A 57,671-nucleotide genomic window follows, 5' to 3' on the forward strand; every position below is an offset into this window, starting at 1 on the left:
GATCACGGATATGGTATCATAGACGTTCCTCTCCGGGATCCATTTATGGTCAAATGCCGTTGAAGACGTGATCGTAAAATCATACCCCCGGTTCCGGTACCACTCCGTATACACCCGGTTCAAGGTAAACGACATAATCGCCAGTACATTGGCGCGGATCGTATTGGCCGGCCAGGTAGCATAGATCTCGCTGGAGGCCACATTTTTAATATAGTCTTTGTACTTTACATAATAGTTTGTGGCCGTCGAATCCCGGGGCGAACCGTTGTGGACGACGATATACTCCGGCACCACCACGCGGCTTAAGACGATCTCGCCGGTCTCGTTGACGGGCTTGATCTCATCTTCCGCGATCTTCGGGGGGTATTCTCCATATAAAGTATGAGCAGGGATGACGAATACCTCTTCCTCTTCCCTGCCCGTCTCGCTTGGCCGCATCCTGACATTCTGGATGGCTTTTACATTCGCAAGGATCTCGGCGCCGGCTATGCTCACCGGTTCAAATCCGGGCGCGCTGATATCCAGCGTATACTCCGAATAGGGCTGCCTTTCATTATTGGGGTCCAGACTCCATTCTTCCGGAGGCGCGTCAAGATCCAGGATCTCCGTCTGCCCGGAAGAATCTGTCGACACCTGCTCCAGCGTGCTCTGGGGAACTCCTGTGTAAGAGATGGATATCCGGGCATCCGCCACAGGGCGCCCGCCCGCCGAGGAGGTCACATTGATCTGAAGCTGCCCTTTCTCTGTCGCCTCATCCTGCATTGCTCTTATATTGTTCATAGATGACTCCTGCATACAAATGATCTTTTTAATTATATATGCAGATCTTTCTCTTTAGAACAATTTCATAATATCGTTGTACATCACCACCACCATCAGCAGCATCAAAGCGGCAAATCCGATGAAATGCACCATTCCTTCCTTCTCCGGCGGCACCCGTTTGCGGCGCACTGCCTCGATGATCAGGAAGACAAGCCGCCCTCCGTCCAGAGCGGGAAGGGGCAGAAGATTCAGGATCCCCAGGTTGACTGTCAGGAGAGTCCCGAAATTCAGCATGCTCAGAAAGATGGCCGCTGCCCCGGCAGGAGCCGCGGATTCATAGACATCATTGACTACATTGACGATCCCCACCGGACCGGACAGATCCTGGATCCCCGCCTGTCCTGTCACCAGCATCCGCAGACTGTCCACTGTGTAGTGGACCCAGTATTTGACTTTATAGATCCCATACTGCATAGAACCCAGAAGTCCCGGCCTCTCGTAGTCCCCTCCCGCGACGCCGAGCCTGGGAGAGGTGTCTTCCTCCAGCTGTCTTGGTTCCAGCTCCACAGTGTATTCCTGCCCGTCTCTCTCATACACCACTTCATAGGGGGCCTCATCCGGATGCGTCAGAGTGTACAGATTCATATCATCCCAGGTATAGATATTGCGGCCGTTGATCTCCCTGATCACATCCCCTTCCTGAAGTCCCTGTTCCTCCGCGGAATAGCCGGGATCCACTCCTGTGATCGTGGGCGACACATATCCGGTGGACATGATCAGGATCACGCAGAAGATCCATGCCAGGATCAGATTGAACACAGGTCCTGCCGCGATGACCGACATCCGCGCCCAGACGGAACTTGCGTTAAAACTTCCTTCCGACATATCCTCCGCGTCGTCTTCTCCCATCATGCACGCGCCGCCGAAAGGAAGCAGTTTCACACAGAAAAATGTCTCCCCGAACTTCTTTCCGAACAGCGTGGGCCCCAGGCCCAGAGAAAATTCATCCACACGGATCCCGTTCTTTTTGGCCAGGAGAAAATGTCCCAGCTCATGAAAGATGATGATGAAACTAAATAGTAGGATCGCTATGATTATGCCCATATATTACCACCTGTTTTTTATAAATTCATATGTTTCCTGCTCTGTCTTTAGTATCTCTTCTATCCCGGGGGCCTGGATATTCCTGTGGGCTTCCATGCACGCGCCGATGATCTCCGGGATCTGAAGATAGCGGATCTTCCCTTCCAGGAACATGGCCACCGCGCGCTCATTGGCGGCGTTGAACACGGTGGGAAGCGTTCCGCCTGCCCTGCCCGCCTCATAGGCCAGCTTTAAGCCGTAAAATGTTTCCATATCCGGTTTCTCAAATGTGATCCCGGACAGTGCGCCAAAGTCCAGCCGGTCTCCCGGCAGATACCGTCTCTCAGGATAATAAAGCGCGTACTGGATGGGCAGCTTCATATCCGGCGTCCCCAGCTGCGCGATCACCGCCCCGTCCTGATATTCCACCATGGAATGGATGATGCTCTGTGGCTGTACCACCACCTGGATCTGGTCTACAGAGACGCCGAACAGCCACTTTGCCTCAATAACCTCCAGCCCTTTGTTCACCATGGTAGAAGAGTCGATCGTGATCTTCTTTCCCATGGACCAGTTGGGATGCTTCAAGGCATCCTCCACACGGACATCCGCCAGTTCTTCCTTCTTCTTTCCACGGAAAGGCCCCCCGGAAGCCGTCAGCAGGATCTTGTGCAGGGCTTTCTCCTGGCCTCCCTGAAGAGACTGAAAAACAGCGCTGTGCTCGCTGTCCACCGGAAGGATGGACACATGGTGTTCCTCTGCCATGGGCATGATGATATGTCCTGCCGTCACAAGCGTCTCTTTATTGGCCAGGGCAATATCTTTTCCTGCCCGGATCGCCTCGATCGTCGGAAGGATGCCGATCATTCCCACAATGGCCGTCACCAGGATCTCTGACTCCGGCTCTGCCGCCACTGCCAGCAGCCCGTCCATTCCGGACAGTACCTTTACTTCCATATCACGGACCCGGTCCTTTAACTCTGCCGCCCGTTCTTCCTTCCAGACAGCAGCGATCGCCGGACGGAATTCCCGGATCTGCTTCTCCAGCAGAGCGATATTGTTCCCTGCTGCCAGAGCTGTCACCTGTATATCCCCGTTATTCCTTACGATCTCCAGAGTCTGGGTCCCGATCGACCCGGTAGAGCCCAGGATACTGATCTTTTTCATCTGTCTTATCCTCTTTTCTCTGCCCATGCTCACAGCAGGATGGCAAGATAGTATATGATGGGAGCTGTAAAAATGACACTGTCAAACCGGTCCAGGATCCCTCCGTGGCCCGGGATCAGCTTCCCGTAGTCCTTGATATTATGGCAGCGTTTGATGGCCGACGCCGCAAGATCGCCCACCTGGGAGATGGCGCCGCCCACTGCCCCGATAATGGCATATTCCGCCGGACTCACTCCGGCCGTTCCCCAGTGATTGATGGCAAGGGCATAGAGCATGCCGATCAAAGCTGCGCCGGCAATACCTCCGATACCGCCTTCCACTGACTTTTTGGGACTCAGTACCGGAGCCATCTTATGTTTCCCGATGAGCATCCCCACACAGTACGCGCAGGTGTCGCATCCCCAGGAACAGACAAAGACCAGCCATACCGTGAACACGCCGCCGGGAAGATTTCTGGTCTGGTATATATAGGACAGCATTACAGCTACATAAAACAGGCCGAAGAACGCTGCCAGTATCTGCTGTGTATTGTATTTGGGATAGCCGAACACCAGAACCGCCATCTCGCAGACCAGGTATCCCATAAACAGCATCATAAACCATATATGACTGTCTCCCGGGAGCACAGATTCCAAATACACCAGGGTGTAATACCCCGCCGCGAAAATGTATCCCACGATCCCCGGCGGTTTCTTCTCGATCCCGAAGACCCGGTAGAGCTCCCACATCCCGATCAGACTGATAAGGAAAAGGACCCCAAACAATAGCTCCCCGCCGGTGATCACTGTTACCAGAGCGACAGCCACCAACAGGATCCCGCTTATCAAACGCGTCTTAAACATATTCACGCCTCCTATACGCCGCCGAAACGCCGGTGTCTGTGATTGTATTCTTCAATAGCCTTTTCCAGTTCTTCTTTCGTAAAGTCCGGCCACGGCACATCCGTAAAATAAAACTCTGAGTAAGCCAGCTGCCACAGCAGGTAATTGGAAAGTCTCTGCTCACCGCTTGTCCGGATCAGAAGATCCGGATCCGGTATATCATGGGTATCCAGGTAGGACTCGAAAACTGCCTCGTCGATCTTTCCCGGCTCCAGCTTTCCTTCCACACAGTCTGCCGCCATCTTTCTGGCCGCCCGCACCAGTTCATCCCTGCTGCCGTAATTCAGCGCAATGGTAAAATTCAGCCCGCCGTTGTTTACTGTGGACGCCTCCAGCTCCTGTATCCGGCTCTTGATATCCTCATCCAGAGGCGTGATATCACCGATGACCCGGATCTTCATATCATTTTTGGCCGCTGTCTTCAGACAGGTCTTCATATAATTGCGCAGCAGGCCCATCAGCGCGGCGACCTCACTGTCCGGCCGGCTCCAGTTCTCTGTAGAAAAGGCGTAGACCGTCAGATATTTAATGCCCATCCGCCAGGCTTCCTCGCAGATCCGCTCCACATTTTTGCTTCCCTGGGCATGGCCGTAATTTCTCGGCATTCCCTTTGCCCTGGCCCACCGGCCGTTTCCGTCTAATATGATCGCAATATGCTGCGGTACTTTCATTCTTTCTCCCTCTCAGATATTTTATTACTATTATTACCATTCGATACAAAAGGGAGCTTGAAATACAAAGCCCCCTTCTGATATTTCCCCAGTGGTTCTTCACAGAATGTCCCTGGCGCGGCAGATCTTTCCCCGGGCCGGCCGGGCCTCATTTCTTAAAGTTCCGGTTATACAGAATTCCGGTTATACCGTCATGATCTCTTTAGATTTTGCTTCGACCATCTTGTCGATCTTCTCAATGTACTTATCTGTGATCTTCTGAAGCTCGTCTTCCAGATCCTTGATCCCGTCCTCCGAGATCTCGGTCCCTTTCAGCTTCTTAAACGCCACATTGCCGTCTCTGCGGATATTGCGGACAGCTACCTTGGCAGCCTCGCCCTTCTTCTTCACATCCTTGGCCAGCTCCTTCCTTCGCTCCTCGGTCAGCTCCGGGAACACAAGACGGATCGTGGATCCGTCGTTCGTCGGATTGATCCCGATATCAGAGACAAGGATCGCCTTTTCAATCTCTTTTAACATATTCTTTTCCCAGGGCTGGATCTGGATCATGCGGGCCTCGGGAACCGACACGTTCGCCACCTGCTGGATCGGTGTCGGAGATCCGTAATAATTCACTGTCAGCTTATCCAGTACATGGGGGTTGGCCCGCCCGGCGCGGATCGTCACCAGTTCCCCGTCAAGATTATTGATCGTCTTTGTCATCTTTGCGTCATATACTGCCACTTTCTCATTCATGGTGTAAACCCTCCTTATACTGTCACTTTCGTTCCTGTGAAATTCCCGCTCATTGTCTCCACGATGCTGTTCTCTTCGTTCAGTCCGAAGACCAGCATGGGCATTTTATTCTCAAGGCAGAGAATGGATGCTGTAAGATCCACTGCCGCCAGCTTTCTGTCGATCACTTCCTGGATCGTGATCTCATCGTATTTTACCGCATCCGGATTCACCTTCGGATCACTGTCATAAATGCCGTCGATCGCCTTTGCCAGGAGCATGGCGTCCGCCTCGATCTCAACAGCCCTGAGCACTGCTCCCGTATCCGTGGAAAAATAGGGATGGCCTGTCCCGCCTGCGAAAAAGACGACCTTTCCTTCTTCCAGCGCCTTCAGTGCCGCATCCTTGGAAAACAGAGAGGTAAATGTGCCGCACAGAAACGGCGTAAATACTTCTGTCTTCATCCCCACATAGCGGAAGATATCCGATACGTAAATACAGTTCATCACGGTAGCCAGCATCCCGATCTGATCTGCCTTTGTCCGGTCGATGGTCTCGCTGGTCCTTCCTCTCCAGAAGTTGCCGCCGCCGGTCACGATGGCGACCTGGATCCCGGAATCTGTCAGCTGCTTCACCTGACGGGCAACGCCGATACAGGTGGCCTCGTCAAATCCGGTCTTTTTGTCCCCTGCGAGAGCCTCCCCGCTCAGCTTCAGTAACACTCTTTTCATATTGTCTGCTCCTTTGTTCTCAACCTAAAATGAAGTATAACATAAGTTTTCCAATTTGTCATGTATATATCCCGCATCCTGCTCGTCCGTCATGACGGTCAGCCTGTCCCCTGCCATCAGCTCTGTCTTCCCTTTCGGGATCCGTTCCTCTCCATCCCGCTCAAGCGCTACAAGAAGACAGTTTTTCGGCCAGTTGATCTCCATCACCCGGCGCCCTTCCAGAACTGATCCGCTCATGATCACAAACTCCGCAGTCACCTTCCGGCCGCCTGCGGATCCGTCCTTCTTTTTTCCCCGGCTTTCCAGCAGTCTGCCCAGGAGGCTTTCATAGATCGGTTCCGATTTCAACAGCGTTGCCGTGATATACGCGGCTACGGACACGATGGCCAGGGACAGCATCTGGCTGACGGAACCGGACATTTCAAAGAGAAGGATGATCCCTGTGATCGGAGCGCGCACTACTGCCGTGAAGAAGCCTGCCATGGCAAGGAGGACAAAATTGTTGGTATAGGCGGGATCCAGACCGAAAAGTTCTGTTCCCGCCATGGCGAACATCCCGCCCAGCAGCGCTCCCAGTACCAGGAGGGGAAAGAAGATTCCGCCCGGCGCTCCTGAGCCGAAACTGACTGCGGAAAAGAGCAGCTTCACCACAAATATAACGGCGGCGGCGCCAAGGAGCATTTCCCCGGCGGTCAGATCCGTGATCAGCCCGCTGCCGGTCCCCAGCACGGAGGGCATCACCAGCCCCAGTACGCCGGCCGTCAGGAACGCGACCGCCAGCCTTCCCGTTTCATTCAGGAATCCCGGCTTTTTATAAAGATCCTGGGCCTTCAGCATCACCCGATTATAGGCTGCCCCCGCAAGACCGAGAAGGGCTCCCAGGATCAGAAGCATCCAGTAATGATCCTGGGGCAGTACGTGCTCCAGCTGAAACTGAAATACCGGATCCAACCCCATGATATGAGAGCAGATATAATCCGCGGTCACCGAGGCAGTCATGACCGACACAAGGATGCTCGCAGAGAATCCCTTATGTATCTCCTCCAGCGCGAACATCACCCCTGCCAGAGGCGCGTGGAATGCCGCTGCAAGCCCTGCACTGGCTCCGCAGGTTACCAGGTAGTTCTCCTCTGTCTTCCCCCGGTCCAGCAGTCTGGACACTCCCTGTCCGCTCATGGCGCCAAGCTGGATAGAAGGGCCCTCCCTTCCCAGCGAAAGTCCGCCCAAAAGACAGAGAAACCCGCCCAGAAACTTTGCCGGAAGAACCTTCTTAAAATCCTGGCTCAGTTTGCCCTGGACTTCTCCTTCTACCTGCGGGATCCCGCTGCCCGATATCATTGGTTCCCACTTTGCCAGGCGCCCCACGATCACTGCCAGAACAAGAAGAGCCACAAACCATCCCGCGATCCGCAGAGGATCTCCCTGTATAAACGCAAGCACCAGATCCAGCCACCGGCCCGCATAAGTCAGCGCGATCCGGTACAGCATTACAATCAGACCGGAAACAAGCCCTGTCAGCAGGCCCTCCCCGATCAGGATCACCGGGAGCCTCTGTATCCGTTTTATCGTATAAGAAGTATTCTTTTTCATGTTTCTTCCCTCTTTTCTCTTCCTTCCCCGGACCGATGCCGGACTGAATTTCATGTGTGGATCCAGAACAATAAAGTATTATAAGATCAATAAAGAAAATATCACCGTGATCAGTCCGCACACTCCGATCGCAAGGCCGCTTACCGCTCCCTCGATCTCGCCCAGTTCAATGGCTTTGGAAGTGCCTACCGCATGGCTGGACGCCCCGATCGCAAGGCCCGCCGCCACCGGATCAGATACCCGGAAGATCCGGATGAGGAACGGAGCCAGGATCCCTCCCAGGATCCCGGTGAAAATAACTGCCGCCACTGTCACCGGCGCTGCTCCGCCCGCCTGTTCCGCGATGCTGACCGCGATGGGAGTGGTCACGGACTTGGGAAGAAGAGAAACCGTCAGCTCTCTGTCCAGTCCAAAAAGACGGCACATTCCGTACACACTTGCCACCGAAGCCGCCGATCCCGCAGTACAGCCTGCCAGAACCGGCAGCCAGTACTGTTTCAGGATCTTGATCTTCGTATATACCGCCACGGCCAGACATGCGGTGGCCGGACCCAGGAACAGATTGATCACTTCTCCTCCTGCATTGTAAGCATCATAAGGAATTTTAAAAACAAGAAGGACTCCCGCTGTCAGCACAACAGCAATAATAAGCGGATTGCACAGCGGCGTCCTGAATTTCTGTTCCAGCTTTACCCCGGCAGCAAAGGTCAGGATACTCAGTGATATGCCGAAATAAGGGGAAGAAACGATCTCATTCAATGTCCTGTCCTCCCATTCTTTTTTTCTCGCACCAGCGTGCGGTCCATTTTACCGCCCAAGCAGTCACTGCAAAGGTAATAACTGTTGAAACAATACAGATAAAAATCAGCTGTGCCAGTTTATCCTTAAGAAGATCAAAATAATTGATCACGCTCACTCCCGCCGGGATAAAGAAAAATGACATATTGCTCAGAAGAAAATCCGCTTTCTCCTGGATATGCTCCAGTTTCAGAACCCCGGTGACCAGGCACAGAAAAAGCAGGATCATGCCGATCACGCTGGCAGGAAAGGTAAAAGGGAGCACTTTCTCCACGGCCACGCTCACCCAGCACACTGTAAAAATGATCCCGGTCTGTTTTATGATCTTCATAACCTGTCCTTCCCTTCTCCTACTGATACTCTGTTTATAATATCTCTATTTTTTATATACCCATCGGCCCTAACTAAAATACCACCCGGCACAGATGGATGTCAACGGTCAGAAAATCCCGGACAAAAGACAGGGCAAAACTGTTGACATTTCCCTTCTGTTGTTTTATGATACTAATGTTTTCACACTTTAAACAGCTAAAATTTCACAGTGTGAAGTTGCCGTCAATAATTTTATTCTGGCAATTAATGACCGTTATCCGGCCATTCTGATAAATCAATAGAAATCAATTAAATCAATAGAAATCAATCCGGAGGGAATTAAAAATGATCATCGTATTAAAACCACATACTACAGAAGAAAATATCACCCGTGTTGAGAACCTTGTCAAAAACAGAGGGCTTGACACGCATATCGTGCGCGGTACGGAGATGACGATCATCGGCTGTATCGGCGACACGACCCTGATCGATCCCCGGCTGTTTGAGGTGGACAGCTGCGTGGACAAAGTCATGCATGTACAGGAGCCATATAAACTGGCCAACCGCGCGTTCCATCCCGAGGACTCTGTGATCGACGTGTCCGGGGTCAAGATCGGAGGCGGGCACATGGGTCTGATCGCCGGCCCCTGCTCGGTGGAGACTTTTGACCAGGTTCTGGAAGTTGCCCGGGCAGCCAAAGCTTCCGGAGCGAACCTGCTGCGCGGCGGCGCATTCAAGCCCCGTACAAGCCCCTACTCTTTCCAGGGACTGGGACTGGACGGTCTGAAGATCCTGTGCGATGTCAAAGAAGAAGTGGGACTTCCGATCGTAACAGAACTGATGTCACCTCAGTATCTCGACATCTTTAATGAAAAGGTAGATCTGATCCAGATCGGGGCCCGGAATATGCAGAACTTCGATCTTTTAAAACAGCTCGGCCAGATCGACCGCCCGGTTCTTCTGAAACGCGGCCTGAACGCCACTTATGAAGAATGGATCATGTCCGCAGAATATATCATGGCTGCCGGTAATGAAAATGTGATCCTCTGCGAACGGGGGATCCGCACATTTGAGACCTATACCCGGAACACACTGGATCTGCAGAGCATCCCTGTTCTGCACAAAAAGACCCACCTTCCCGTGATCGTAGATCCCAGCCACGCAGGAGGAAAATGGTGGCTGGTAGAACCCATGGCAAAAGCCGCTGTCGCGGCGGGAGCCGACGGTCTCATGATCGAAGTCCACAATAATCCCGAGTGCGCGCTCTGCGACGGGGCACAGTCGCTGAAACCCGAAAAATACGATTCCCTGATCCGCCAGGTAAGACAAATTGCAGAAGTTGTAGGAAAAATTGTGTAAACTCTTAAAAAAGGGGACAGGTACTTTTTAAAAGGGGTCAGGCCCCTTTTAACGGCATTTTCAGAAAAAGGAGTGTATCACCATGAAAATAACTGTTAATTTAGGCAAAAACACTTATCCGATTTATATTGAAAATGGGATTCTCGCAAAAAGTGGAGATTATATTTCGGAAATCTTCAGCGGCCGGAAGATCATGATCATTTCCGATGATCATGTCTTCCCCCTTTATGGGGAAACACTCCTCCATTCACTGTCTGAGTATGAATGTTTTTCCCTGATTCTTCCCTATGGTGAACAGACAAAAAATTTTCAGGCACTGCCGCGGATCTACTCCGCTCTTCTGGACGCGAAACTGACCAGAAGTGATCTTGTCATTGCTCTGGGAGGCGGAGTGATCGGTGATCTGGCAGGATTTGCCGCTGCCAGCTATCTGCGCGGTGTCAGTCTGGTCCAGATCCCCACTTCTCTTCTGGCTCAGGTAGATTCTTCCGTTGGCGGGAAAGTCGCGGTAGATCTTCCTCAGGGGAAAAATCTGGTGGGTGCATTCTTCCAGCCAAAACTGGTACTTATTGATCCAACCGTTCTCGACACGCTCCCCGGACATTTTGTCAGCGACGGGATGGGGGAGGTCATCAAATACGGATGTATCAAAGATGCAGAACTGTTTGCCCGCCTCTGTTCTCAGTCCTCTTTTGAAGGATTAAAGCCCGAACTTCCGGAAATTATCGCGCGGTGTGTGGATATCAAACGGATCCTCGTGGAACGGGATCAGTTTGATACCGGTGACAGGATGCTCCTGAATTTCGGACATACACTGGCTCACACGATCGAACAGTATTATCACTATGAACGGGAAAGCCATGGAGAAGCCGTAGGCATCGGAATGTATCAGATTACAAAATGTGCGGAACGGAAAGGGCTCACCGAACCCGGGTGCGCCGATCAGATCCGCACGGCTCTCAAGATATACGGACTTCCCGACTCCTGCGGGCTTCCGGCTTCAGAACTGACCGGAGCAATTCTGCTTGATAAGAAAAACCTGAACGGCCGTCTCAATCTGGTACTTTTGAAAAAAATCGGAGAGAGTTATGTATATCCTTCCGACATCACATTTTTTGAGAAACTGGAAATGATCTGAAATTGTTCGAGTTATCAGAAAACGGCGGGAAAAGGGGACAGGCACTTTTTAAAAAGTGCCTGTCCCCTTTTTTCCCCCGTTTTTTGCTGTTTCTTTTAAAAATCTTGATGTGTTTTAGAGGAAGTTTTTGGTCTATTTCTCGCACACACTCGGTTCTTAGAGGAACCCTCTTTTTCACCAAAAGACCCACCCTCCCCCGTTCTTTGATAAGTTCAGCCGTGTGCTCTTCCGATCTTGCCAGTGCCCATTCCACGGAGATATCCTTGATCAGCGCATGAACAAAAGGGCCTGTCTTTTATACTCATCTGGGGACAGGCACTTTTTAAAAAGTGCCTGTCCCCTTTTCCCGCCGTTTTCTGATAATTTAATTTATTTTTCCTTCATTCCCCGATATACTTTTTCTGCGGTCATCGGCAGTTCTCGAATGATCACGCCAACCGCATTCTGGATGGCATTGGAGATTGCCGGTGACGGTGTATTGATCACGATCTCGCCGATAGATTTTGCCCCGAAAGGTCCGGTCGGCTCATAACTGCTCTCAAACTCTACCCGGATATTCCCTACGTCAAGACGGCTTGGTATTTTGTACTGCATGAAAGAGTTGCTGTAATTTTTCCCTCTGGGATTATACACAATATCCTCAAAGAGCGCCATCCCGATTCCCTGGGCGATGCCGCCCTCTGTCTGGACACGCGCCAGATTGGGATTGATCACTGTCCCGCAGTCCACCACCGCGGCATAATCCACCATCTCCACAACCCCTGTTTCTTTATCGATCTCTACCTCTGCGATCCCTGCCATAAAAGGCGGAGGAGATGTGGGAGAAGAAAAGGCCTCACTGGCAGAAAGTGCCTCATTGCTGCTGCACATAACCCGGTTTCCGATTTCTTTGCGGGTGATCGACTCTCCGGTTTTCAGATTTGACACCTTATCTCCGTCAAATTCCACCTCATCCGCAGAACATCCCAGATACTCCGCTCCCCTTTCACAGAGCTTTGTACGGAGCGTCTCGCAGGTCTTCACCACAGCCATCCCTGTCACATAGGTGGTACTGGAGGCGTAGGAACCACAGTCATATGGAGAAATATCTGTATCCACGCCATGAACCACGATGTCGTCCATCCTGCACTCCAGGCATTCAGCTGCCATCTGGGCAAGAATTGTGTCGCATCCTGTCCCCATGTCGGTGGCTCCTACCATCAGGCTGTAAAATCCGTCGTCATTCACCTTGATCGCTACGGATCCGGTATCTACTCCGGAAATTCCGGAACCCTGCATGGCCATCGCGACTCCTACTCCGCGCACTTTGCCGTTTCCCATATCACGGCAGGGATATTTCTCCTCCCAGCCGATCATCTCTTTTGCCCGCTTCAGGCACCGGTCAAGGGCACAGCTTTCTGTCTTCTCTCCATAATACGCAGGCATCACCTGACCTTCCCGGACCATGTTCTTCTCCCGCAGGACTGTGGGATCCATTCCCAGTACCTGGGCCAGCTCATTCACTGCGGACTCCACCGCAAAGATCCCCTGGGTGGCTCCGTATCCCCGGTAGGCCCCTGCGGACATGACATTTGTATATACTACATCATAAGTAAAACGGTATGCTTCCGCCTTCCCATAAAGGGGGATAGACTTGTGGCCGGAAAGCCCTACCGTGGTAGGTCCATGCTCGCCATACGCTCCTGTATTTGAGAGCGTGTAAAGATCAATCCCTCTGATATTTCCTTCTTTGTCCGCTCCCAGTCGGACATGCATCTCCATCTCATGCCGGGGAGAAGACGCAGTCAACGATTCTTCCCTTGTATAAATGATCTTGGCCGGTTTTCCTGTCTTCCAGGTGACAAGCGCCGGATAAACTTCAGACACAGAAGTCTGCTTTGCCCCGAATCCTCCGCCGATCCTGGGTTTTATCACGCGGATCTTATGTTTGGGAATATCCAGGGCATTGGCAAGGATCCGCCGGATATGGAACGGCACCTGTGTAGAAGAGACTACATTCAGCCTGCCGTAAGTATCCAGATATGTATAAGTCCGAAACGTCTCCATCATGGCCTGCTGATTCGCTTTCGTATGGTACACCCGGTCGATCACATGATCACAGCTTTTGAGAACCGCCTCGATATCTCCGTCCTGACTCACCTCGTGGGCACACAGATTTCTTTGATTATCCGCCCCTACCGGGCAGAGACTTCTCCAGTTTTCCTCCGGATGGACAAGGATCGGATTATCTTTTGCCTTCCGGAAATCCAGGACCGGTTCCAGTACCTCGTATTTTACTTTGATCAGTTTCATGGCCTGCTTCACTGCCTTTTCTGAAGTACCCGCGATAATGGCAGCTGCATCGCCCACAAACCGCACTCTCTGATCCAGGATCAGACGATCATAGGGGCTGGGCTCCGGATAGGTCTGTCCCGCCATGGTAAACCGTTTGTCCGGACAGTCCTTGTAGGTCAAAACACATTCAATCCCCGGGACTGCCAGTGCCCGTTCCACGGAGATATCCTTGATCAGCGCATGAGCATAAGGGCTGCGCAGAACTTTTACAATCAGACAGTCAGCAGGCGCAATATCATTTGTATAGACAGCTCTGCCGGTGACAAGCGCCCGGGCATCCACCTTTGCGACCGGTCTGTTGACAACACGCATTCTGGAAATATTATTTCTGTTATCCGGGCTCATGCTCTCATCTCCTTCCCCGCCGTCAACTCTCCGCTTCCCGCGGCATTCTTCCGCTCTTTCATATACTTCTCAATGGCCCGGAGCTGTCCCATATAACCGGTGCACCGGCACAGATTTCCCGCCAGATATTCTTTGATCTCTTCCAGGTCCGGATCCTCCAGCTCCCGGAACATAGCCAGGACATTCATGATGAATCCCGGAGAGCAGAATCCGCACTGTTCCGCCCCTTCATTTGCCAGGAAGGCTCCGAACTCTGCCGCTTCTTCCTCAACACCTTCCAGTGTGGTGATCTCGTGCCCCGCGATACCGGCCGCCAGCACAGAACAGGACAGACGGGACTTTCCGTCGATCCAGACGGTACACAATCCGCAGTTTGTCGTCTCGCATCCGCATTTTACACTCTTACATCCAAGATCCCTGAGGACATCCAGAAGGATCGAATCCGGCCCGGCCTCAGCCGTCACCTGTTTCCCGTTTAAAACAAACTGTATCTCCATCTATCTCTCCTCCGCTAAGATCGAACTCATTTCCCGCCGGATCAATACCTCCGCCAGATGCCTCCTGTATTCCGCGCTTCCCCGCATGTTCGTGCCATACTGAAATTCTGCCGCTGCCTGCCGCGCGTACTCCGCGATCACTTCCTCAGACGCATCGGCAGGGATCTCCCACTGCTTTTCGATCAGAGCGGCTTTCATCGGCCTTGCCCCCACGGAAAAATACCAGGATTCCTGACCATGCACGATTCCATTGACCACAGCACAGGCGATAACCGGAAAATCTGTCTTTGTCTGACGGACGGAACCGTATCTGAACTTCCTCCTGCTCTTTCTGACAATGACGGACAGAAGGATGTCTTTATCCGGTTTGCGCTTCACAAACTCGGAAAGCCGTATCGTTCCTCCGTTATACAGCTCTACGAAAGTATCCAGAGCCAGAAAAGCCGTCAGCACATCCGAAAAGCCAAACCTTCCGTATATGCTGCCTCCCACGGTGGCCTGATTCCGGAACTGCACTCCCACGATGTGGCGGACCGACTCCGCAATCCCGTCGCCGTACAGTTCTTTTAACACTTCGCACTGTTCCAGCTGGCGCAGGGTGCACATGGCTCCGATCCGGATCACATTGTCTGTATCTTCGATCTGATCCAGTCCCAGATCCGACAGGTCGATGACCGTCTTGACCCTTGCGTTACCAAGCCGCATCCACATCATGCCGCCCATCACCCGGCTGTTGCGGGCCTGATTGAGTTCATACGCCTCCTCCGGCGTTTTCGCCTTCACATAATTACTGATTGTAAGCACGACCGCTCTCCTTTCCCGCCCGGCGTCTCCTGCACAGGGAATACGGCTGTGTTTCCTGTATTCCGCCCCTGTATCCTGCAGGCGCTCTGGTTACGGACAACTAAATTTATCGATATATAAAACGCGTAAAAAAGGTGCAAATGAAATTTTGTCATTCACACCTTAAGCAGTTGTATTTTATCATGGATAGACAGGATTGTCAAAGAATCTTTCCACTTTGCTCCATCTCTTAACATACTCTTATGTAGTTTTTCTCCGGATCAGACGCACCGGCACCCGATCCGTCCTGCACTTCACCTCTTTGCGATCTATCAGACATAATAAAGCTTCCACGGCTCTTCTTGCAATCTCTTCTACGTCCTGATGGATCGTGGTAAGAGGGGGATTTACCACACTGCTGATCATACTGTCGTCAAACCCCACAATCTTGAGCTGTTCCGGTATGGAAATCCCTGCTTCACCCGCAGCCTGCATTCCACCAATAGCCAGGATATCTGTTGAATAAAAAATCCCGTCCGTCTCTGGATATTTTTCCAGGATACGGCGTGTTGTTTCATAGCCGATGTCTTTACTGCCATGGGTTGTCACAAAGACCTTGTCTTCATCCACTTCCATGCCGGCCTCGGACAGGGCGTCCGAATATCCAAGGAAACGGAAATTGCCCTTCACTGGCTGTTTACTGAAACAAACGATACAGAGATTCCTGCATCCTCTATCGATCAGCTCTCTGGCCGCAAGATAACCGCCCCGTCTGTTGTCACTGCTGATACACAGAGACTCTCTCTCTTCCTGATCCCCGGAACGGACAGAACGGTCAAGATAAATCGTCGGCACTTCTGGCTTATTTAAGCTGCTGATCCCCTGCCCGGCAACGATCATTCCGCTGACACGCTGATTCTTAAGAAGATTGTAGTGAATCTGCTCCAGCTCTTTCGACTCATCTGTATTACAGATGATCGATACATAATCCTTCTTAAGAAGATTCTTCTGTATCTCAAGAGTGATACTTGCAAAAAAGTCATTCGTAATATCCGGGATGATCACTCCCACCACTTTTGCCCGGTTCATACGCAGGCCTCTTGCCAGTTCATTGGGCTGATACCCAGAATCCTTGATTATCGACAGTATCTTTTCTTCTGTCTCTTTCGAAAACCGGCCATTCTGATTGATTACTCTGGATACGGTAGCCACCGATACCCCGGCCTGTTCAGAAATGGCCTTGATCGTGATTGGTTTTTTACTCATATCGCGCTCCCGCACAGTTCATGTTTGAGACCTTTTCCTTGATAATACAAATATTTTACAATAATGGACTCCGGTTGACAAGTCTCCGCCCGGCTTTTCTTCTGTTGGGAATCATCATCTGTCAGTCCTTCAGAACTCCGGTTTTCTCAAGAAAACGCAGGCTTTTTTTCATTGCCTCTTCCGGCTCCAAAAGGACGCTTTCGTCCGTAACCTCGAAAGAAATATCTCCCTGATATCCGAACTCCTGAAGTTCCTTCAGCGCCTGTTCCACGGGAAGCACCCCTTCTCCCGGAATCATATGTCCTCCCGGCTTTCCGTCGTTCAGATGAACGTGGATAAAATCCCGGCCAAAAGTCCTGATAAATTTTTCTGCCGTATCCCCTGCTCTGAGAGAAATATCGAAATCCATCAGAGCGCCGATCCCATCGTAAAACCCAACCTCGTCAAGAAGAGTTTTTACTTCCTCTGTCCGCCGGATCAGATCGATCTTTCTCGGCAATGGCTCAAATACAATTTTAGTCCCTTTAAAACAGGCATTGTGCGCCAGCTCCGCCAGAGATTCCAGCATTCGCTTCCGGCATTCTTCCCTGTCCCCTCCGATGGGACACTGCCCGCTCGAAACAAGCACTTTGGGGGCTTCCAGTTCCGCCGCAACGTCGATCGCCCGCTTAAAATAATTGATGCTTCTTTTTCTCGTATCTGGATTCAGAGACGCGATATTGACCGGGTACAGATACTGTTCCGGAGTGACGCAGCATACTTCCAGGTTTCTGTTCCTGATCTTCCGGGCAATTTCTGTCATCTGCGCATAATTATAATCCTCAAAGTACAGATGAGGTTCTGCCGACCAAAGCTCGATTTTTCGCAACCCGAGACGTTCCATGGAATCAAGGAAATCGGTAAAGGGAAAATATTTATAAGTAAAATTCCCTGCCGCTATCTGTGATCGTTTCATAAATCCTCCTTTATCATTGACGGATCAAAATCGATCCCATTGCCAAAACCGCCATAATACCCGCAGACATATGTTGCATATACAGCTGCCATCCGCAGGCTGTAACGGATAATCATATCTTCTGCTTCTTCCATGATCCTGTTTCCTCCTGCCTCGTCTTCAAACTGAATAAGCTCCAGCTGTTTCCTGCCTTCAAAATAGCACATCGAGAAACGGGCCAGAAAAGAATCCCCCGCGCCAAGCGTATCGACCACCGGCAGGGGATATGCCTCCTGCTGATAAAATTCCCTTCCGTTATATGCCACGGACCCCTGCATCCCTCTGGTCCCCAGGGCCACGCTGGCACCGTGTCTGACACATCCTTCCAGGATCTGCATAGTCTCCTCAAGAGAATACTCCTCGCAGGACAAATAGGGATACTGTATGTAGCTACATGCCTTATAGACTTCCTCCGCTGTCCACTGATCGGCAAAATCACAGCATACCGGGATGCCGAAATTTCCCAGTTCCTCAAATACCCCGTCTTCAAAATAGCTTCCCCTGCACACACAGGTATAGATTGCGTCATAATCCTGCTCCAGCACTTTTCTGACATCCTTATAGCTGATCAGATTATCTTCAAAAATACTGAGATCTGACCGGACAAACTTCCGGTTTCCATCCTCATGTGAAATTGAACACCATGCGGTCTGTCCTTTTACCGTCCGGCTTGGAGCTACATCTACTCCAAGCCGTTCAAGAGATTCAAGCTGCAGATGTCCGAGAGCATCGTCCCCGACTACCGTCATCAGAGCGGCCTTATGGCCGAATCTTGCCAGATGTGCTGCCACATTGTTGCAGTTTCCCCCGGGATATACCTTGTTCTGCTGCAGATAAATGTCCACATTATTGCGGCCGATGCAAAAAAAGTTAATCATAATCTGCCTCTTTCGTACTTTTTAATATTCTACTTTAAACATATACCTTCGGTGCATTAGAGGATGCTTTTTCGCATCTGCCAGTGCTTTTGTATATTCCACGGCGCAGGACCATAATAAAATTGGGTTGAAATAATCCACGACACTGCTGTCAATCACGCAGATTCCCAGCTCCTTCGCATCCAGCACCGTTACTCGGCCTGAATACTTTTCGAGAAACCGACATGCTCTCTCATCCAGGAAACGGGTTTTCCCTTCGTTTACAAAAACAAAGAACGGTGTATTTTTGTCTGTGATCTCAAATGGTCCATGATATAATTCTCCTGAGTGGATCGTTCCTGAGTTGATCCATTCCATTTCCATAAACATACAGATCGTCTGCATATAAGCCGCGCAGTAGGTCGCGCCGCAGCCAAGTGTATAGATTACCGGATCATCCTTGTGCTGCTCGGCAAATTCCACTGCCCTTTTCGCCACCTGTTTTTTTGCCTTTTCACACATCTCATCAAGTACAGAAAATGCTTTCAGCGCCTTTTCATAATCCGCATACTCCTCCTCAATCCGCAGAAGTTCTATACCGAAACGCAGCACTTTTGCCAGGTTCACATCCTCATAGCTACAGTTTCCCCGCAGTTCACTTCCGTAAGTCCAGTGATACTGTCCGTACTGGGCAAGCGGGACATCTTTGGAAATGCTCATGGTGATCACGGTCGCCCCCGTCTCTTCTGCCTTTTTTGCGGCAGCGACTGTCTCTGGAGTCGTTCCGGCCAGAGACATACAGATCACGATCGAATTCTCCGTACAGCCTTTCGGTGTATCATAGACAAACTCATTGGCGTTGATGGATCTGCACGGAATCCTGACTGATTCGCTTCTCATAAAATACTCCAGCGGGTAGAGCCCTGCCAGCGATCCGCCGCACCCCAGAAGATACAGGTTCTGTATTCCGTTTTTATCCTTGAGCTTTTCTCTGATCTCCTCGATCGTATCGATCATTTCCTGCGGGCTTGTATATGTAAGTTTTTCCATCTCTAAATTACCTCCAGTCTTTTATATTTTACTCTTTGTCCTCAAATTCAGCCGCGCTTTCTGCCAGCAGCATCCCCGGCTCAATATAAATAATATCTTCGGCATCTTCCCTCTCATAAGTGCCGTTAAACAGTTCATCCATTGTTTCTACGGCCATTCTGCCCATCATTTTAGGGTACTGTGCTACCGACGCCTGCAGAATACAATCCGGGCCGTCATTGACCATGATCTCCTGCTGCTCTGCGCTTGCGTCATACCCTACGATGACAACATCATCTCTTCCAGTCTCCAGAACTCCGTAATATGTCCCGATCGCTCCGTCACCATAAAAAGTAAAGAATCCTTTTGCCTCCGGGTATGCCGTCAGCATATCTACCGCCCATGTACGGCAGCCATCACGTGTCCCCGCACCTTCTGAAGGCCTGGTCTCAACAAGGGTCACATCCGGATAATTCTCTTCCATGTATGCATTGAATCCTGAATTCCGCAGATAACCGGTCCCGATCGTAGAGGATGTACCATAAACAATTATGGTAGCCTCTGGATCATTAACCTTTTCCATAAGTACTTCTGCCGCCTGGTATCCACCCGCATAGTCATCGCTCTTAATGCTGGCATCTGCATTTCCTTCGTCTACCGTACAGTCAAAATCAATTACTTTTATTCCTGCCGATTTCAGCTCTTCAACAATCGGACCCATGCTGGTCGTATCGATAGCGGAAAACATTACTCCGTCTACCCCCTGCACGATCAGATCTTCCAACATACTGATCTGTGTACTCAGATCCAGATCCGGATCCAGCACCAGACACTCATATCCCATCTCCTCACATGCGGCCTCTGCGGCAGATGCAACATCTGCGCCAAATTCCTGTGCCATGGACTGAGGTACTACAGCAATCGTTTTTTTCTCCTCGGAATCACCGGAAGATTCTTCCCCGTTTCCGTCCGTATTCTGTCCGGAACACGCAATACAGGAACCCATTACCAAACACGCCAACAATATTGCCATTAACTTTTTCATCCTATTCTCTCCTTTTCATCCTATTTCTTTAATGCTTTATCACTGATTATCTGTGAATAAAATACTGCGACGATTAAAATAATACCTCTTACTACATACTGCCAGTTTGAACTGATCTGCATTAGATTCATGCCATTGCTTATCATTCCCATCATGATGGCGCCAAGCAGTATGCCCAGCACCGAGCCGCTTCCTCCATGCATGGCGACTCCTCCCATGGCACAAATCGAAATTGCCGTAGCCTCATATCCTTCCGCCGCCGTCGGCTGTGCAGATCCGGAACGGGAGGCAAGAAGCACGCCCGCAATGCCCGATATAACTCCACTGACAATATATGCCAGGACTCTGGTCCTTCTCACATCGATCCCGGAATAAAACGCAGCCACATAGTTACCGCCATTTGCAAACAGTTTTCTCCCGAAAACAGTCTTCCTTAAAACAAATCCCATTACAATAAACACCACAAACAGAACGACCACTGATACCGGAATGCCTGCAATATCGGAAAAACCAAGATATACAAACTCTTTTCCCAGCCCGCCGACAGCTCTGTTATCGGAAATAATATAAACCACACCCTTGATCGCAGTCTGTGTTCCCAGTGTCACAATAAACGGCGATATTCTCGTATACGTAACGATCAGGCCATTGATCAGGCCGACCAGAGCGCAGGCAGCCAGCGTAATTATAACTGCCGGGAAAAAGGACGTTCTCAGACCGTAAAGCCCTGTAGTCGTGATCAGAGCCGACATCATCCCCGACAGGGCAGCCGTGGCGGAGATCGACATATCAAAATTACCGTTGATCAGCGGAATCGCCATAGCCATGGCCAGCAGTCCGTATGTAACGACCTGTTTCAGTATATTCAGCACATTTGCAGCAGAGAGAAACATACTGTTGCTCAGCTGAACGATTATGGCATATGTAATGATCATGCACACGATACCAAAAATGGCCATGGAATCCTGCTTCTTTACAATGCCCGCAAATTTAAAACGTTTTCCGTTTTTATTGTTCACTTCTTCTCCTCCTTTGTCAGTTCACGGCCATCATCATGACAGATTCTTCGGTTGCCTCTGCTGCATCCAGCATGCCTGTGACTCTTCCTTCCCGCATAACCATGATACGGTCACTGACACTGAGCAGTTCCGGCAGTTCGGACGACACCATAATGACGGAAGACCCGGACGCGGCAAGACTGTCAATGATCCGGTATATCTCAGCTTTCGCGCCCACATCCACTCCCCGGGTCGGTTCGTCCAGCAAAATGATTCGCGGAGAAGATGCCAGACTTTTCGCAATCACTACTTTCTGCTGATTTCCTCCACTCAGCATACCGACACTCATATCCTCGTCCCTGGCTTTTATCTCCAGATTTTTGATAAATTTCTGCGCTGTGTCATATTCTTTTTTCTTAATGACCACCCCAAATGCGGAAAGCAGTTTCAGCACATTCAATTCGATATTTCTTAAAATACTGGCGGTAAGGATAAGTCCCTGCTCTTTTCTGTCCTCAGGGACAAAAGAAAACCCATTCCAAATGGCACGTCGGGGAGACTTATTCTCAATCTCTTTCCCTTCAAGGATCAGTTTTCCCTCACATTTATCAATCCCGAAAACCGCCCGAAGCAGTTCTGTACGCCCGGCCCCGATCAGGCCTCCGATTCCGAGGACTTCTCCTCTCCTCAGTTCAAAAGATACATCATGGACACTGCTGTTAGACAGATGTTCCACAGAGAAGATGACATCTTTTTCTGTACCGGCTCGGTTCCTCTGCCCACTGTCTCTGGAAAAATCCCGTCCTACCATCATCCTGACGATATCCGGGACGGTCAGATCCTTCACGTCTGCCGTTCCGGAAACCTCTCCGTCTTTCAGGCACAGTACCCTGTCTCCCACAGCAAAAATATCATCCATCCTGTGAGAGATAAAAATAACAGAATAGTTATTTTCTTTCAGCCTTTTAATAATTCCATATAAATGTTCTGACTCTTCTGTCGTAAGGGCAGCTGTCGGTTCATCAAAAATAATAATTGATGAATTGTAGGACAATGCCTTAACGATCTCAATAAGCTGACGCTGTGCCACACTGTATGAGTCCAATCTGCTTTCCGGATCAAAATAAATACCCAGGTCCCGCATTAACTGTTCAGTCCGTGCATAAAGCTTTTTAAAATCGATTACTCCGGCTCGGGTATCATATCTTCCCAGATAGATGTTCTCGGCTACACTCATAGACGGAATCTGAATCAATTCCTGATGTACAATGCTGATACCTAAGCGGTAAGCCTCTGACGGATTTTTGACGGAAACGGATTCTCCTTTATACCTGATTTCTCCTGCATCCGGATGCAGGACTCCCGAGAGGATCTTCATCAAAGTGGACTTTCCGGCTCCATTCTCGCCCACCAGACACAGGACTTCCCCTTTTTTCAGATTTAAATCCACTCCTTTCAATGCGTGGACGCCACCAAAACTTTTTGAAATGTTCTGCATTTCCAAAACATAATCATCCATATGTTGCATCAAATCCTTCCCTTTTGTTTTCTGATGCGGAACTTTTATTTCGATTGGGTAATCGTTTACTCACGCATCAAAAAAATAATAGTTTTACAGTTGCGTAAACGTTTACTCTAATCGTATTATAAACAAGACATTTCCGTTCGTCAATTAGTAATTATACCTATTTTTTCATTCTTTTTTTAGTAAAAGTAAATAATATCTGATATCTTGCTCATAAGTGATTCCAGAAATATTCTTCTATTCCCAATTCAGTATTTCCCGCCAGCAAAAAAATCTTGACAAACAAAATCCGGCACAGTATACTATACAAGTGACTTGAGAAGACATAGTCATGATACAGGGGATTGGTCAAATGGTATGATAGGGGTCTCCAAAACCTTTGGTGGGAGTTCGATTCTCTCATCCCCTGCTGAAGAATACCGGAATTTCTGAATTTTCAGGAATTCCGGTATTTTCGTCTGCACCGGCTTTTTCCAGAATCAGCTGCCTGACACTGCCCCGGGGTTGGCAAACAGCCCGATATCCGGCGGGTTAAATGAAAACAGGATGAACGCCGCTGCCGTTACGATCACAAGCGCGAAAAGCCACCCTGCTGTCGATGTTCTGCAGGTAACGGACAATCTGTAGATGATACCAAACGCTGTAAGTACACTGAGAACAAATACCGCAATATCAAGAACCATGTTATGGGTTCCCAGGATCCCGGTATAAGTATAGAAGAAAACAGGAACCGAATAAGTGCCAGCCAGGATTCCTGCCGCAAGCGCACGGCAGACACAGGGATATTCCTCCTTCAGCCTGCTGCCCATAAACAGGCTGTATAAAAGAGCAGGGAAAAATATAAGTTTCATGTGTTCCCAGGTAGATTCATTAACCGGAAAAAACAGGCCTGCCAGAAGATTCTGTCCGGTCCAGCCATAGACAAAATGTGCAAGAGACCCTGCGATCATAACAAACAATATTCCCCAAACAGTATAAACCTTCAGTCTTTTTGTATCCACATCTCCCATGATCATAATATTTCCTTTTTATTAGTTATGATATTATGCTCGTTCCCAAAGAAATATATGCAGAATTTTTCACTATTACTGTTCATATACTTGTAAATTCCCGCAAAACAATGATACAATAGTCCCGTTCGCACGGCGGCCCGGAGCTGTTCCCGGCTGCCATGTCCGGGATTTAAAAATAAACACAGATAATGAGGAGGAAGAAAAATGTCTGATTATGTAATCACTACGGATTCTAATTCCGATGTACGACCGGAATTTATCGCAGAAAACAATCTCACGATCATTCCCCAGTATTATGCCTTCGGGAATACTGTGTATGGAGATGAACTCAACATGGAGCCCCATGAATTCTATGAGACAATGAGAAACGGTGAGCTCCCAAAATCAATGGCAAATAACCCGGCAGTCATACGGGAGCGTTTTGAAAAAATTTTAAAAGAAGGAAAAGACATCCTTCATATAGCATTTTCCAGCGCTCTGAGTGGAAGCTGCAACAATGTAGTAATGACTGCCAATGAACTTCTGGAAGAATATCCCGAAAGAAAGATCATGGTATTTGATTCACTGAACGCTTCTCTCGGAGAAGGAGTTTCTGTCTACCGCGGGGTAGAACTCTGGAAAGAAGGAAAGAGCATGCAGGAAGTCTTTGACATTCTCAGCGAAGAGCGGGAGCATGTAAATGTCTCCTTTACTGTAAATGACCTGTATCATCTTCAGAGAGGCGGCCGGGTATCCAAAACAACAGCTGTGGTAGGCAGCCTGGTCAATATCAAGCCCATCCTGACAGTAACATCATCCGGAGAACTGAAATCGGACGGAACAGTCAGAGGCCGTAAAAAATCACTTAAAACTCTTGTGACAAGAATGGAAGCCGCTCTTGACCTGGAGCATTACGGGAAGGACCGCCTGGTCTGCGTGCTCCACGGAGACTGTATCGAAGAAGCGCAGAACGTGGCAGCTATGGTAAGGGAACTCGGATTTGCCAATATCATCATTAATGACGTAAGCCCCAGCATCGGGACACACGCAGGTCCGGGTGTCGTAGGTCTGGTATTTTACGGAAAGCAAAGATAAGTTTAAGAATATTCAGAAAACGGCGGAAAAAGGGGTCAGGCACTTTTTAAAAAGTGCCTGACCCCTTTTTCCGCCGTTTTCTGACAATTTATAAAATTCCGAATTCTTCCATTGCTTTCCGGAGCTGCTCTCTGTGTCCTTCTTCTATCTCTGTCAGAGGCGCCCTCAGCGGACCGACCTCTTTGCCCATCATATTCATGGCTGCCTTGACCGGGATCGGATTGACCTCACAGAACAGCGCTCCACACAGCGGGATCGCGTCCAGCTGCATTTTACGGCTTCCTTCTACATCCCCGTCCAGATATTTATACACCATGTCATGGACATATCGGGGTGCCACATTGGAGAGTACGGAGATCACGCCGATCCCTCCAAGGGAAAGGAGCGGCACAACCTGATCGTCATTTCCGGAATACAGATCCAGACTGCCGTCACACAGATTCATGATCTCGGCTACAGCTCCGATATTCCCGGATGCCTCTTTCACCCCGACGATATTGTCGACATTCTTGACCAGATGTGCCAGTGTCTGTGGCTGGATATTACAGCCGGTACGGCTTGGTACATTATAGAGGATCGCCGGAATGGACACCTCCCCGCAGATCTGGGTATAGTGGGCAATGAGTCCGTTCTGCGTCGCTTTGTTGTAGTAAGGCGTCACCAACAGAAGGCCGTCTGCCCCGTCCTTTTCTGCTTCTTTTGACAGCTGTACCGCCGTCGCCGTACAGTTGGAGCCTGTTCCCGCAATAACCGGGATCCTGTGTTTCACCCTCTCCACCGTAAAACGGATGGCTTCACTATGCTCTTCCTCGGTCATGGTGGCAGACTCTCCGGTAGTTCCACAGATAATAATGGCATCTGTGCCTCCAGCGATCTGTTCTTCCAGTATCTCATCCAGTTTGTCATAATTAATCTCCAGGTTCTCTTTCATAGGAGTAATAATTGCTACGCCTGCGCCCTTAAATATTGCCATTGATCTTTCCTCCTCTTAATAATGGATATGCTGAGTACTGCTGAAAAATAAAAGAAACGGCAAGATGTGCCGTCTCCCAATACACTTGACTGTATATCAGATAGCTCTCCATCCTGCGATGACAGTCGTACCATTCTTCACGGCACGCCCAGGAACAAAGTTTCAGGCCTCCTTATCCCTTCGGCATCTTTCCCTTTCGGATGAGTTCCACTGCTCCTGATGCATCCGTCACCCTACTGATTAAAAATGCGACCTCTATCTTGCGTTTCTGTTAGAAAAATCATAACACCGGCAGGTAGTGATGTCAAGACCCACATTCCCCCTCCGGCTCTGTCTCATTTTCCGTCCTCCTGCCAGCTGTAACCGGTTGCATAATCGATCCCGATCTCCGGCTGTACATTGTACACATATACATTGAAGCAGATCCCTTCTCCTCCGTCTTCCACAGACTCTGCCTCCATCTGCACTCCGGAAGCCACCAGGTCTTCTCCCTCGAAAACAGGAGTCACCCGGTACATGACATGATTCTCCGTCTCCTGCACATAATCCGCGACCATATTTTCAAAAGGCAGCATACCCTCTGTATTCATGTAGCGGGTTCCTGTGATCAGATTTTTTTCATTATCATTCTCCCCGGACAGCTGGAATCCGATCAGATGGCAGCGATTATACAGATAGCCTCCCTCTACGTTCTCATATCGGACCGACTGCCAGCCTGTTGGATGGATATCGCTGATATCGCCCCGGTCTTCCTCCGGCATCAGCTCCACCCCGATGCAGGCCTCGGCCTCCCTGCAGCGCCCCAGGTCATCCAGAGGACTGTACTCCTCGTAGGCTGTCTCGGTCAGCTCTTCTTCTGTAAAATCCGGTTCATTATCCGCAAGGACCACATACGGCTCACCGTCATACTCCGGTGCTTCAGATACGACTGCATAACTCCCGGTCTGGCGGACGTCAGAGCCGTTTTTTTCAAACAGCCCCTCCGCAAATGTGGCTGCTCCCGCGAGAACAGCACACACAACCACAGCCGCAAGACCTTTCCTGCGCTTAGACATTTTCATGACCCCTTTCATTCCCCTGGGATTTTTCTCCCGTCAAATTCTTTACCCGGGTTCTTATCTCCGGAGCAGAGGACGGCGGTCCTCCTCCGGCATCTGCACCGGAACCGGCACCCGTACCGGCTCCCGGATCAGTCCCGGGAACACACTGTTTAACGCATCCCGGATCTTCTGTCCCAGATCTGTCTGATAAAGAAACGTATATAAAAATTCTTTCATTGGCATATCCTCCTGTTGTTCTGATGAGCCTGCGGCAGTGTTGTATCTGACTGCCTCATACTGCATGTTACGACTGCATTTTAACAGAAAGTTCCGGAGCTGTCAGTGATTTTATCACTAATTTTAGAATTGTTTATATATTGTTTATTGTCGTGGATTTTTCTCCTCTTCTGACCAAGATTTGTTGTGTCTTTTCCGGAAAATCTGTTATAATGGAACACAGCATGACAGAAAGAGGTAGATAACAGATGGCACAAAGACATGACAAAGATAAAAAATCTTCCGCAGGAAGAGAATTGATGCAGTGGATCCTTATCCTTGGGATCGCACTCCTCCTCGGAATTATTATAAATTCAACCGTTATTGTAAACGCCCAGATTCCATCCGGGTCAATGGAAAATACGATAATGCCGGGAGACCGTGTATTCGGGAACCGGCTCTCCTATGTTTTCGGAGAGCCGGAACGGTTTGATATCATCATTTTTAGGTATCCCGACGATGAAAGCCAGCTTTTTATCAAACGGATCATCGGCCTTCCCGGTGAGACCGTAGAGATCCGTAACGGAAATATCTACATAGATGGTTCGGATGAGCCTCTTAAAGATGTCGACACAAAGGAACCGATGCAGGGGAATTTTGGCCCTTACACAGTTCCGAAAGGCTGTTACTTTGTCATGGGCGACAACCGGAACAACTCCAAAGACTCCCGCTACTGGAAACATACCTTTGTCTCGGAAGATGAGATTCTCGGGAAAGCTGTATTCCGCTACTGGCCGCTGAATAAGATGAAATGCCTTTAGTCTTCCTGCACATCCTCGATGAGCAGGGAATCCAGTCTGTCCATGTCATCCTGAGAGATCTGAAATTCCCGGGTTCCGGTTTTGGCAACATGCAGCGTCACATCCCTCGCGCCTCCGTAGAGCATTCCGGAATCCACTCTCTCTTTGAGCACATTATAGTAGATCTCATAGATGTGGTTCTGCATCTCTTCATCTGTAGGCATCTCTCCTCCCCGCGTCACACTGTCTGTGATCTGTTCCGCGTATTCTTCTGCCTCCGCCTGAAATGTAGTATAGGTGTCCGAAAACAGCGTAATGGGTTTGATCTTTACCTGTACCGCATACGTGCCGTCCTCTTCCCTTTCCGTTTTTCCTACTGTATAGTTGACCTTTTGCGCAATCTCCCCGAACAGTTCACGATACTGCGGCAAAAGTTCTTCCGGCATGTCCGATGTTTCGAATCCTTCCATAGTAGCGTCCAGATTGTCCGCAAAAACTGCATCGGCCTCTTCCCTGGACACACCGGTTATCTCCATATACAGCTCTGTCTCGTTCTTATAGGACATGTCCAGCACAGCCTGTACATATTCCCCGGCGCTGAACCGGTTTATGTACAGATAGGCCCCGACCGCCGCCCCCGCCACCAGCACGGCTGCCAAAGCGGCGATGAGTATGATCCTTTTCTTTGTCATATTCTTCCTCCTTCTTCCCGCACAGATTACTGCGATCTGCCACAGTATAACACCGCGCGCCGAAGAAAAAAGAAGAATCCTGTCACACGGGCGATAATAAATTTATGTCTGAAGTATCTTTCACCGGCCCACTCCCGGAAGCAGGGCACATTCTACCGTGTGGACAGAATTTGACTCCTCCATAAGCACATCTGCCCGGACATCTTTATGCTCCAGCGGACAGAGCAGCGGCTGAATGTCCAGATCCTCCGGAACCAGCCTGTTCTTCCACTGTTGGATCTCTTCCGGTTTATCATAGAAAGACTTGCGCACCCCTCCCACAGTTCCGGCAGGCACAGGGGAACTCTCCGTCACCTCCACCGAGTCCACTTCATAGTCACTGATCTGCCTCTGGATATCCACTCCCAGCTTTTCCAGATAACTGCATGTCCTTTCAAAAAAAGGATAGACTTCCAGAACTGTAACATCTCCGTACCGGGACGACTCGATGTCCACTGATCCCCGGGGCAGCACTTCTGGCAGATCTTCCATGCTCAGATCAGCCACATCTTCTGTATACGCTTCCAGAACAGCCTTCTTCTCTTCTGCCGTCAATTTCAGGATCTCAGTGGAAATTCCGTTGTTCCAGGAAAATCTGTCCTCTGACACATCACCCAGATCACCAACCGGATAGGCGATCTCCTTATACTCCTCTGTATCGTAGACAGAAGCGAATGCCTCCAGCGTATCCCGGCTGACCGGATAGACCCGATAGATTTTCTGTCCCCGTCCGCTCTCATAGCAAACGGTGACCCGGGTAAGATCTCCATCATTCTGTTCCACAACTTCTCTCAGCCATCCAAGAGCCGCGGCTCGCCCGTCCTCCCTGAGTACATACTCCTCCAGCTGATGATCCGTCACATACCTCTCCCCGGACAAAGCCTGCGTATACATATTATAATTCATTCCCAGTCCGTCTATACTGATCCCTACAGCAGAAACCTGTTCCGGGAAATACCGGTCATAAGATCCTGCTCCGGCCGCAAAAGCGCATCCGGTCAGTACCGCGGCCGCAGCGGGAATCATCATTTGCCATTTCCTGCGAAACAGCTTTGTCCCCGGATTCTTCACGATTCCTTCCAACAGACAGTGGACTGCCAGAGCCGCGGCCGCCGCTCCGGGAACTGATACCGCGGCCGCCGATATCCTGCTGGTCCCTGCAAGCCCGGTGACATCGCTGAGAAATGCAAAGGCCCATGTTCCTGCCAGAAACGCCAGCAGAATCTCTGTTCCCCGCTCCGCTGGCGCCAGCATGAATGCCCGGCCCGTTTTCTCCACTTTCCGGAAACGCTGCGCGGCCGTAAAGAGGAGAAACGTAAAAACGATCCACGCTATAGCCGGAATTACAGCTTCCACCGGAGGTGTATGGCTAAGAACATAATTTTTGTCATAGAGCTCTCCTGCCAGGTTCAAAGATATGGACAGGTCCAGCGGAGAAAGCACATGGATCAGCTTCTCCAGCAGAGGAATCCTGTAATAAGTATAAAAATAATTTTCTGCAAGAACTGTAATCACATTTTCGACCAAAATCTGTCCATAGGAAAAAAATACCAGGCACATGAATACAGCTGAGACCGGACTGCCGCAGACCGCAATACAAAGGATCCCGATATGATAAAAAATCAGAAATACTACCCCGAACACAAGGATGCTCTTTCCCGTATACCCCGCCATATGCGGAGCCGCCAGGAAATCAACAGATGTCTGATAGATCCCGCACACTGAGAGGGCAAGGATGAGTGGACTCAGAAAATGGACCAGCCCGTGCACATAGCGGCTCCAGAATATGATCCCCCGGCTCACAGGCAGACTAAAATAGAAATCCTGTTTTTTCCGCTGCAGCAGATAGAAAAACTCCAGAAATGAAAAAACAAGTCCCAGTCCGGCGCATATCCACAGGAGAGCTATGTTTCCGATCCCGAAAAACGTACGGTCCGTATCAAAACTCAGGCCCATGACGAGCAGGATCCCATAGATCAGGAACACTCCCCAACCCACGAACGCAGTCAGGTGTCCCCGCCCGGCCTCTTTGAACCAGCTAATGAAGCACTTTCCGGATATCATAACCCTTTCCCTCCATTTCCGCGATAAAGATTTCTTCCAGAGTCATGGGGATCTCTTTGATAAACTCGGCGCTTTTTGCCCGGAGCGCTCTTTCTGCCTCCTCTTTCTCTCCCCGCACGATCAGAGTAGCAAAACATCCGTCTCTCTGGAACCGGATCACCTCTAATTGTGTTTCCATCTGTCGTTCCGATCCAAAATCCTCTCCCTCTTCCCGGAATACGCACTGGAACTTGCGGACTCCCTGAGCCTGCCTGCGCATATCACCGGACGTCACCACTCCTCCTCTGTGCAAGATGGCGATCTGATCACAGATATCCTCCAGGTCATACAGTTTGTGAGAAGCTGCAATGACCGTAAATTGCCGCTGTTTCATTTCCTGCCGGAAGAGATGTTTCATCATTTCTGACACGATGGGATCCAGCCCGTCAAACACCTCATCGCAGAGCAGATATTTTGTCCCCGCGCAAAGAGCAAGAATCAGAAAAGCCTGACGCTTCATTCCTTTGGAAAATGTCCGCAGGGGCTGTCTTACATCCAGGTTCAGTGTCTTTGCCATGGCCGATACTCCTTCCCGGTCCATGCCCGGATACTGAGCTCCGTAAAACTCTGCCATTTTTTCCATATCCGCGTTGGGAAAATAATAAGGTTCATCTGAAAGATAGAATATCTTCTTCTTTGTATGAAATGACTTTTTATGAAATAATTCAGAACTGCTGTCTCCGGCGATTTCCCCGGGCTCTTCTTTCTCCCGGTCCACCAGGATCTCTCCTGAATCCGGCAAAAGGATCCCTGCCAGCAGACGCAGAAGCGTACTTTTCCCCGCTCCGTTGGTCCCCAGCAGACCGAATATCATTCCTTCCGGGATATCCAGTGAGATCTGATCAAGCGCACATATCTCATCAAACCGCTTTGTTACGTTCCGGATCTGGATCATAAACTTTATCCTCCGTAATCTTGATATATGCTCATCGTAACAATTTTGTAATATTATGTCAATATATTTAATTTTCTATTAATATATTTGATATTAAACCACTGTCCAGGGATCTTCTTTTCCCTCTGCATGCAGCAGACAACTTTCAATGGAATGCCTCACCATGTCACTGACCGCCTGGTCCGTATAAAATGCCATATGAGGGGTCACAATCACATTAGGGAACCCACGCAGAATATAGAGGTCCCGCTTACCAAGCACATCTGATTTCCGGTCATAATAGTACATTCCGAATTCATCCTCGATCACATCCAGCCCGGCGGCGCCGACTTTGCCCGACTCGATCCCCTCAATCAGCGCCCGGGTATCAATCAGGCCCCCTCTGGCAGTATTAATAATAACTACCCCATCCTTCATCTTTGCCAGTGCCTCTCCGTCGATCAGATGGTAATTATCCTCCAGCAGCGGCATGTGCAGTGTAATCAGGTCACATTCTCTGCAGATCATATCCAGATCCGTATAGCTGGCCCGCTTTTTCACGGATTCGTTCTCGTATTTATCGTAAGCGTATATCCTGCATCCAAATCCTGACAGATCCCGGATGACTGCCTGGCCGATCCGGCCTGTCCCCAGCACGCCTACCGTAAAATTCGGCAGTTCCCGCCCCTGGATCCCCGGGAGAGAGAAATCATTGATCTCCTCCCGCTGCATAATGCGCTTCATCTTCCGAATGGACATCAGCATCAGCATGACCGTATAATCCGCCACACATTCCGGTGAATAGGACACATTGCTGACATGGATCCCCAGCCGCCGAGCCGCGCTGATATCCACATGGTCATACCCGACTGTACGGGTAGATATCATCTTCACTCCCAGCTCATGGAAGCGTTCCATCAGCTCACTGTCGATCTTCGACGTAATAATGCTGATATATTCGTACCCCTCTGCCAGACGGGCATTCTCCAAAGTCGGGGCATCTGTGCAGATTCCCATCTCAACATCGTATTTCTCAGAAAATTTCTGAAAATATTCTGCTTCGTCAAATTCTCTGTAGTTATATACAAAAATTTTCATCTTCCCCATTTTGTTCTTCCTTCTCCTGCTCTATCTTCTGTCTCTGCTGTGAACCGATCTGTGGCTCTCCTCTTTTGCCTCTTTCTCAGATCAGCCCGTAATGCCGCAGAGCATGCTCGATCCCATTGTCCTCCACAGTCCGGGTCACATACTCTGTAAAAGGATCCAGTACCTGGTCATGGCACCCCATGGCCACACTGTGGAAAGCGAACTGGAACATAGCCAGATCGTTACTGCTGTCCCCAAACACATAAGCATGGTCCCTGGCGATCCCGAATTCCTCCAGAATAAAGCTGCAGGCTGTCGCCTTAGAATAATCTTTCTGGATCACTTCATAGATGCCGCCGCCCCTGTCCATTGCTTCCATATCCTTTTCCACAAACGACAGGAAACTTTGCAGGTCACTCTGTTCATCTGAGTAAACCAGCAGTTTATCATACTCTATATTTCCACTATCAAGGAAACGCTCGATGCCGATCCCTCTCTCCCGGAAATACCTTCTTGTGGATTCCAGCTTATCAAATCTGGAAACAAAGCTGGGAAAATACACATCCTCTGTCCCCTCGGCGATCCCGCCCAAATTGCAGGAACGTATTTTGTCAATGATCTCTTTCCCCCGGTCAGAAGTCATGGGGTGGGACAGGAGCACCTGGTCTCCGCAGGTAATGTGAGTCCCACATCCGCAGAGGAATCCCGAAAAGGGAAGGCTGTACAGTTCCGGCGGCAGACTGCACGCTGTTCTCCCTGTATTGATAAACAAAAGGTGACCGGCTTTCTCCGCCGCCCAAAGCGCCTCTGTTGCGCTCTCCGGTATCGTACCTGTAATCTCACTCAAAAGCGTTCCGTCAATATCAAAAAATAAAACTGCTCTTTCCATGTGTGATCTCCATTTCATGATTAGGTTTCTCCAATAATTTTACTATCCTTTCAGAAAAATGTCTACCAAGCATCTCCTCCCGGCTCATTTATCATCAGTTTATCCTGCAGACAGAGCATCATTCCTTTCTTTCTGTCATATATTTTCTACAAACCACACTGATAAGAGGACCATCATGAAACAGCATCCCCTCCATCGGATAAAATCCTTCTCTCGAAATATCCTCCTGACAAGAAAGACCGGCGCGCTCCTTCTCCTCTTCGCGGCAGCTTATGGACTGGGATACGGGATCGGAGCACTCACTTTGCACGGTCAGGAACTTTCACCGGATGCGGCCGTTCCCACGTCAGCAGAGGGGAACTGGGGATTAAGCTTCCAGGAAGAAGGTCAGCCTCCTGTGGGCAACGCCACTGAGGAAGAACTCATAGCATACGATGCATACTACAGGGACAATACAGATGAAAAAGTACTGTATCTGACATTTGATGCCGGATATGAAAACGGGAACACAGAAACTATCCTTGATGCCCTGAAAAAGCACCATGTGTCTGCCACATTTTTCGTCGTTGGTACATACATAGAATCTGAACCGGATCTCATCCGGAGAATGGTGGAAGAAGGGCATACTGTAGGAAATCACACCTGGCATCATCCTGACATGTCGCAGATCTCAACCATGGAATCGTTCCAAAAAGAGCTGGAAGATGTAGAGACTGCCTATCAGGATATTACAGGTCAGGAAATGACCCGGTTCTACCGCCCTCCACAGGGAAAATACAGCGAATCTAACCTGAAAATGGCAAAAGAACTGGGATATCACACGTTCTTCTGGAGCCTGGCCTATGTAGACTGGTATGACAACGACCAGCCCACAAAGGAAGAGGCCTTTGAAAAACTGCTGGGACGTATCCATCCCGGCGCCATCGTCCTGCTTCACAGCACATCAGACACCAATGCCGCCATATTGGATGAACTGCTGACAAAATGGGAGGAGATGGGATATCAGATCCGGCCGCTGACAGAACTAATTAAATAAATCTGAGTTTGTTGCGGAGGGGGATGTGGCCGCCAGGAAAGGGAGAGGTATCCGCCTCCCTCAACAATCTCACGATTTAAAAGCAATATGAAAGCAGAACGTTATCGACTATATAGCCTGTCTTCAAAAAAGCCAGAAAACATTTGACATAATAATACCTGGCGTCTAAATGTTTCTTTTTCCAACACAGTTCCCTTCTTATATTACTTTCAAACCTCGGGTTTGCTGTGGGGCTGAATCGTGACGCCGGAGGGGATGGACGAAGCGTAGGAAAGGGAAAAAGCGGCAATCGGAAAAACCTTTCTGCGGCAACAGAATACGGTTTTCCGATACCAGCTTTTTCTATTTCCTAAGCATTATCTACCCTCCCCGGTGTCGATATCCCCCCAACAAACTCAGATTATTTACCCTAATGCCACGTCCAGTATCATCATAAGGACAAACCCCACTGCCACGCCTACAGTACTGATATTGGAGTGCTCCCCCGTCTGCGCTTCAGGGATCAGTTCTTCCACGACCACATAGATCATTGCTCCTGCCGCAAAGGAAAGAAGATATGGAAGCAATGGCACCACAAGTCCGGTCAGCAGTATAGTCAAGAAGGCTGCCACAGGTTCTACAATTCCTGACAGAGCGCCGTATACGAAGGCTTTCTTTCTGGACAGGCCCTGACTTTTCAGCGGCATGGAGATGATCGCCCCCTCCGGGAAATTCTGGATAGCGATACCGATAGAAAGCGCAAATGCCCCTGCCAGTGTCATCAATGTATTTTCTGACAAAACACCTGCGAACGTCACTCCTACTGCCATTCCTTCAGGAATATTGTGGAGAGTGACCGCAAGGACAAGCATGGTAGTTTTTTTTAAATGGGAGGGCACGCCTTCCGGTTTTTCATCGGTATAGTGAAGATGTGGTGTCAGGGTATCCAAAAGGAGAAGGAATCCCATCCCCAACAGAAATCCTGCTGCCGGAGGCAGCCATGGAATTCCGCCCTTCTGCTCTGCCATATCAATGGCCGGTATAAGAAGCGACCACACAGACGCTGCCATCATTACCCCTGAAGCAAATCCGAGAAGCAGCTTCTCAACCCGTTTATCCATCTCCTTTTTCATAAAAAATACCATCGCCGAGCCAAGCGCGGTCCCGGCAAATGGTATTAATATCCCAAATAAAGTATTCTGATTCATAAGCTTCTCCCTTCGTTCCACATAACCTTGCGCCGATAAATTTTATCGATATCTTATGATATGCGCTCCGGAGAGAATTTGTCAATGTATTTCCCACCTTGAGTTTCCGCAGAATTATTCCCTCAGACAAATCTGCTGCGTTTTGTTATCCACAACTTTCAAAAAATGGCCAAAATATAAGGAATCCTGTCCCTTTTTGATGTAAAATTAAGCTGCAAAACAAAAACCTTACTAAACAAAAAGAAAGGGGATTCCTTATGGCTAATTCTACATCAATTACCTACCGTTTGAAAAGAAAAATTTTGACTTTTACTAATAAAATCTCCCGCAGACTTTCGAAACCAGATCGGAAGTTCACAGCAGATATGGTTTATGGCATTCTGGCATCCAGAAGCTGTCTGCTCACTGATATTTCCGACCAGCTTCATGAAACGGTACATAAGGTGAATACTGTAAAACGGCTTTCAAATCATCTTTCGGAAGGAACGCCGGCTTCTGCTGCCGCTTCTTATCTCCACACCGTAAAGAGACTCGTTCCCTCTGAACCAGTGGTCCTCATTGATGAAAGTGATATCGTAAAACCAGATGGAAAACAGTTTGAAGCTCTTGGTATCGTTCGCGATGGTTCTGAAAGCACACAGACGAAAAGTGTTTATAAAAAAGGATACCATGTAACAGAGGCCTGTGTCCTGACTGCCAACAAGCATCCTGTCAGTGTTTTTTCCATGATCCATTCTTCTGTTGAGAAGGACTATAAATCTGTAAATACCATCACATTTGATGCGATCAAACAGGCATCTGCTCTTTTCGGAAAGGCCACCTTTGTTATGGACCGCGGTTATGATGACAATAAGATCTTTCTCATCCTCGACCATCTGAAGCAGGATTACGTGATCCGCCTGAAATCCAACCGGAAACTTCTTTATCACAACAAATGGACAAAGGCAACGGAACTGCAGAATCGGAGGAAAGGGAAAGTAAAAGCGGATGTTTTCTATAAGGGAAAAGAGCATACCGCATATCTTTCCCACGTAAAAGTTCAGATCACTGCCTCCCGGAAAAATATTTATCTGGTCCTGGTCTATGGGATCACGGAACATCCCATGATGCTGGCTACAAACAAAGAGATCCGTTCAAAGGATGATGTGATCCGCATTGCCAGAACTTATTTTTCCAGATGGCGGATCGAGGAATATTTCCGTTGTAAAAAGCAGACCTATCAGTTTGAAAATTTCCGTGTAAGAAAACTGGAAGCCATTAATGCGCTTAACTTTTATATTACTTTAGCCATGGCATTTTTAGCTCAGGAAGAATTAAGTCCTGAGACAAACGCCCTGAAAGTTTCAATCATACAGGAAGCAGACCCGATCAAGGAAAAAGTCAGTTTCTGCTATTACCGGCTGGCAAAAGGCATCTCCGGCATACTGTCACATGCCAAAGAGGGCATCCGGCTCTGGTACAGGACAAAGCGTCCGACATACCGTCAACTCTGCCTTAAGCTGACCGCCTGAATAGATAAAAGTATATGTCTCCCAAAGCCCGGTTCCGGCGGGGCTTATAAAAGTGCCTCTACTCTCGGTGCTGCCATTCTAAATCTCTCAAAAAATGGGCAGATTGGTACTTTAGAAAGACATACTCATCTTTTTAGTACAATCTGCGGAAACTCAAGATTTCCCACTCTGTACGTCAGTAACTGGGTCGCGCGTTTTCCGCAATACTCTACACTGCGATACGTATTTCCAGAGGAAGATGCTTTCTGTGATCTTATACGCCCGTTGCAAGCTCTTTTCCTGCCGCGCGGCACTCTTCCAGTGCCTCGTCATCCGGAGCTTCATTCGCGATCACACCTTCATCACGCACAAGCACTGCTCCTGCCTTTTTCATCCGTTCTGTCCAGTCACGCATCCACTCTCCGTCACCCCATCCGTAAGAACCGAAAAGCAGGATCTTTTTCCCGGACACCATGGGTTCCACAGCCTCCACAAAAGGCTCCATCTCTACTTCTTCCAGCTGTTCTGCTCCCATGGACGGGCATCCCAGCGCAAATACATTTTCAGACACAACAGACGAAGCGTCCGCATCTGATACCTCTATCAGGTCTGCCTGGACTCCCGCCGAACGGATTCCTTCCGCAACGGCTTCTGCCATAGTCTGGGTGTTCCCTGTCCCGCTCCAATATACTACCGGTACGCTCATTTTCTTTTCCTCCACTTCTTCATTTTGTATAATATTTATCTCTGCAGAGCAATTTCCCGGATGCTCTTCCCGGTCAAAAATTCATTGACCGCACAATCCTTGGCCCGGTCAAATTCCTTGAACCTCATCCTCGCTCCGGTCAGGTCACCGTACACTTTCCAGTAACCGATCATCAGATACCGCTGTCCTTCATTTTCGATAAATCCTCTGATATCTCCCACCGGATATCCAAGAAACGCCCCTATTTCGTGTGGAAACCCCATGCCTCTCCGCCCGAACTTTCGGATCCTTTCACAGAGACGGTCAAGCATTGCGTCAAGCTTCATATCTGCATAACCGTACTCTCGGATCAGTTCCCGTGTTTCCGGCTGATTCAGGCTTCTTTCCAGTTCATCCGGACGGTAAAACATAACAAGACATTTTCCTTCGGAACAGGAGAGCAGATGGTAGGAAATATCCATACCGCGAAACAATTCCACAAGCTCTCCATACAGTCCAAAATCCAGTGTAATGACACAGGAGACTTTCAGGCCTTTCAGGAACGGCGCGCACTGCAGCGCGATCTGAAATTCCAGTCTGGTCTTTCGGTTTCTGTTTTTCAGGAAATAGGATATTACTTCTGTAGGCATGACTTCTCCTTTTTTGAGAATGATTTTCAATTAACTTGATAGTAACATAGGACATTCTGTTTTTCAACAATGTTTTTTGAAAATATTTCTCATTATTTCATCTGTTCTTTTCATACTTTCTTGGCAACTTCATAAGATTTATGTTTCCCCGTTTATAGTCAGATTGCTCAATTTTTTTTATTTTTTTATCGTTTTTTTAGTTGTTCCCCACATAGGTTTAGTGTATAATAGGTTTAAGATATTTGAGAGGTGAAAGTCTCAAACAATACATACATAAAGGAGAGATTCGCCATGGTAAATTTAGTAACAGGCCCAAGAGGCAGCGGTAAAACACAGCAAATGATTGATCTTGCAAATGAAAAGGTAAAAACTTCCAACGGAAACGTAGTATTCATCAAAAAAAGCCATAAAGATACATACACGGTAGATTTCAATATCCGCGTGATCCGTATGGCTGATTATCCTGATATCCTTACTCTTGAAGAATTCATCGGTTTTCTTTACGGCATGGCAGCCGGCAATCATGACATTGAAGCAGTTTTCATCGACAGCGTGCTGAAACAGGCCAATATCACTCTTGAAAGTCTCGGGGCTTTCATCCAGAAGCTGAATAAGATCTCCACTGAAAATAAAATAGATTTCTATCTTAGCATAAGTGCGGAGAAGAAAGATATTCCTAATATAGATTCATCCGAATGCAATCTGCTTTAGAAATCATAAAAATTTATTTCAATAATATCAGAGCCGGCACATCTTGGTGTACCGGCTCTGTTTCTCTTTAATACATTTATGTTTTCCGTCAACGCAGTTTATGATACTTCTCCGTTAGTTGTATCATCCTCTTGCTGTGACCTCTCTTCTTCGTTCGTCGGAGTAGTTTTCTCTATTCCATTCAGTGACAGAACCGTATTACTACTCTCTCCTTCTTTATATTCAATGGTCACCTCATCTCCCACGTCGTACCGGATGATATCGATAAAATCCACCACTGACACATCAAAGATTTCATCAGATCCTTCCAGCATGATATAGTAATGTGAGTTTCCCTCTACAACGCCCTGTGCGATTTTTGTAATGGGCGCGGTGATGGACTGGATCTCCCGGGTATCTTCCGGAGTCTCCTGGATTCCATTCTCATACATCAGTTTGGAGTACTCTTCCTCGCACTCGCTCACAGTATCTCCGATCGCCACGATCTGATATTTCTGTACATTGACCATGGCATACTTCTTTACAAGCCCGGCATCGTCCTTCAGGGCGATGAAATAAGTCGGCTCCCCGGAGATGTTGAGCAGCAGCGGGAATGTAGCCACATAGTGCAGATTCTGCACCTGGCCTTCTGCCGATGACATAGCGGATGCCTCGGTGGCTCCTTCTACTTCATAGAATTTCGTCTCCATAGTACGCTGATTCATAAGCACAAATCCTACATTAGACTGGTCCCCCGTGATCGATGTAACTCCTGTGTAGACCCATACATCATCATTGATCGCAAGATAATTGTATCCGTCTGTTGTGTGCAGGCAGTCTTTCTGTCCCAGAACACTGTTGAAAAATCCATGTTTCAAGGTTCCGTAATAATCATACAGCTGCACAAGCAGGTCTGCCGAATATGCCCTGTCGATCCACTGTGGAGCGTCCTCAATAGCATAGTCTTCCGTCTCACCGGTAATCGCGTTGCACAGTACCACCCGCCCGATCGTTTCTCCGCCGAACAGTCCGATATTAAATTTCTTGACGGGGCAGATCCAGTAAGGCGTCCCTTCCTCATCCACCTCAAAACTCAGATCGTTGAATATATATGTGGGATATCTGAACCGCAGATGACGGTAGATATTCCGGTTAAAATGATCGCTGGTCGTATATTTCATTCCCTCGTCCAGCTTTACAAGTTCTGTATCCTGTGTTGCCATATCGATCTTAATATAGGCCGGGATTCCTTCCCCCTGGTTTGTAAACCATTTGATGATACTGGCATATTTCAGAGGAGAAACTCTTACGGGTCTGTCCTGGAAATTTATCTGAGAATAAAGCTCGTCAACTTCGAACTGAGACACCATATCCACCATGCTTCCCATCTTCCTGTCCCCCAGCAGCTCCGCGGAGTCTTTATCCAGAAGGGGGATCTGGTCAAATGACAGCTCCTCGATATCTTTCGCGAATTCTCCGGTCTCCACAGTCATCAGCTGCTGGTATTTTTTCGCATTGACGACCGGTGAGGAAAGCAGCGTACCCACCAGATAAACAACAACGATCAGCCCTACGATCCCCAGGATGATCTTCAGTCCTTTTGACTCTTTGAGCTCATAACGGTTCAGCTGCTTTTTCCTTATGAATATCACCGCTGCGAGTAGTCCCAGCACGATCATGAATATCCAGATCTCCGCCGAATGGATATTGAGCGCAGGCAGCGCCGCGTAATAATAAATCCCCGCTGCCAGGATGATCAGGATCGCGATCAGTATTTTCCCTTTTAATCTTCCCATTTTCCTTTCTGTCCTTCCTTCAGAATATCCTGTCACAATAATACGGCAATTATAACATTTTTATACGCCGGGCACAAGGCCGGTTGTCTCCGTTATTTTCCTACGCGGATCACCAATGTTCCCTCATCGTAGATCACTGTTCCCAGACTTCTCAGTTTTTCTTCATTCAAAGCGTCCCCGTATTTTTCCTTCTCACAGCTTCCCACAAATATATAGCGAACCTGATACTTCTCCAGAAATTCCTCGGTCTGCCCCATGTCTGTTCCGGTATAGAACTTGCGGATCTCTTCTGATCTTTTCTGCTGTTCCTTTGGTTCTCCTCTCCACAGCCACTCGTGGGTATACCAGCCGGACACAGTGGGAAGCCCCGTTATTGCCGACACCCGGCAGTACCGGCTGTAACTCTCCCCATCCGCTTCCACGATCACCGGATTTGTCCCATATTCCGGATGTTCCGCTGCATCCTCCTCCAATGCCCGGATCGCCCCGGCATCTTCGGGATACTCCTCCTCCAGAAACGCTGTTGCGTCAAGTCCCTGATAGCCTGAGGGATCCAGAACATTTCCATACCAGGAACCGACTGCCGTCACGGTATAGCAGCAGGTGCCCAGCAGGCAGGCCAGTCCGGCTCCCGCAAAAATCTTCGGCAGGAGCCGCCGCTTGAGAGTCAGGAACCGTACAATAATATAGCCCATGCACATCCCGAACATGATAAACGCCTGATAGGTCAGCTTAAACATAGTGTTGCTGCGGGCATATCCCTCTTCATAAATATCCCGGACATAGACCAGTTCCGGAATAAGCACCAGCCCCAGAGCGCACAGCCCCCACAGAAAAACTGTCAGATCCGACAGTGGACTCTTCAGGAAAAACTGCCGCAGGATGCCTGTACCTTTTTTCCTCTGCAGGATACTCCTTCGGACAGCATAAACAAAAAATACCACTGTCAGCACAGCCGGAAGTCCCCATAACAGCAGAAGCTGATGGGGCAGGGAGTGATTCTCCGCGACTCCCACTCCGGACACCATCGTTTCAAAACTTATCTGGAACGGCAGCGCACAGAGAAACGCGATCGCCGCCAGCTCTGCGCCCCACACCGCCGCGCAGATGAGAGCCTGCCCGGGCCGGCAGTTCTTCCGGTAGATACCGGCATAGGTCACTGCCCCGAGACATACCGTCAGATAGATCACAAAATCCCAGTAGTTGGCCCATTGGAAAACCCCCAGCAGCCATCCCATAGTCAGAATATGAGGATTCAAAAGCATCCCCGGAAGCTCTGAAACCGAAAATCTGCCGCTTCTCCTCTGTTCTCTCACCTGCCGCAGGAAGGAATACAAGATCCCCAGAAGCAGGAGCACAAGGAACAGATTTACCATGTGGGCGTGCAGGTCGCCCAGGACAAAAGAGTAAGATGGAAATTCATGGATCGTTTTGTCCGCCACATCCGGGTCATAGCCGATATAGCGGGTGGAATCCGGGAACCAGTAATCTTTCTGCTGCCAGCCGAAAATGCCGGCCAGAAGCGGACGCAGTTTCCCGTACCACACGTAGTGCATATTTCCTCCGAAGGAGACAGCCGCTCCCGCCAGAAGCCCCCCTGCCGCCGCGGCCCGGTTCTTCCGCCGCCCGATGTCTGCCGTCTTTTTCCCTGTCCCCTGAAGAAGGCGGTAAACCATCGAAAAGGGAAGGACAAAGGCAAAGGCCGCCACAGCGGCGCGCATCAGATGATACGTCTCCTGCACACGGGTAAAGCTGAGCCGGGTCAGATACACCGCGTAGTACTGTCCTCCGTAATAATAATTGATATGGGAGCCGGCCTGCCAGATGTCCGCGGAGGGCAGCGTGTCACTGCGCATCATGGATGCCATGAACCCGTAATCCATGAATTTTTCCGTGCCCATCGCCTCCGGACGGAATCCCGCGAAGTATGTCCACATGAGAATCAGCAGCAGGAACAGGAACTCTTCCCAGAGGATGAGATGAAAGCTCACAGGTAATTTTTTTCCCTTTACGGCCGTCTTCTCTGATCCGTCCGTTTGCCCTCTGTCTTTTCTTATCCTTCTTTTCCAGACCATCAGCCAGCACACTCCTGCGCACAATGCCGTGACCGGCCATGCCCATCCTGTACTAAAAGGCAGGATTCCCGCACATACCAGAACCCAGAATACAAAGCCTGGCACCCCGATCCCGAGTGCCTTGGCAAACACATATCCCCGGTCCGCGAATCCCCGGAACAGAAGTCCGGCCAGCGGAGAAAACGCCAGTCCGAGGAGCAGGAGCAGCAGCCACCACTTCAGGAAAGACACACTGTCCTCCTTAAGCAGCGCCGCCGACAATATCAGAAGCGCCAGGATCCCGATACCCGGCATCCACTCTCTGTTTTTCCACAGTCTTTCCATTCTGCTTTCCTTCCAAAATATTGCTTTATTGTCTAAATGCTGATTTATTCAGTCCTGTCCTTCTGTCTCTTACATTTTCGTCTTTTTGTGCCGTCCAGCTCTCCGAATTCTCTCCAGGCCCGGGCTCCCAGTCTCAGGATGCGCCGGATGTTCAGAGAATTTTTTCCGCCCTGCCGGGGGCGGAAAGTGACCGGATACCACCGGACCGTTTTTCCCAGTCTCAGATAGCATACGCTCATCAGCACGTTGGGCAGGGCGCAGTGTTCCGGGAAAAGCTCCAGGATCTCTGCGAGTTCTCCGGCCCTCATCAGACGGAACGGTGTATTGGAGTCCTTCACAGAGATCCGGAACCTGATCCGGAGAGCCATGCGAAGGGCCCGGGTCACTGCCAGACGTGCCAGCCCGTCCTGCCGGTGCCTCCTGTCTCCGATCAAAAGACCGCAGAGTCTCCGATCTCGCCAGAACTGCCAGAACTCTTCCGGAACCGTCTGCCCGTCGGAATCTGTCTGAAAAATGTAGTCCGCTCCATGATCCAGGGCATAGCGATATCCGCTGAGTACCGCGGCTCCGTGTCCTCCGTTTTGTCTGTTAAGGACGATCATCCCGGGGCAGGCATCCCGGCACTGATCCAGCAGTTCCCCTGTCCGGTCCCTGCTGCCGTCATTGACCACCACCAGCCTGCTTTCCGGTCCGGTCCTTACTGCAATCTTATGCCACTGCGCCACGGTCTCTCTGATGTTCATCTCTTCATTGTACGCGGGCATCACAATATATAAACGATCCGTTTCTTTCGTCTTCCTGTTTGTCATAGGCAGGTCTCTCCTCACAGTAAAATCCTCAGACAGGAGCCTTTACAGAGCTCTCTGCCTGAGGATATCATACTTCTGTCTTATATTCTATTTATTTCAGACATTTTTTATCTTAATTTCCTATTCTTCTGATGCCCTTGCGGCGATCTCCTTCTCCTGGACATCGGACGGAGCCTGCTCGTACCTTGCGAACTGGTACTCATAGGTTCCTCTTCCTCCGGTCATGGATCTGAGGACCGTGCAGTATCCGAACAGCCCGGTCATGGGGATGTCCGCCTCGATCACCTGTTTTCCTCCTGAAACAGGATTCATGCCCAGCACGCGGCCGCGCCTCTTGTTCAGATCACCCATTACATCCCCTGTATAATCGTCAGGAACTGTCACCTTGATAGAGGCAATGGGCTCAAGAAGGACCGGAGATGCCTCCATGAATCCTTTCTTAAATGCCTGGCTGGTGGCCGTCTTGAACGCCATCTCCGAGGAATCTACCGGATGGTAGGATCCATCGTAGAGGATCGCTTTCACGCCCACCACCGGATATCCGGCCAGCGGTCCTTTCACCACAGATTCCTGCAGTCCCTTCTCCACTGCCGGGAAATAATTCTTCGGCACTGCTCCGCCTACGACACACTCTTCAAATACATAGGGCGTATCCAGGTCCCCGGAGGGCTCGAATTTCATCTTGACATGTCCGTACTGTCCGTGGCCGCCGGTCTGTTTCTTGTATTTCATATCCACGTCGGACGTCTTGCGGATGGTCTCCCGGAAGGCAACCTTTGGCGTCTCCAGGATGATCTCCACTTTATATCTCGCCGCCAGCTTGCTGGCCGCGATCTCCAGATGCTGGTCGCCCATGCCGTAGAGCAGCGTCTGCCGGTTCTCGCTGTCGTTGACAGCCTTCAGTGTCACATCCTCTGCCGTCATCCTTGCCAGAGCCTGGGAAACCTTGTCCTCATCGCCTTTGTTCTTCACCTGATATCTCATATATGTATATGGCACAGAATAGTCCGTCCTTGCGTAGGACACCGGACTCGCCTTCGTTGACAGCGTATCGCCGGTCCTGGTATTGGCCAGCTTCGCGATCGCGCCGATGTCGCCGGCAAAAAGTTCTGCCACCTCGGACGGCTTGTTGCCGCACATCGTGTAGAGCTTGCCCGGCTTTTCCTCTGCTTCAGTATCCGCGTTGTAGAGGACGTCATCCCCCTTGAGTACGCCGGAACACACCTTGACAAAGGAATATTTTCCGATGAACGGATCCACCATTGTCTTGAATACATATGCGGTCTTTGCTTTGGAGAAATCGTAGTTCGCCTCGAAGATCTCATTGGTCCTCCGGTTGATCCCCGCGCAGGTCCTCTTGTCCGGGCTGGGGAAGAATCTTACGATATCAGACAGAAGGTTCGCCACGCCCTGGGCCTGTACGTTGGATCCCATGGCCACCGGAACGATATCCCCGTCCATGACTTCCGTACGCATGGCGGAACGGATCTCCTCGATGGAGAATTCTTCTCCGTTGAAATAGCGCTCCATGAATTCTTCGCTGGTCTCTGCCACCGCTTCCATAAGAGAGTCTCTCAGCACCTGAAGGTTGGGCTTGCAGTAATCCGGGATCTCACACTCTTCTCTCTGTCCGATGCCCGTATATCTGCGCCCCGCGTTCTTGATGACGTTGATATATCCGACCAGCTTCTCGTTCTCACGGATAGGCTGGAAATGAGGCGCGATCTTCTTGCCGTATCTGGCGGTAAGGTCTTCCACCACCTGACGGAAGCTGGCGTCGTCCACGTCCATCTCTGTCACATAGACCATCCTGGGCAGATTGTACTTGTCGCACAGTTCCCATGCCTTCTCTGTGCCAACCTGAACCCCCGCCTTGCCGGACACGACGATGACAGCCGCGTCTGCCGCGCTGACCGCCTCTTCCACTTCGCCCACAAAATCAAAGTAGCCCGGTGTATCCAGGATATTGATCTTGGCTTTCTCCCACTCGATGGGGATCAGACTTGTGCTGATGGAAAATCCGCGTTTCTGCTCTTCTTTATCAAAATCGCTGACCGTGTTGGACTCGGACACCTTGCCCATACGGTTGGTGGCGCCTGATACATACAGCATTGCTTCCACAAGGCTGGTCTTTCCGCTTCCGCCGTGCCCGAGCAATACTACGTTTCTGATTTCGTCCGTTCTGTAAACCTTCATGCTGCTGCCTCCTTGATATGTAGTAATTTACATGTGTTTTATTTTCACCCATGCATATCATGGATATATTGTACTAAAATTTTTATAACATTACAACTATTTTATATATTTTTCACATAAATATTCCTCTGTTTACTTTTACAGGGCAAAGTGCTAAAATATCCCTGTCAATAAACTTATACAGGAAGGACTTCCAGCTAACTATGTCATCAGAAAAAAACACCGTAAAGATCGGATTCATCGGACTGGGCCTGATCGGAGGCTCCATCGCGAAGGCGGTCCGCCGCTATTACCCGGATTATGAGATCCTGGCATTCGACAAAAACCGGGAAACTCTCGCCCTGGCGGTCCAGGAAGGTGTCATAGACACCGCCTGTTCTTCCATCGATGAAAATTTCAGCGGCTGCCGGTATCTGTTTCTCTGCGCTCCTGTCTCCTGCAACACTGCCTATCTGTCGCAGCTCAAAGACCTGATCGGCAGCAGCTGCGTCCTGACGGACGCGGGAAGTGTAAAGACTTCCATCCACGAAGAGATCATCGCTCTGGGCATGGAGGAAAATTTTATCGGGGGACATCCCATGGCAGGCTCGGAAAAAAGCGGTTTTGTCAATTCCAAAGCCCATCTGATCGAGAATGCCTACTACATCCTGACCCCTTCTGCCCGTGTCTCAGAAGAAAAGGTCCGGGCATACCGGGAATTTGTCACGTCGCTGAAAGCGCTGCCTGTCATTCTCGACTACCGGGAACATGACTATATCACCGGGACTATCAGTCATCTCCCCCATATCATCGCTTCCACACTGGTCAATTATGTGCGGGATACGGACACGAAGGATGAACTGATGAAGGCGCTGGCGGCGGGAGGTTTTAAAGATATTACAAGGATCGCGTCCTCCTCCCCGGTCATGTGGCAGCAGATCTGCCTGAAAAACAGCGCCAATATCTCCCGCATCCTGGACGGATATATCAGTGCCCTCAAAAACGCCAGGGACGCTGTCTGCTCCGGCAGTGAGGATGCGCTCTACTCCCTGTTCGAGTCTTCCCGCGATTACCGGAACTCCATGCCGGACGGTTCTGCGGGACCGATCAAGAAACAGTTCGCGCTCTACTGCGATATCATAGACGAAGCGGGAGGGATCGCCACCATCGCCACCATCCTGGCAAGCAACAATATCAATATCAAAAATATCGGTATCGTGCATAACCGGGAATTTGAAGAGGGAGTACTGCGGATTGAATTCTACGACGAGGACGCCTCGGCCAAGGCTTCCTCCCTGCTGCGCAAATACCGTTATATCGTCTATGAGACCTGACGATGCGCAGATCTTTGGCCCTTCCGGAGACTTCGGTTCTCCAAAAGCCATAAGAGACGAAAAACACCAGAAACGATAAATAACAGAGAGGACAACTATCATGGAATTATGCGGAATCAGCGGATTAAAAGGAAAAGTCACCGTTCCGGGAGACAAATCCATCTCCCACAGATGTGTCATGTTCGGCGCCCTTTCCAGCGGCGTCACAGAAGTACACAACTTTCTGAAAGGCGCGGACTGTCTCGCCACGATCCGCTGTTTTCAGACTCTGGGGATCCAGATCGAGGAAACAGGCTCCACGGTCACGATCCACGGAAAAGGACTCCACGGGCTTTCTGCCCCGTCTCATATCCTGGACGTGGGAAACAGCGGGACCACCACCCGCCTGCTCTCCGGGATCCTGGCAGGACAGCCCTTTGAATCCAAACTTTCCGGGGACGCGTCACTGAACTCACGCCCCATGAAACGGATCATAGACCCGCTGACGCAGATGGGCGCCAGTATCTCCAGTATCCTTCGCAACGGATGCGCTCCCCTTTACATCACCCCGTCCCGCCTTCACGGCATTCACTATACGTCGCCGGTGGCCTCCGCCCAGGTAAAGTCCTGCATTCTGCTGGCCGGTCTGTATGCGGACGGGGAGACGTCTGTCACGGAACCCTCGCTTTCCCGAAACCACACAGAACTGATGCTCCGGGAATTCGGCGCGGATATCCGGACCGTCCACTCCCTGGACAGCACCGCCGCCACAGCGTCCATCCGGCCCGGCCGGGAGCTGTACGGCCAGAAGATCACCGTACCCGGAGATATTTCCTCCGCCGCTTATTTCATCGCGGCCGGACTCATCGTCCCGGACTCCGAGATCCTTATTGAAAATGTCGGCATCAACCCTACCCGCGCCGGGATGCTGCGGGTCTGCGAGGATATGGGGGGAGACATCACGCTCCTCAATGAACGCACAGAAGGCGGAGAAAAAATAGCCGATATCCTGGTCCGCACCAGCCGCCTGCACGGCACTGTCATTGAGGGAGACATCATTCCTACCCTGATCGACGAGATCCCCGTGATCGCCGTCATGGCCGCCGTGGCAGAGGGGACAACTGTCATCAGAGACGCCGCGGAACTGAAGGTGAAAGAGACAGACCGGATCGAGACCGTCACCGACAACCTCAAGGCTATGGGCTGCCGGGTCACCCCTGCTCCTGACGGGATGACCATCACCGGCGGAAAGCTCCACGGAGCCACCATCCATACGCTTCTGGATCACCGGATCGCCATGGCGTTCAGCATCGCGGCCCTTGCCGCTAAAGGAAATACAAACATACTGGACAGCAGATGCGTGGAAGTTTCCTACCCCGCCTTCTATGACACCTTTGAAAAACTGCTGTGAAAGAAAGAACACGATAATAGGAAAAAACCAAGGAGGAACAAAAATGAGACAATGCATGGATGCTGACAATCTTCACCGTCGTCTGAAAAAAATCATTGGCCAGGTACAGGCGATCGACCGCATGGTGGATGAAGACATTCCCTGCGAAGATGTCCTCTCCCAGATAAATGCCGCAAAATCCGCTCTCCACCGGGTGGGACAGATCGTGCTGGAAGGCCACATCAACCATTGTGTCAGGGACGGGATCCAGCACGGTGATGTGGATCAGACGATCGCCAGTTTTACGAAAGCCGTGGAACGGTTTGCCAACATGAAATGATTCTTTGCGGAAACAGATCCGCGGGACAGAAGATCCCCGGCGCAGGAACCTGACGGCAATGTCAGGCTCTTTTGCCGGGATTCTTTTTCTGCATTGACAACCTATACCCGTATAGGTATAATTTGATTGTGAAAAAAATCATTCATTCTTAAAAGTAAGATGAAAATATATGAATGGAGGAATATTCCCTTGAAAAAATTAGAACATTTTCTGGAATGGGGAGGCATGAAAAAAGAGATCACCCTTCTCGTCATCTCCGGCGCCGCTCTGCTCCTGAGCATTGCCGGCTTTTCTCCGCTCCCTTTTGATATGGCGTGGGTCGCCATCATCCTGTGCGGGATCCCGATCATCCTGGAAGCAGTCATCGGGCTGATCACTGCCTTCGATATTAAGGCAGATGTACTTGTCTCCATCGCTCTTATCGCCTCCGTGATCATCGGAGAAGATTTCGCCGCCGGCGAGGTGGCGTTTATCATGCAGCTGGGCGCCCTTCTGGAAGATCTCACCGTGGCAAAAGCCCGGGCAGGCATCGAAAAGCTGGTTCATCTCACACCCCGGACAGCCCGCAGGATCATCGAAGGCGCTGAGGAGATCATCCCCGCGGAGGATGTGCAGGCAGGCGACGTGCTCCGCGTCCTGCCCGGAGAGGCCATTCCGGTAGACGGTGTCATCCTCTCCGGAGATACCTCCGTTAATCAGGCTGTCATGACCGGGGAATCCCTTCCCGTGGACAAAGGCCCCGGAGACGAGGTGTCCAGCGGTACGATGAATCAGTTTGGCGCCTTTGAAATGCACGCGGTAAAAGTCGGCGAAGACAGTTCCATCCAGCGGATGATCCGCCTGGTCCAGTCCGCCGACGCCGGAAAGGCTAAGATTGTCGGACTGGCCGACCGGTGGGCCACCTGGATCGTGGTGATCGCCCTGGGCGCTGCCGCCGTTACATGGCTGGTTACCGGAGAGATCATCCGGGCCGTCACGATCCTTGTCGTATTCTGCCCCTGTGCCCTGGTTCTCGCCACCCCCACCGCTATCATGGCTGCCATCGGGAATGCCACGAAGCACGGTTTTCTTGTCCGGGAAGGGGACGCGCTGGAACGACTGGCAGCTGTGAAGAACATTACCTTTGACAAGACAGGCACCCTGACCTATGGCACGCCGGAAGTGACCGCCGTAAAAAGTTTCCTCCCGGATCTTGCGGATCAGCAGCTCTACCTGCTCGCTGCCCGGGCTGAGACAAAGTCTGAGCACCCTCTGGGCAGGGCCATTGTCCGATGCTATAAAAATACCGGTGCCCCGGCGCCGGAACAGCCGCAAGAATTTCACATGCTCCCGGGGCGGGGAGTCCGGGCCGTCATAGAAGGGAAAGAAATCCTTGCCGGAAATCAGGAATTGCTTCGGGAGAACGGTGTCTCCCTGCCGGAGGAGATCCTCGGCTCTGCCCGTACCTGTCTGGAGGAAGGCTGTACCGTCACCTATATCAGTGTTGATCAGACAGCGGCCGGATTTCTTATCCTGTCTGACACCCTGAGACAGGACGCTGCCCGCATGATCGCAGAAATAAAAAATGCCGGAGTCACTCCCGTGCTGCTTACCGGAGACCATGCCAACGCTGCCCGTTACATCGCCTCCCGCCTGCACATCGAAGAAGTACGCTCCGACTGTCTGCCGGAAGATAAACTGAAGTGGATCGATCAATCCGAAGCCCATGGCTCGCCTGTCTGCATGATCGGAGACGGGGTCAATGACGCCCCTGCGCTCAGAAGAGCCCGGGTGGGCATCGCTATGGGAAAGATCGGAAGCGACATCGCGGTTGACGCGGCCGACATTGCCCTGGTGGATGACGAGATCCGGGAACTCCCCCATCTGCTCCGGCTCTCCCGGCGCATGATATCCACGATCCGGCTGAACCTGACCTTTTCCATGACGCTGAATTTTGCAGCCATCGCGCTGGCCATCACCGGAATATTAAATCCCGTGGCAGGCGCTCTCGTACACAATGCAGGATCCGTCCTTGTGATCATCAACTCCGCATTCCTGCTTGGATGGAAGAGACGAGAATAATTACGGCATCAGGCTCCCGTCATCTCCTTCTGCGCTGTCCTCCTCATATTCCAGGATATCGCCCGGCTGGCAGTGCAGTTCCCGGCAGATTGCTTCCAGAGTAGAGAATCGGATCGCCCGCACCTTTCCCGTCTTAAGGTTGGAGAGGTTGACATTCGATATCTCTACTCTTTCTGCCAGTTCTTTCAATGATATCTTCCGGTCCGCCATGACCCGGTCCAGTCTTAAAATGATCGGCATCTCTTCTCACCTCACAGTGTCTCGTCGGATTCCTGCTGGAGGGCGCATCCGTATTCAAAGATATAGGAAAGACAGAAAAGGGGGATCGCCGGGGCGAACCATCCAAGATTGATAATGTCGTGGGCCGCTCCGCCGATGCCGCGGGCAAATGCAAGTGCCGCAAAGGCATCTTTCATGGCAAAGACCAGGATAACCACAATCCCCAGACAGAAGATTGCCCGGCTGTTCTCCTTCACAAAAGGAGTTTCAAACTTTCCGATGTTTTTAAAAATCTTCCTGATATACCACAGGCATGCAGTGAGTGCCGCACACATGCCGATATGGCATGCGAAATCTGCAAGGAATACATATTGGGGCATCTGCGCTGCCGCCTCATTGAGGATCCCCGTGGCAATCTCCAGTCTGTCCGGCGCCGCCGCCGAAAGGAAGCCCTCCGGTATTCCCGCAAGTTCCGCGACTCCGAAAAATCCGGATGGAGTGTCCGAAAGAGACAGAGAAAACGAGGACTCCGGCTGAAGGCACGCCCAGATCCAGAAAATCAGATTTGCCGCTGACAATACGGCCGCCAGCCAGAAAAAGAATCCGGTGCCCACGCCCAGTTCCGCACACCTTTGTTTCATCACGCTTTTTTCTTTCATCATGATACATCACCTCGATCTGTATCCCATCTTTTTTATTTCTGTGATTTTATCATAACATGAAAATTAACTATATTCAATATTAAATTAATGTTTATCATTAATTTATTAATGTAATTATAATTCCTGCATTTTTCTCTCCTGAAGGGTATTAATTCTGTGAAAACAGCTTGCCGCAGATCCAACGGGTAAATGGAGCTGCCGCGAACATGTTCCAGAAAAATGCCATGGGAAAGTTCTTCATAAATGTGCCCACCCAGATCGCCGGAAGCCGGACAGCTGATGTGTCTCCCAGGATAACGTTGAAAAGGATCGATGCCACAAGACTCATGGCAGGACACATGACAGCTACTGTCCCCGCCTGACGCAGAAGCTGGCATATGTACGGATTATCTTTCTCCGGATCACAATGTCTGTCCGCAAACACAGCCCCGGCCCGGTTTCCCCACAAACTGGACAAAAGAAAGACCAACAGCCCCATATAGGCAGCCTCTTTCAAAGCCTCCCAAAAAATAATATTTGTCATGTTGCTGAAGCCCCCTGCTGTCAGATTCACGCCTTCTTTAATGGCAATATTATAGATTTCCATTCCATATGCCATAGCATAGGACATAATGATCCCGAAAATGATCCCCTGTTTTTTGTTATTCGGCATTTTCTTTTCCTCCGTTTCTATTTTATTCCCTGTGCCGCCGCAGGACATAAATCGAGGAACTATATCGCTGCAGGACAAACTAAAAGACGCGCAGCCTTCAACTGGATTTACGCAGTGATGCTACACGTCTTTTATTATCTTACTACCGAAGCCTTTGATTTTTCAAAGGCAGTTTTGCACAAATATTCTGTCTGTTTTTCTGACTTGTTTTACCTGCCCGGTTCATTTGCGCAGAACCCGAATTTTTCTCTTACTTCTCTCAGCCTGTCAGAGAACTCTGAATAAAACCCGTTCTCATCCTGTGCCGGATACGCCGTCTCATAAAATTTTCTCAGAACAAACAATGTCAGGATCCGTACATTTTCTTCACTCAGAGTATCCAGCGCAGACTCGCACTCTTTGAGGAAATCGTGCCATTTCAGGATATAGGCCTCGTATGCCTTCAGGTTTGGGATCTCCAGCCATTTCCTGATCTTTACCTTGCCTCTGTCTTTCCGGCTACACTCATGGATCTGGATAAAATACCGGAATCCGTCCTCTTCATAATATCTCCCAAGAGGAAACAGACGGCAGATCCCGGGACGGAATGCATGCACGGAACATCTGCCGTTTTCATCCAGAAAGGGACAGGCGTCCTCCTTTTCTTCCATCCTCAGGCTGGGCAGGATCATCCCGTCCACCACATTCAGCTCTATATATCTTTCTTCCAGCAATGCCTGAAAGTCCTTCTTTATTCCCTGTTTCAGCCTCCAGAGGTCCATCGGGTCCAGGATGATGGAGTTTCCCATCCCCCGGCAGCAGTCTGAACAGCCGGCGCATCCCCGGCAGTCCGCTTTCACCATGTCACCGGAAGAATAAAGTCTTCCGTCAGATATTTCGTTCAGGTTGATATTTCGTTTCATAACTGTTAAGATACTCCTGCATTGATATCATCTTTCTGTAACCGATTATACCATATGCGGAAGTCCCCGTCACATCCCTTTCAGAGTGAGATGCTGCTCAGGCCTGGATATAGCTTTTGAAATCTTTGAAATATTTCATTATATCTCTCATGGACGGATGCATTTGTCTTGTATATTACACGATTCTCCTCATTTTGCAGAGATCTGGTAAACTCTTTATAATCTGACAGAATCCCTTCCCCCATCATCGCGGCCGCAGCGATTGCTCTGGCCGGCAGGATATCGGAATTCCTGCAGACTGCGATATCCTTTCCCAGGATATCAGCGATCACCTGGCACCAGGTCTTCTCTCTCGCCCCGCCTCCGATCAGAGAAATACTTTTCTGAGAATGACTGATCAGCTCCAGCCCCTGCCTGATAGAAAATGCCACTCCTTCCAGACAGGCCCGGGCCATATCAGCCTTTGATGTATCCGGAGTAATCCCATAGAAACACCCCCGGATCCCGGGATCAATAACCGGGAAACGTTCTCCCGTAATATATGGCAGGAACAGCAGGCCATGGCTGCCCGGCTCGCTTTTACTTAGAATTGCGCCAAGACCGGCATAATCTGTCTTCTCCCCGTCGGAAAATATCCCGGCAATCCATTTGTGAACATTTCCTGCATTGAAAAAGGGCACCACATTGATACAGGTCTCTTTTGTAAAACCTGCCAGATTGAACACCCTGCCCTGCAGTTCCAGGTTCTTGCCGCTGACAGACGCCACCCATCCGGATGTTCCCAGATTGATGTTATATTCCCCGGCTTCCGAGATACCGCTGGCCAGGGTAGTTGCACCTGCGTCTCCGATGCCGGCATATACTGTAGTTTCACTGGTATAACCGCAGTCTTTCTCTAAATCCACCCTGATCTTTCCCACAGCCTCATGGGGATATTTCAGTTCCGGGAACAGTCCCGCATCCAATCCCAGTTCACCGATCAGCTCCCTGTCCCATTCTTTCTTTGCGAGATTCATGGCACCTGCAGTCGAACATGCCGTGTAGTCTCCGCAGGCCCTCCCGGTAAGTCTGTTAATAATGTAATCTTTGGAACTGATAAGGATCTTATATGTCCTCTCATACAGTTCCGGCTGATTCTTCTTCACCCATATCAGTTTTGCCACAGGCAGAGAACCGTCAAAATTATTTCCTGTTACCTTTTCCAGCCGCTCCGCCGACAAAAGTTCTGTGGCCGCCTGTGCCTCTTTTTCTGCTCTGACATCTGAGTACAGAATCGCCCTTTTTAAAGGCCTCCCCTGCCGGTCCACCAGAATGAGATCCTGCATCTGACCGCTCATAACCACCGCTGTTATATCTCCGGCCGGCACACAGGATGCAAACTTCCTGCCGATCCGGCAGAATGCATCAAACCATTCATCCGGATCCTGCTCACGCATGTTCCCGTCACAAAACGTTTTTATCTCTACTGACTCCGAGGCACTGACCTCCCCGTCATCCCTGACAAGGACACCTTTTACCGCCGTTGTTCCCACATCATACGTTGCAATATAAGACATCAATCCACCTCTTCGACTGTCTTTTCCATCTTTTTCAGAAAATCCATCAATTCTTCCTCTGATACATTCATTTTTTTCATGATAGCTGTTCCGATGATCACACCGTCAAATCCATCTTTCAAAAGTTCTGCTGCCCGCTCCTCAGTTCCGATCCCAAAACCGGCAAACACATACCCGTTGGACGATTTTTTCACGAAATGAAACAGACGCTTGTAAGAATCTGTATTGTTTACACACCCGGTGGGCCCGGAATAAAGCTGCTGATAGATGATCGGAAATTTCTCACAGACGATATCGTTGTTTTCCCATTCCATCTGATTTCCTATAAAGCCCAGCATATCTACTCCATATTCTTTCAGTTCATTCATGAGCCTGATTCTCTCTCCGACCGGCAGAATCGGTATCACAAGAGCATCAACAACCTGCGCTTTGGCCAGCTCCAGGTAGATTCCCGTATCGATCAGATCTTCCTTATAACCCATGAGCCAGATCGGATGATCTGTCGTCTCTCTTAATTTTTCCCAGAATTTCCGCTCATTGCTTATCCTGTGGTCAATCATTTTATGGCTCTTACGGATCAGTTCTCCGTCCGCATACGGATCTTTGGCCGGAAATCCGATCTCAAAGATCCCCATTCCACACTCCTGTGCTTTCCGTATCACAGAAAAAAAGCGTTCTGTATCGGGATATCCGGCCGTAAAAAATCCGACAAACGAATGTCTGTGTCCGTTTAAGTATTCCTGATTCCGTTTGTTGTAACACTGTTTTTTCATTATTTTGAATCTCCACGACCTAATTTCTGAGCGATCACTGCCAGGATAATAATTGCTCCGGTTATGATATCCTGCATATAAGTCGGTATCTGCAGCATTGTCAGTCCATTTGCAAGTATTCCCAGGATAGCCGCCCCGATCAAAGTCCCGATGATGTTCGGGATGCCCTTCTTAGACGCTGTACAGCCAATAAACACCGCAGCATATGACTGGAGAAAATATCCGTCTCCCGCCGTCGTGTTGGCCGAGCCTACTCTGGATGCAATCAGCATGCCGGTAATACAGGCCATAACCGAACAAATGGCAAAGGCAATATTTTTATATTTCTTAACGTTAATCCCGGATATTTTTGACGTTTCTTCACTTCCGCCGATAGCGTACAGTTTCCGTCCCAGCGCAGTGTGGCGCATAAGGTACCAGAAAATGATCACTGCCAGGATCATCAGAAGAGACAAAAGGGGAATGCGTCCCAGTCTTGTAGTCCCCAGCCAGGAAAAACTTTTCGGAATATTCTCGAAGATCGTGGCGCCGCCGGACAGACGGTAGATCACACCGGACAGCACCGTGCTCATACCCAGCGTTGTAATAAATGAGAGTACCCTGAACTTCGCCACAATCCACCCGTTAATCCATCCGATTACGAAGCTGATCACAATGGGAATCAGAAAACAGAGCACAATAGGAACGCCGCTGACTGCCAGAAGCGCCGCCATAATCCCGCCCAGGCTCGCCATGGAACCGATGGACAGGTCAAATTCATTGATGCTCATGACCATCGTGGCCCCCAGTGAGATCATCACCAGAAGCGAAATTTGCCTCGTAATGTTGATAAAATTTGTCAGTGTAAAAAATGACTGCGGGCTGATGACGCTGAACAGCACAATAACTGCCGCCAGCGCTATGATCGTCCCGTAGGACTGAAGTATGTATTTTATATTTCCTGTTCTTTTCTTAGTGTTATCCATATCTGAGTTCTTCTCCTTTACGCCTCTGTATAGCAGTACGACAAGACTTCCGTAGTCGTCAGGTCCTTATTTGGCAGGATTTCTCTTGTCTCCCCCTGCGCGACGATCTGGACCGTATCCGCCACTTCCAGTATTTCTTTCAGATCCGAGGATACATAAACCACTGCGTTCCCTTCATCTGCCTTCTCCCGGAGCAGCCTGTGGATCTCGCCGCGGGTCATAATATCCACTGCCTGGGTAGGT

At 49.9% G+C, this 57,671-nt stretch carries 56 protein-coding genes, 1 tRNA gene and 1 riboswitch (2 of these 58 cut by a window edge); of the genes, 12 read left to right on the forward strand and 45 right to left on the reverse strand.

Annotated elements, in window-relative coordinates:
- The 10 genes from BQ7367_RS13440 to BQ7367_RS13485 form a co-directional block, all read right to left on the reverse strand.
- On the reverse strand, positions 1-780 hold the 5' portion of the coding sequence (locus tag BQ7367_RS13440) for a peptidoglycan-binding protein (protein ID WP_072525899.1). Its footprint begins 486 nt before the window's first position; the window shows 780 of its 1,266 coding nt (coding positions 1-780); its start codon is at positions 778-780; its stop codon lies off the left edge, out of view.
- Positions 781-834: 54 nt separating this feature from the next.
- Complete coding sequence (gene rseP, locus BQ7367_RS13445; protein WP_072525900.1) at positions 835-1,866, reverse strand: RIP metalloprotease RseP; 1,032 nt, start codon at positions 1,864-1,866, stop codon at positions 835-837.
- Positions 1,867-1,869: 3 nt separating this feature from the next.
- Entirely contained in the window at positions 1,870-3,012 is a 1,143-nt protein-coding gene (gene dxr / locus BQ7367_RS13450) for a 1-deoxy-D-xylulose-5-phosphate reductoisomerase (RefSeq protein WP_072525901.1), read from the reverse strand.
- A 29-nt stretch (positions 3,013-3,041) separates the two neighbouring features.
- Positions 3,042-3,854 carry a phosphatidate cytidylyltransferase gene (locus tag BQ7367_RS13455; RefSeq protein WP_072525902.1) on the reverse strand — a complete coding sequence of 271 codons (813 nt, stop codon included), beginning with the start codon at positions 3,852-3,854 and terminating at the stop codon, positions 3,042-3,044.
- 11 nt (positions 3,855-3,865) lie between these two features.
- Positions 3,866-4,564, reverse strand: a complete 699-nt coding sequence (locus BQ7367_RS13460) for an isoprenyl transferase (protein WP_072525903.1) — start codon at positions 4,562-4,564, stop codon at positions 3,866-3,868.
- Between the two features lie 183 nt (positions 4,565-4,747).
- Positions 4,748-5,299 carry a ribosome recycling factor gene (gene frr / locus BQ7367_RS13465; RefSeq protein ID WP_072525904.1) on the reverse strand — a complete coding sequence of 184 codons (552 nt, stop codon included), beginning with the start codon at positions 5,297-5,299 and terminating at the stop codon, positions 4,748-4,750.
- Positions 5,300-5,313: 14 nt separating this feature from the next.
- Entirely contained in the window at positions 5,314-6,009 is a 696-nt protein-coding gene (pyrH, locus tag BQ7367_RS13470) for a UMP kinase (RefSeq protein WP_072525905.1), read from the reverse strand.
- Between the two features lie 24 nt (positions 6,010-6,033).
- On the reverse strand, positions 6,034-7,599 hold the full coding sequence (locus tag BQ7367_RS13475) for a ClC family H(+)/Cl(-) exchange transporter (protein ID WP_072525906.1): 1,566 nt from the start codon (positions 7,597-7,599) through the stop codon (positions 6,034-6,036).
- A gap of 78 nt (positions 7,600-7,677) precedes the next feature.
- Positions 7,678-8,358: an LrgB family protein gene (locus tag BQ7367_RS13480; RefSeq protein WP_072525907.1), complete on the reverse strand. Its 681-nt coding sequence runs from the start codon at positions 8,356-8,358 to the stop codon at positions 7,678-7,680.
- On the reverse strand, positions 8,351-8,728 hold the full coding sequence (locus BQ7367_RS13485; protein WP_072525908.1) for a CidA/LrgA family protein: 378 nt from the start codon (positions 8,726-8,728) through the stop codon (positions 8,351-8,353). The genes BQ7367_RS13480 and BQ7367_RS13485 overlap by 8 nt, the downstream gene beginning before the upstream one ends.
- 326 nt (positions 8,729-9,054) lie before the next feature.
- Between BQ7367_RS13485 and aroF the strand changes: the two genes are divergently transcribed.
- Positions 9,055-10,068: a 3-deoxy-7-phosphoheptulonate synthase gene (gene aroF, locus BQ7367_RS13490; RefSeq protein WP_072525909.1), complete on the forward strand. Its 1,014-nt coding sequence runs from the start codon at positions 9,055-9,057 to the stop codon at positions 10,066-10,068.
- Between the two features lie 82 nt (positions 10,069-10,150).
- On the forward strand, positions 10,151-11,206 hold the full coding sequence (gene aroB / locus BQ7367_RS13495) for a 3-dehydroquinate synthase (protein WP_072525910.1): 1,056 nt from the start codon (positions 10,151-10,153) through the stop codon (positions 11,204-11,206).
- Here aroB and BQ7367_RS14360 read toward each other — a convergent pair.
- The 11 genes from BQ7367_RS14360 to BQ7367_RS13545 form a co-directional block, all read right to left on the reverse strand.
- Positions 11,175-11,459, reverse strand: a complete 285-nt coding sequence (locus BQ7367_RS14360; protein ID WP_143142992.1) for a hypothetical protein — start codon at positions 11,457-11,459, stop codon at positions 11,175-11,177. The genes aroB and BQ7367_RS14360 overlap by 32 nt on opposite strands.
- 116 nt (positions 11,460-11,575) lie before the next feature.
- A complete protein-coding gene (locus BQ7367_RS13500) occupies positions 11,576-13,852 on the reverse strand; it encodes a xanthine dehydrogenase family protein molybdopterin-binding subunit (RefSeq protein ID WP_072526231.1) in 2,277 nt (758 codons plus the stop codon).
- A 29-nt stretch (positions 13,853-13,881) separates the two neighbouring features.
- Complete coding sequence (locus BQ7367_RS13505; RefSeq protein ID WP_072525911.1) at positions 13,882-14,382, reverse strand: (2Fe-2S)-binding protein; 501 nt, start codon at positions 14,380-14,382, stop codon at positions 13,882-13,884.
- A complete protein-coding gene (locus BQ7367_RS13510) occupies positions 14,383-15,186 on the reverse strand; it encodes an FAD binding domain-containing protein (RefSeq protein WP_072525912.1) in 804 nt (267 codons plus the stop codon). It lies immediately after the preceding gene.
- Positions 15,187-15,426: 240 nt separating this feature from the next.
- Entirely contained in the window at positions 15,427-16,431 is a 1,005-nt protein-coding gene (locus BQ7367_RS13515; RefSeq protein ID WP_072525913.1) for a LacI family DNA-binding transcriptional regulator, read from the reverse strand.
- Between the two features lie 121 nt (positions 16,432-16,552).
- Entirely contained in the window at positions 16,553-17,386 is an 834-nt protein-coding gene (locus BQ7367_RS13520; RefSeq protein ID WP_072525914.1) for a sugar phosphate isomerase/epimerase family protein, read from the reverse strand.
- Positions 17,383-18,303: a PfkB family carbohydrate kinase gene (locus BQ7367_RS13525; protein ID WP_072525915.1), complete on the reverse strand. Its 921-nt coding sequence runs from the start codon at positions 18,301-18,303 to the stop codon at positions 17,383-17,385. The genes BQ7367_RS13520 and BQ7367_RS13525 overlap by 4 nt, the downstream gene beginning before the upstream one ends.
- Before the next feature lie 21 nt (positions 18,304-18,324).
- On the reverse strand, positions 18,325-19,332 hold the full coding sequence (locus BQ7367_RS13530) for an SIS domain-containing protein (protein WP_083588947.1): 1,008 nt from the start codon (positions 19,330-19,332) through the stop codon (positions 18,325-18,327).
- A gap of 28 nt (positions 19,333-19,360) precedes the next feature.
- Entirely contained in the window at positions 19,361-20,356 is a 996-nt protein-coding gene (locus tag BQ7367_RS13535; protein ID WP_072525916.1) for a sugar ABC transporter substrate-binding protein, read from the reverse strand.
- A 20-nt stretch (positions 20,357-20,376) separates the two neighbouring features.
- Positions 20,377-21,375, reverse strand: coding sequence for an ABC transporter permease (locus tag BQ7367_RS13540; RefSeq protein ID WP_235837603.1), 999 nt, complete (start codon positions 21,373-21,375; stop codon positions 20,377-20,379).
- 16 nt (positions 21,376-21,391) lie between these two features.
- Positions 21,392-22,873, reverse strand: a complete 1,482-nt coding sequence (locus BQ7367_RS13545; protein WP_072526234.1) for a sugar ABC transporter ATP-binding protein — start codon at positions 22,871-22,873, stop codon at positions 21,392-21,394.
- A gap of 344 nt (positions 22,874-23,217) precedes the next feature.
- On the opposite strand from BQ7367_RS13545, the gene BQ7367_RS13550 reads away from it, so the two are divergent.
- Positions 23,218-23,288: transfer RNA gene (locus BQ7367_RS13550), tRNA-Trp, on the forward strand.
- A gap of 70 nt (positions 23,289-23,358) precedes the next feature.
- Here BQ7367_RS13550 and BQ7367_RS13555 read toward each other — a convergent pair.
- Positions 23,359-23,895, reverse strand: coding sequence for a DUF6512 family protein (locus BQ7367_RS13555; RefSeq protein ID WP_235837604.1), 537 nt, complete (start codon positions 23,893-23,895; stop codon positions 23,359-23,361).
- A 201-nt stretch (positions 23,896-24,096) separates the two neighbouring features.
- Here BQ7367_RS13555 and BQ7367_RS13560 point away from each other — a divergent pair, with 201 nt between their 5' ends.
- Positions 24,097-24,966, forward strand: a complete 870-nt coding sequence (locus BQ7367_RS13560; RefSeq protein ID WP_072525917.1) for a DegV family protein — start codon at positions 24,097-24,099, stop codon at positions 24,964-24,966.
- An 88-nt stretch (positions 24,967-25,054) separates the two neighbouring features.
- On the opposite strand, the gene dapA is transcribed toward BQ7367_RS13560, so the two are convergent.
- The 3 genes from dapA to BQ7367_RS14515 form a co-directional block, all read right to left on the reverse strand.
- Entirely contained in the window at positions 25,055-25,939 is an 885-nt protein-coding gene (dapA, locus tag BQ7367_RS13565) for a 4-hydroxy-tetrahydrodipicolinate synthase (protein WP_072525918.1), read from the reverse strand.
- A 93-nt stretch (positions 25,940-26,032) separates the two neighbouring features.
- A riboswitch (Lysine riboswitch) is annotated at positions 26,033-26,205 on the reverse strand.
- A gap of 69 nt (positions 26,206-26,274) precedes the next feature.
- A complete protein-coding gene (locus BQ7367_RS13570) occupies positions 26,275-27,000 on the reverse strand; it encodes a DNA/RNA non-specific endonuclease (protein WP_442855390.1) in 726 nt (241 codons plus the stop codon).
- A 54-nt stretch (positions 27,001-27,054) separates the two neighbouring features.
- Positions 27,055-27,216 carry a hypothetical protein gene (locus BQ7367_RS14515; RefSeq protein ID WP_159431658.1) on the reverse strand — a complete coding sequence of 54 codons (162 nt, stop codon included), beginning with the start codon at positions 27,214-27,216 and terminating at the stop codon, positions 27,055-27,057.
- Between the two features lie 248 nt (positions 27,217-27,464).
- Here BQ7367_RS14515 and lepB point away from each other — a divergent pair, with 248 nt between their 5' ends.
- Positions 27,465-28,016, forward strand: coding sequence for a signal peptidase I (lepB, locus tag BQ7367_RS13575; RefSeq protein WP_072525919.1), 552 nt, complete (start codon positions 27,465-27,467; stop codon positions 28,014-28,016).
- On the opposite strand, the gene BQ7367_RS13580 is transcribed toward lepB, so the two are convergent.
- The 5 genes from BQ7367_RS13580 to BQ7367_RS13600 all read right to left on the reverse strand — a co-directional run bounded on the left by BQ7367_RS13580 (position 28,013) and on the right by BQ7367_RS13600 (position 33,696).
- A complete protein-coding gene (locus BQ7367_RS13580; RefSeq protein ID WP_072525920.1) occupies positions 28,013-28,687 on the reverse strand; it encodes a hypothetical protein in 675 nt (224 codons plus the stop codon). The genes lepB and BQ7367_RS13580 overlap by 4 nt on opposite strands.
- Before the next feature lie 120 nt (positions 28,688-28,807).
- Positions 28,808-30,790, reverse strand: a complete 1,983-nt coding sequence (locus tag BQ7367_RS13585; protein ID WP_072525921.1) for a DUF6449 domain-containing protein — start codon at positions 30,788-30,790, stop codon at positions 28,808-28,810.
- Positions 30,765-31,724: an ATP-binding cassette domain-containing protein gene (locus BQ7367_RS13590; RefSeq protein WP_072525922.1), complete on the reverse strand. Its 960-nt coding sequence runs from the start codon at positions 31,722-31,724 to the stop codon at positions 30,765-30,767. The genes BQ7367_RS13585 and BQ7367_RS13590 overlap by 26 nt, the downstream gene beginning before the upstream one ends.
- A gap of 93 nt (positions 31,725-31,817) precedes the next feature.
- On the reverse strand, positions 31,818-32,801 hold the full coding sequence (locus BQ7367_RS13595) for a D-isomer specific 2-hydroxyacid dehydrogenase family protein (RefSeq protein WP_083588982.1): 984 nt from the start codon (positions 32,799-32,801) through the stop codon (positions 31,818-31,820).
- Between the two features lie 85 nt (positions 32,802-32,886).
- The gene (locus tag BQ7367_RS13600; RefSeq protein ID WP_442855391.1) at positions 32,887-33,696 is read right to left on the reverse strand and encodes an HAD-IIB family hydrolase; all 810 of its coding nucleotides are present in this window, start codon (positions 33,694-33,696) and stop codon (positions 32,887-32,889) included.
- A gap of 157 nt (positions 33,697-33,853) precedes the next feature.
- On the opposite strand from BQ7367_RS13600, the gene pdaA reads away from it, so the two are divergent.
- A complete protein-coding gene (pdaA, locus tag BQ7367_RS13605; protein ID WP_083588948.1) occupies positions 33,854-34,714 on the forward strand; it encodes a delta-lactam-biosynthetic de-N-acetylase in 861 nt (286 codons plus the stop codon).
- 404 nt (positions 34,715-35,118) lie between these two features.
- Here pdaA and BQ7367_RS13610 read toward each other — a convergent pair whose 3' ends face one another.
- Entirely contained in the window at positions 35,119-35,901 is a 783-nt protein-coding gene (locus tag BQ7367_RS13610; RefSeq protein ID WP_072525925.1) for a ZIP family metal transporter, read from the reverse strand.
- A 365-nt stretch (positions 35,902-36,266) separates the two neighbouring features.
- Here BQ7367_RS13610 and BQ7367_RS13615 point away from each other — a divergent pair, with 365 nt between their 5' ends.
- Positions 36,267-37,412, forward strand: coding sequence for a transposase (locus BQ7367_RS13615; protein WP_235837530.1), 1,146 nt, complete (start codon positions 36,267-36,269; stop codon positions 37,410-37,412).
- 253 nt (positions 37,413-37,665) lie between these two features.
- Here the strand turns inward: BQ7367_RS13615 and BQ7367_RS13620 are convergent, their stop codons facing one another.
- A complete protein-coding gene (locus BQ7367_RS13620; protein WP_072525926.1) occupies positions 37,666-38,097 on the reverse strand; it encodes a flavodoxin in 432 nt (143 codons plus the stop codon).
- A 35-nt stretch (positions 38,098-38,132) separates the two neighbouring features.
- Positions 38,133-38,726 (reverse strand): DUF3793 family protein, encoded by a 594-nt coding sequence (locus tag BQ7367_RS13625; RefSeq protein WP_072525927.1) that lies wholly within the window; start codon positions 38,724-38,726, stop codon positions 38,133-38,135.
- Between the two features lie 291 nt (positions 38,727-39,017).
- Between BQ7367_RS13625 and BQ7367_RS13630 the strand changes: the two genes are divergently transcribed.
- Positions 39,018-39,437 carry a hypothetical protein gene (locus BQ7367_RS13630; protein WP_072525928.1) on the forward strand — a complete coding sequence of 140 codons (420 nt, stop codon included), beginning with the start codon at positions 39,018-39,020 and terminating at the stop codon, positions 39,435-39,437.
- Positions 39,438-39,535: 98 nt separating this feature from the next.
- On the opposite strand, the gene BQ7367_RS13635 is transcribed toward BQ7367_RS13630, so the two are convergent.
- The 4 genes from BQ7367_RS13635 to BQ7367_RS13650 form a co-directional block, all read right to left on the reverse strand.
- Positions 39,536-41,212 (reverse strand): hypothetical protein, encoded by a 1,677-nt coding sequence (locus BQ7367_RS13635; protein ID WP_072525929.1) that lies wholly within the window; start codon positions 41,210-41,212, stop codon positions 39,536-39,538.
- A 92-nt stretch (positions 41,213-41,304) separates the two neighbouring features.
- Positions 41,305-43,611, reverse strand: coding sequence for a DUF2298 domain-containing protein (locus tag BQ7367_RS13640; RefSeq protein ID WP_072525930.1), 2,307 nt, complete (start codon positions 43,609-43,611; stop codon positions 41,305-41,307).
- Between the two features lie 44 nt (positions 43,612-43,655).
- Positions 43,656-44,420, reverse strand: coding sequence for a glycosyltransferase family 2 protein (locus tag BQ7367_RS13645; RefSeq protein WP_072525931.1), 765 nt, complete (start codon positions 44,418-44,420; stop codon positions 43,656-43,658).
- 120 nt (positions 44,421-44,540) lie between these two features.
- Positions 44,541-46,616, reverse strand: a complete 2,076-nt coding sequence (locus tag BQ7367_RS13650; RefSeq protein WP_072525932.1) for an elongation factor G — start codon at positions 46,614-46,616, stop codon at positions 44,541-44,543.
- Positions 46,617-46,819: 203 nt separating this feature from the next.
- On the opposite strand from BQ7367_RS13650, the gene BQ7367_RS13655 reads away from it, so the two are divergent.
- The 4 genes from BQ7367_RS13655 (at position 46,820) to BQ7367_RS13670 (ending at position 51,699) form a co-directional block, all read left to right on the forward strand.
- Entirely contained in the window at positions 46,820-47,929 is a 1,110-nt protein-coding gene (locus tag BQ7367_RS13655; RefSeq protein WP_072525933.1) for a prephenate dehydrogenase, read from the forward strand.
- 100 nt (positions 47,930-48,029) lie between these two features.
- Positions 48,030-49,319, forward strand: coding sequence for a 3-phosphoshikimate 1-carboxyvinyltransferase (gene aroA / locus BQ7367_RS13660; protein ID WP_072525934.1), 1,290 nt, complete (start codon positions 48,030-48,032; stop codon positions 49,317-49,319).
- A 43-nt stretch (positions 49,320-49,362) separates the two neighbouring features.
- Entirely contained in the window at positions 49,363-49,638 is a 276-nt protein-coding gene (locus BQ7367_RS13665; RefSeq protein ID WP_072525935.1) for a metal-sensing transcriptional repressor, read from the forward strand.
- Between the two features lie 225 nt (positions 49,639-49,863).
- Positions 49,864-51,699, forward strand: coding sequence for a heavy metal translocating P-type ATPase (locus BQ7367_RS13670; RefSeq protein ID WP_235837624.1), 1,836 nt, complete (start codon positions 49,864-49,866; stop codon positions 51,697-51,699).
- On the opposite strand, the gene BQ7367_RS13675 is transcribed toward BQ7367_RS13670, so the two are convergent.
- The 8 genes from BQ7367_RS13675 to BQ7367_RS13710 all read right to left on the reverse strand — a co-directional run.
- Positions 51,700-51,939, reverse strand: a complete 240-nt coding sequence (locus BQ7367_RS13675; RefSeq protein ID WP_072525937.1) for a helix-turn-helix domain-containing protein — start codon at positions 51,937-51,939, stop codon at positions 51,700-51,702.
- An 11-nt stretch (positions 51,940-51,950) separates the two neighbouring features.
- A complete protein-coding gene (locus BQ7367_RS13680; protein WP_072525938.1) occupies positions 51,951-52,580 on the reverse strand; it encodes a hypothetical protein in 630 nt (209 codons plus the stop codon).
- 148 nt (positions 52,581-52,728) lie between these two features.
- Positions 52,729-53,232 (reverse strand): DUF2798 domain-containing protein, encoded by a 504-nt coding sequence (locus BQ7367_RS13685; RefSeq protein WP_072525939.1) that lies wholly within the window; start codon positions 53,230-53,232, stop codon positions 52,729-52,731.
- A gap of 209 nt (positions 53,233-53,441) precedes the next feature.
- A complete protein-coding gene (locus tag BQ7367_RS13690) occupies positions 53,442-54,134 on the reverse strand; it encodes a YkgJ family cysteine cluster protein (protein WP_072525940.1) in 693 nt (230 codons plus the stop codon).
- A gap of 80 nt (positions 54,135-54,214) precedes the next feature.
- Positions 54,215-55,690, reverse strand: a complete 1,476-nt coding sequence (locus BQ7367_RS13695) for a xylulokinase (protein ID WP_072525941.1) — start codon at positions 55,688-55,690, stop codon at positions 54,215-54,217.
- Positions 55,690-56,463 (reverse strand): tryptophan synthase subunit alpha, encoded by a 774-nt coding sequence (gene trpA, locus BQ7367_RS13700; protein WP_072525942.1) that lies wholly within the window; start codon positions 56,461-56,463, stop codon positions 55,690-55,692. The genes BQ7367_RS13695 and trpA overlap by 1 nt, the downstream gene beginning before the upstream one ends.
- Positions 56,463-57,428: an ABC transporter permease gene (locus tag BQ7367_RS13705; RefSeq protein ID WP_072525943.1), complete on the reverse strand. Its 966-nt coding sequence runs from the start codon at positions 57,426-57,428 to the stop codon at positions 56,463-56,465. Before BQ7367_RS13705 ends, trpA begins: the two co-directional genes overlap by 1 nt.
- A gap of 17 nt (positions 57,429-57,445) precedes the next feature.
- Positions 57,446-57,671, reverse strand: the final stretch of a protein-coding gene (locus BQ7367_RS13710) for a sugar ABC transporter ATP-binding protein (RefSeq protein ID WP_072525944.1). The gene runs 1,256 nt beyond the window's last position; only the last 226 of its 1,482 coding nucleotides appear in the window; its start codon lies off the right edge, out of view; it ends in the stop codon at positions 57,446-57,448.

Origin of the sequence: Clostridium sp. Marseille-P3244 (assembly GCF_900120155.1) — a bacterium.
Classification (GTDB): domain Bacteria; phylum Bacillota; class Clostridia; order Lachnospirales; family Lachnospiraceae; genus Mediterraneibacter.

Excerpts from the sequence above, each read along its gene's own strand:
- rseP (WP_072525900.1), bottom strand. The coding sequence starts at position 1,866 with ATGGGCATAATCATAGCGATCCTACTATTTAGTTTCATCATCATCTTT.
- dxr (WP_072525901.1), bottom strand. The coding sequence starts at position 3,012 with ATGAAAAAGATCAGTATCCTGGGCTCTACCGGGTCGATCGGGACCCAG.
- BQ7367_RS13455 (WP_072525902.1), bottom strand. The coding sequence starts at position 3,854 with ATGTTTAAGACGCGTTTGATAAGCGGGATCCTGTTGGTGGCTGTCGCT.
- BQ7367_RS13460 (WP_072525903.1), bottom strand. The coding sequence starts at position 4,564 with ATGAAAGTACCGCAGCATATTGCGATCATATTAGACGGAAACGGCCGG.
- frr (WP_072525904.1), bottom strand. The coding sequence starts at position 5,299 with ATGAATGAGAAAGTGGCAGTATATGACGCAAAGATGACAAAGACGATC.
- pyrH (WP_072525905.1), bottom strand. The coding sequence starts at position 6,009 with ATGAAAAGAGTGTTACTGAAGCTGAGCGGGGAGGCTCTCGCAGGGGAC.
- BQ7367_RS13475 (WP_072525906.1), bottom strand. The coding sequence starts at position 7,599 with ATGAAAAAGAATACTTCTTATACGATAAAACGGATACAGAGGCTCCCG.
- BQ7367_RS13485 (WP_072525908.1), bottom strand. The coding sequence starts at position 8,728 with ATGAAGATCATAAAACAGACCGGGATCATTTTTACAGTGTGCTGGGTG.
- aroF (WP_072525909.1), top strand. The coding sequence starts at position 9,055 with ATGATCATCGTATTAAAACCACATACTACAGAAGAAAATATCACCCGT.
- aroB (WP_072525910.1), top strand. The coding sequence starts at position 10,151 with ATGAAAATAACTGTTAATTTAGGCAAAAACACTTATCCGATTTATATT.
- BQ7367_RS13500 (WP_072526231.1), bottom strand. The coding sequence starts at position 13,852 with ATGCGTGTTGTCAACAGACCGGTCGCAAAGGTGGATGCCCGGGCGCTT.
- BQ7367_RS13505 (WP_072525911.1), bottom strand. The coding sequence starts at position 14,382 with ATGGAGATACAGTTTGTTTTAAACGGGAAACAGGTGACGGCTGAGGCC.
- BQ7367_RS13515 (WP_072525913.1), bottom strand. The coding sequence starts at position 16,431 with ATGAGTAAAAAACCAATCACGATCAAGGCCATTTCTGAACAGGCCGGG.
- BQ7367_RS13520 (WP_072525914.1), bottom strand. The coding sequence starts at position 17,386 with ATGAAACGATCACAGATAGCGGCAGGGAATTTTACTTATAAATATTTT.
- BQ7367_RS13525 (WP_072525915.1), bottom strand. The coding sequence starts at position 18,303 with ATGATTAACTTTTTTTGCATCGGCCGCAATAATGTGGACATTTATCTG.
- BQ7367_RS13530 (WP_083588947.1), bottom strand. The coding sequence starts at position 19,332 with ATGGAAAAACTTACATATACAAGCCCGCAGGAAATGATCGATACGATC.
- BQ7367_RS13535 (WP_072525916.1), bottom strand. The coding sequence starts at position 20,356 with ATGAAAAAGTTAATGGCAATATTGTTGGCGTGTTTGGTAATGGGTTCC.
- BQ7367_RS13545 (WP_072526234.1), bottom strand. The coding sequence starts at position 22,873 with ATGGATGATTATGTTTTGGAAATGCAGAACATTTCAAAAAGTTTTGGT.
- BQ7367_RS13555 (WP_235837604.1), bottom strand. The coding sequence starts at position 23,895 with ATGATCATGGGAGATGTGGATACAAAAAGACTGAAGGTTTATACTGTT.
- BQ7367_RS13560 (WP_072525917.1), top strand. The coding sequence starts at position 24,097 with ATGTCTGATTATGTAATCACTACGGATTCTAATTCCGATGTACGACCG.
- dapA (WP_072525918.1), bottom strand. The coding sequence starts at position 25,939 with ATGGCAATATTTAAGGGCGCAGGCGTAGCAATTATTACTCCTATGAAA.
- BQ7367_RS13570 (WP_442855390.1), bottom strand. The coding sequence starts at position 27,000 with ATGAAAATGTCTAAGCGCAGGAAAGGTCTTGCGGCTGTGGTTGTGTGT.
- BQ7367_RS14515 (WP_159431658.1), bottom strand. The coding sequence starts at position 27,216 with ATGAAAGAATTTTTATATACGTTTCTTTATCAGACAGATCTGGGACAG.
- lepB (WP_072525919.1), top strand. The coding sequence starts at position 27,465 with ATGGCACAAAGACATGACAAAGATAAAAAATCTTCCGCAGGAAGAGAA.
- BQ7367_RS13580 (WP_072525920.1), bottom strand. The coding sequence starts at position 28,687 with ATGACAAAGAAAAGGATCATACTCATCGCCGCTTTGGCAGCCGTGCTG.
- BQ7367_RS13585 (WP_072525921.1), bottom strand. The coding sequence starts at position 30,790 with ATGATATCCGGAAAGTGCTTCATTAGCTGGTTCAAAGAGGCCGGGCGG.
- BQ7367_RS13590 (WP_072525922.1), bottom strand. The coding sequence starts at position 31,724 with ATGATCCAGATCCGGAACGTAACAAAGCGGTTTGATGAGATATGTGCG.
- BQ7367_RS13595 (WP_083588982.1), bottom strand. The coding sequence starts at position 32,801 with ATGAAAATTTTTGTATATAACTACAGAGAATTTGACGAAGCAGAATAT.
- BQ7367_RS13600 (WP_442855391.1), bottom strand. The coding sequence starts at position 33,696 with ATGAAATGGAGATCACACATGGAAAGAGCAGTTTTATTTTTTGATATT.
- pdaA (WP_083588948.1), top strand. The coding sequence starts at position 33,854 with ATGAAACAGCATCCCCTCCATCGGATAAAATCCTTCTCTCGAAATATC.
- BQ7367_RS13610 (WP_072525925.1), bottom strand. The coding sequence starts at position 35,901 with ATGAATCAGAATACTTTATTTGGGATATTAATACCATTTGCCGGGACC.
- BQ7367_RS13615 (WP_235837530.1), top strand. The coding sequence starts at position 36,267 with ATGGTTTATGGCATTCTGGCATCCAGAAGCTGTCTGCTCACTGATATT.
- BQ7367_RS13620 (WP_072525926.1), bottom strand. The coding sequence starts at position 38,097 with ATGAGCGTACCGGTAGTATATTGGAGCGGGACAGGGAACACCCAGACT.
- BQ7367_RS13625 (WP_072525927.1), bottom strand. The coding sequence starts at position 38,726 with ATGCCTACAGAAGTAATATCCTATTTCCTGAAAAACAGAAACCGAAAG.
- BQ7367_RS13630 (WP_072525928.1), top strand. The coding sequence starts at position 39,018 with ATGGTAAATTTAGTAACAGGCCCAAGAGGCAGCGGTAAAACACAGCAA.
- BQ7367_RS13635 (WP_072525929.1), bottom strand. The coding sequence starts at position 41,212 with ATGGGAAGATTAAAAGGGAAAATACTGATCGCGATCCTGATCATCCTG.
- BQ7367_RS13640 (WP_072525930.1), bottom strand. The coding sequence starts at position 43,611 with ATGGAAAGACTGTGGAAAAACAGAGAGTGGATGCCGGGTATCGGGATC.
- BQ7367_RS13645 (WP_072525931.1), bottom strand. The coding sequence starts at position 44,420 with ATGACAAACAGGAAGACGAAAGAAACGGATCGTTTATATATTGTGATG.
- BQ7367_RS13650 (WP_072525932.1), bottom strand. The coding sequence starts at position 46,616 with ATGAAGGTTTACAGAACGGACGAAATCAGAAACGTAGTATTGCTCGGG.
- BQ7367_RS13655 (WP_072525933.1), top strand. The coding sequence starts at position 46,820 with ATGTCATCAGAAAAAAACACCGTAAAGATCGGATTCATCGGACTGGGC.
- aroA (WP_072525934.1), top strand. The coding sequence starts at position 48,030 with ATGGAATTATGCGGAATCAGCGGATTAAAAGGAAAAGTCACCGTTCCG.
- BQ7367_RS13665 (WP_072525935.1), top strand. The coding sequence starts at position 49,363 with ATGAGACAATGCATGGATGCTGACAATCTTCACCGTCGTCTGAAAAAA.
- BQ7367_RS13670 (WP_235837624.1), top strand. The coding sequence starts at position 49,864 with ATGAAAAAAGAGATCACCCTTCTCGTCATCTCCGGCGCCGCTCTGCTC.
- BQ7367_RS13675 (WP_072525937.1), bottom strand. The coding sequence starts at position 51,939 with ATGCCGATCATTTTAAGACTGGACCGGGTCATGGCGGACCGGAAGATA.
- BQ7367_RS13680 (WP_072525938.1), bottom strand. The coding sequence starts at position 52,580 with ATGATGAAAGAAAAAAGCGTGATGAAACAAAGGTGTGCGGAACTGGGC.
- BQ7367_RS13685 (WP_072525939.1), bottom strand. The coding sequence starts at position 53,232 with ATGCCGAATAACAAAAAACAGGGGATCATTTTCGGGATCATTATGTCC.
- BQ7367_RS13690 (WP_072525940.1), bottom strand. The coding sequence starts at position 54,134 with ATGAAACGAAATATCAACCTGAACGAAATATCTGACGGAAGACTTTAT.
- BQ7367_RS13695 (WP_072525941.1), bottom strand. The coding sequence starts at position 55,690 with ATGTCTTATATTGCAACGTATGATGTGGGAACAACGGCGGTAAAAGGT.
- trpA (WP_072525942.1), bottom strand. The coding sequence starts at position 56,463 with ATGAAAAAACAGTGTTACAACAAACGGAATCAGGAATACTTAAACGGA.
- BQ7367_RS13705 (WP_072525943.1), bottom strand. The coding sequence starts at position 57,428 with ATGGATAACACTAAGAAAAGAACAGGAAATATAAAATACATACTTCAG.